This window comes from Pyxidicoccus fallax, assembly GCF_012933655.1.
Taxonomy (GTDB): domain Bacteria; phylum Myxococcota; class Myxococcia; order Myxococcales; family Myxococcaceae; genus Myxococcus; species Myxococcus fallax.
Genome location: NZ_JABBJJ010000024.1, coordinates 1 through 57,671 on the forward strand (window position 1 = coordinate 1; position 57,671 = coordinate 57,671).

General features: G+C 71.1%; 33 protein-coding genes and 1 pseudogene (1 of these 34 running past the window's edge). 22 read left to right on the forward strand and 12 right to left on the reverse strand.

What is annotated here, in order from left to right; all coding sequences use genetic code 11:
• The coding region (locus tag HG543_RS54405) for a hypothetical protein (protein WP_211193789.1) at positions 1-208 on the reverse strand (208 nt) is incomplete at its 3' end.
• Between HG543_RS54405 and HG543_RS07550 the strand changes: the two genes are divergently transcribed.
• The 4 genes from HG543_RS07550 (at position 207) to HG543_RS07565 (ending at position 5,574) form a co-directional block, all read left to right on the forward strand.
• Positions 207-1,088, forward strand: a complete 882-nt coding sequence (locus HG543_RS07550) for a hypothetical protein (RefSeq protein WP_246356830.1) — start codon at positions 207-209, stop codon at positions 1,086-1,088. The genes HG543_RS54405 and HG543_RS07550 overlap by 2 nt on opposite strands.
• 59 nt (positions 1,089-1,147) lie before the next feature.
• Entirely contained in the window at positions 1,148-1,585 is a 438-nt protein-coding gene (locus HG543_RS07555; protein WP_169344010.1) for a cupredoxin domain-containing protein, read from the forward strand.
• 56 nt (positions 1,586-1,641) lie between these two features.
• Positions 1,642-4,575, forward strand: a complete 2,934-nt coding sequence (locus tag HG543_RS07560) for a helicase C-terminal domain-containing protein (RefSeq protein ID WP_169344011.1) — start codon at positions 1,642-1,644, stop codon at positions 4,573-4,575.
• Between the two features lie 273 nt (positions 4,576-4,848).
• Positions 4,849-5,574 (forward strand): Uma2 family endonuclease, encoded by a 726-nt coding sequence (locus tag HG543_RS07565; RefSeq protein ID WP_169344012.1) that lies wholly within the window; start codon positions 4,849-4,851, stop codon positions 5,572-5,574.
• A gap of 14 nt (positions 5,575-5,588) precedes the next feature.
• On the opposite strand, the gene HG543_RS07570 is transcribed toward HG543_RS07565, so the two are convergent.
• Both HG543_RS07570 and HG543_RS07575 read right to left on the reverse strand, forming a co-directional pair.
• The gene (locus HG543_RS07570; RefSeq protein ID WP_169344013.1) at positions 5,589-6,326 is read right to left on the reverse strand and encodes a sensor histidine kinase; all 738 of its coding nucleotides are present in this window, start codon (positions 6,324-6,326) and stop codon (positions 5,589-5,591) included.
• Positions 6,323-7,069 carry a HEAT repeat domain-containing protein gene (locus tag HG543_RS07575; RefSeq protein ID WP_169344014.1) on the reverse strand — a complete coding sequence of 249 codons (747 nt, stop codon included), beginning with the start codon at positions 7,067-7,069 and terminating at the stop codon, positions 6,323-6,325. Before HG543_RS07575 ends, HG543_RS07570 begins: the two co-directional genes overlap by 4 nt.
• Before the next feature lie 269 nt (positions 7,070-7,338).
• On the opposite strand from HG543_RS07575, the gene HG543_RS07580 reads away from it, so the two are divergent.
• From HG543_RS07580 to HG543_RS07635, 12 genes are all read left to right on the forward strand, one after another.
• Positions 7,339-9,033 (forward strand): S53 family peptidase, encoded by a 1,695-nt coding sequence (locus HG543_RS07580; RefSeq protein WP_246356831.1) that lies wholly within the window; start codon positions 7,339-7,341, stop codon positions 9,031-9,033.
• A 153-nt stretch (positions 9,034-9,186) separates the two neighbouring features.
• Positions 9,187-10,023 carry a hypothetical protein gene (locus HG543_RS07585; protein ID WP_169344016.1) on the forward strand — a complete coding sequence of 279 codons (837 nt, stop codon included), beginning with the start codon at positions 9,187-9,189 and terminating at the stop codon, positions 10,021-10,023.
• 32 nt (positions 10,024-10,055) lie between these two features.
• Positions 10,056-10,862 carry a hypothetical protein gene (locus HG543_RS07590; RefSeq protein WP_169344017.1) on the forward strand — a complete coding sequence of 269 codons (807 nt, stop codon included), beginning with the start codon at positions 10,056-10,058 and terminating at the stop codon, positions 10,860-10,862.
• An 86-nt stretch (positions 10,863-10,948) separates the two neighbouring features.
• Positions 10,949-12,307 carry a DcaP family trimeric outer membrane transporter gene (locus HG543_RS07595; RefSeq protein WP_169344018.1) on the forward strand — a complete coding sequence of 453 codons (1,359 nt, stop codon included), beginning with the start codon at positions 10,949-10,951 and terminating at the stop codon, positions 12,305-12,307.
• A gap of 112 nt (positions 12,308-12,419) precedes the next feature.
• Positions 12,420-13,685, forward strand: a complete 1,266-nt coding sequence (locus tag HG543_RS07600) for a hypothetical protein (protein WP_169344019.1) — start codon at positions 12,420-12,422, stop codon at positions 13,683-13,685.
• 234 nt (positions 13,686-13,919) lie between these two features.
• Positions 13,920-17,126 carry a poly-gamma-glutamate biosynthesis protein PgsC/CapC gene (locus tag HG543_RS07605; protein ID WP_169344020.1) on the forward strand — a complete coding sequence of 1,069 codons (3,207 nt, stop codon included), beginning with the start codon at positions 13,920-13,922 and terminating at the stop codon, positions 17,124-17,126.
• Positions 17,123-19,756 (forward strand): hypothetical protein, encoded by a 2,634-nt coding sequence (locus HG543_RS07610; protein ID WP_169344021.1) that lies wholly within the window; start codon positions 17,123-17,125, stop codon positions 19,754-19,756. Before HG543_RS07605 ends, HG543_RS07610 begins: the two co-directional genes overlap by 4 nt.
• The gene (locus tag HG543_RS07615) at positions 19,753-21,120 is read left to right on the forward strand and encodes a hypothetical protein (protein WP_169344022.1); all 1,368 of its coding nucleotides are present in this window, start codon (positions 19,753-19,755) and stop codon (positions 21,118-21,120) included. The genes HG543_RS07610 and HG543_RS07615 overlap by 4 nt, the downstream gene beginning before the upstream one ends.
• A gap of 6 nt (positions 21,121-21,126) precedes the next feature.
• Positions 21,127-26,157: a hypothetical protein gene (locus HG543_RS07620; protein WP_169344023.1), complete on the forward strand. Its 5,031-nt coding sequence runs from the start codon at positions 21,127-21,129 to the stop codon at positions 26,155-26,157.
• 73 nt (positions 26,158-26,230) lie between these two features.
• The gene (locus HG543_RS56225; RefSeq protein WP_169344024.1) at positions 26,231-31,033 is read left to right on the forward strand and encodes a hypothetical protein; all 4,803 of its coding nucleotides are present in this window, start codon (positions 26,231-26,233) and stop codon (positions 31,031-31,033) included.
• A gap of 49 nt (positions 31,034-31,082) precedes the next feature.
• Positions 31,083-32,318, forward strand: coding sequence for a GNAT family N-acetyltransferase (locus HG543_RS07630; RefSeq protein ID WP_169344025.1), 1,236 nt, complete (start codon positions 31,083-31,085; stop codon positions 32,316-32,318).
• The gene (locus HG543_RS07635; RefSeq protein WP_169344026.1) at positions 32,300-32,725 is read left to right on the forward strand and encodes a serine O-acetyltransferase; all 426 of its coding nucleotides are present in this window, start codon (positions 32,300-32,302) and stop codon (positions 32,723-32,725) included. Before HG543_RS07630 ends, HG543_RS07635 begins: the two co-directional genes overlap by 19 nt.
• 100 nt (positions 32,726-32,825) lie before the next feature.
• Here the strand turns inward: HG543_RS07635 and HG543_RS57245 are convergent.
• The 3 genes and pseudogenes from HG543_RS57245 to HG543_RS07645 all read right to left on the reverse strand — a co-directional run.
• Positions 32,826-33,164, reverse strand: a pseudogene (locus tag HG543_RS57245) (hypothetical protein); the annotation flags it as partial.
• Between the two features lie 303 nt (positions 33,165-33,467).
• Complete coding sequence (locus HG543_RS54415) at positions 33,468-39,506, reverse strand: RHS repeat-associated core domain-containing protein (RefSeq protein WP_211193790.1); 6,039 nt, start codon at positions 39,504-39,506, stop codon at positions 33,468-33,470.
• Positions 39,507-39,589: 83 nt separating this feature from the next.
• Positions 39,590-39,889, reverse strand: a complete 300-nt coding sequence (locus HG543_RS07645; protein WP_169344027.1) for a hypothetical protein — start codon at positions 39,887-39,889, stop codon at positions 39,590-39,592.
• A gap of 372 nt (positions 39,890-40,261) precedes the next feature.
• On the opposite strand from HG543_RS07645, the gene HG543_RS07650 reads away from it, so the two are divergent.
• The gene (locus HG543_RS07650) at positions 40,262-40,579 is read left to right on the forward strand and encodes a hypothetical protein (protein ID WP_169344028.1); all 318 of its coding nucleotides are present in this window, start codon (positions 40,262-40,264) and stop codon (positions 40,577-40,579) included.
• Between the two features lie 11 nt (positions 40,580-40,590).
• Here the strand turns inward: HG543_RS07650 and HG543_RS07655 are convergent, their stop codons facing one another.
• The 5 genes from HG543_RS07655 to HG543_RS07670 all read right to left on the reverse strand — a co-directional run bounded on the left by HG543_RS07655 (position 40,591) and on the right by HG543_RS07670 (position 48,373).
• A complete protein-coding gene (locus tag HG543_RS07655) occupies positions 40,591-41,037 on the reverse strand; it encodes a hypothetical protein (RefSeq protein ID WP_169344029.1) in 447 nt (148 codons plus the stop codon).
• Positions 41,034-46,028 carry an RHS repeat-associated core domain-containing protein gene (locus tag HG543_RS07660; RefSeq protein WP_169344030.1) on the reverse strand — a complete coding sequence of 1,665 codons (4,995 nt, stop codon included), beginning with the start codon at positions 46,026-46,028 and terminating at the stop codon, positions 41,034-41,036. The genes HG543_RS07655 and HG543_RS07660 overlap by 4 nt, the downstream gene beginning before the upstream one ends.
• A gap of 1,466 nt (positions 46,029-47,494) precedes the next feature.
• Positions 47,495-47,671 carry a hypothetical protein gene (locus tag HG543_RS07665; RefSeq protein ID WP_169344031.1) on the reverse strand — a complete coding sequence of 59 codons (177 nt, stop codon included), beginning with the start codon at positions 47,669-47,671 and terminating at the stop codon, positions 47,495-47,497.
• A 322-nt stretch (positions 47,672-47,993) separates the two neighbouring features.
• Entirely contained in the window at positions 47,994-48,122 is a 129-nt protein-coding gene (locus HG543_RS56230; RefSeq protein WP_281404369.1) for a hypothetical protein, read from the reverse strand.
• Positions 48,119-48,373: a hypothetical protein gene (locus tag HG543_RS07670; RefSeq protein ID WP_169344032.1), complete on the reverse strand. Its 255-nt coding sequence runs from the start codon at positions 48,371-48,373 to the stop codon at positions 48,119-48,121. The genes HG543_RS56230 and HG543_RS07670 overlap by 4 nt, the downstream gene beginning before the upstream one ends.
• A 251-nt stretch (positions 48,374-48,624) precedes the next feature.
• Here HG543_RS07670 and alaS point away from each other — a divergent pair, with 251 nt between their 5' ends.
• From alaS to HG543_RS07695, 4 genes are all read left to right on the forward strand, one after another.
• Positions 48,625-51,318 (forward strand): alanine--tRNA ligase, encoded by a 2,694-nt coding sequence (gene alaS, locus HG543_RS07675; protein ID WP_169344033.1) that lies wholly within the window; start codon positions 48,625-48,627, stop codon positions 51,316-51,318.
• The gene (locus tag HG543_RS07680; protein WP_169344034.1) at positions 51,315-51,980 is read left to right on the forward strand and encodes a hypothetical protein; all 666 of its coding nucleotides are present in this window, start codon (positions 51,315-51,317) and stop codon (positions 51,978-51,980) included. Before alaS ends, HG543_RS07680 begins: the two co-directional genes overlap by 4 nt.
• Positions 51,977-54,949: an Hsp70 family protein gene (locus HG543_RS07690; RefSeq protein WP_246356832.1), complete on the forward strand. Its 2,973-nt coding sequence runs from the start codon at positions 51,977-51,979 to the stop codon at positions 54,947-54,949. The genes HG543_RS07680 and HG543_RS07690 overlap by 4 nt, the downstream gene beginning before the upstream one ends.
• Before the next feature lie 132 nt (positions 54,950-55,081).
• A complete protein-coding gene (locus HG543_RS07695) occupies positions 55,082-55,696 on the forward strand; it encodes an outer membrane beta-barrel protein (protein ID WP_169344035.1) in 615 nt (204 codons plus the stop codon).
• 12 nt (positions 55,697-55,708) lie between these two features.
• On the opposite strand, the gene HG543_RS07700 is transcribed toward HG543_RS07695, so the two are convergent.
• Positions 55,709-57,046 carry a glutamate--cysteine ligase gene (locus HG543_RS07700; RefSeq protein ID WP_169344036.1) on the reverse strand — a complete coding sequence of 446 codons (1,338 nt, stop codon included), beginning with the start codon at positions 57,044-57,046 and terminating at the stop codon, positions 55,709-55,711.
• Positions 57,047-57,105: 59 nt separating this feature from the next.
• Here HG543_RS07700 and HG543_RS07705 point away from each other — a divergent pair, with 59 nt between their 5' ends.
• A protein-coding gene (locus HG543_RS07705; protein WP_169344037.1) for an EI24 domain-containing protein crosses the window boundary here: on the forward strand, positions 57,106-57,671 show its 5' portion. 250 nt of this gene lie beyond the right edge of the window; only the first 566 of its 816 coding nucleotides appear in the window; the start codon lies at positions 57,106-57,108; the stop codon falls past the right edge of the window.

Below are 57,671 nucleotides of genomic sequence, written 5' to 3' on the forward strand. Positions count from 1 at the left end.
GCTCGGCGCCCCCTCCCTCGCCCCGGCCGGCTGGCATGGCCCCGGCTCCCTCGCCAACTCCCACGCCGCGTCCGACGACGAGCGTGGCGCCGGCACCCACTCCGACGCCCGCGCCCCGGCCGCCCCCGGTGGCCAGCGCCGCGCCGACGCCCACTGCGACGCCCGGACCCCGTCCGACGACGACGGTGACGCCGGCGCCACGGCCCATGGGCCCTCCGCGCCCGTCTGGCCCCCCCGCGAGGACGGGGCCGGGCGGCCCTCCGAGGGCCGGTGGCTTCGGCGGACGTCCGGGCGGCTTCCGTCCCTCGACGCCCCGCCCGCCTCCCACGCCGGAGCAGATCCAGGCGCTGGCGGCGCGTGAGCACGTCCCCGCCCGCATCGCCAAGGGCGAGCTGGAGGGGAAGATGAAGTGCCGCGTGTGGCGCAAGCTGCACGCCGAGGAGGCCAGGCGCTTCGACCAGGTCTACGAGCTGATGGGCCAGACGCCCGGACTGTCGCTGGGGGACGCCTTCGGCGTGCTCCAGAGCGGCATGACGGTGGCGGAGTTCATGGCGCGCAAGGAGCGCACCCAGCGCAAGGCCGCCATCAAGCAGGCGCGCGGCGAGGTGGACAACGCCGTGGTGGCGGAGTTCCTCGCCAGCCTCATCGGCGCGAAGTCCGAGGTCTCCGTGGTGCTGGCGGAGCGCTCGCTGCTGGACACGCTGGTGACGGAGGAGCCCATCGCCTTCACGCTGGAGCGCACCGGGCGGCTGGAGAAGCTGCAGGTGGTGCTCATGGCGCGCCGCGCGGACTGGGAGCGGCTGCTGCCCGGCCTGGAGCGTGACGCGAAGCTGACGCAGAAGCCCGCGGCCGTGGCGCGCCAGCCGGACAAGCGCCCCTACTCGGACCCTCGCGCCTTCCTGGACCACCTGGGCGACACCGTGAAGCTGGTGCTGCGCAACGGCATCACCCTGAAGCTGCCGCTGATGCACGTGGGCCGGTTCGACCTGCTGCTCGGCGAGACGGGCCACGAAATCTTCGTGCCGCTGCACGCGCTCTTGCGCTTCGAGCCGGACACCCACGCCGCCGCTCCCGCGGACGAGGCCTGAGGGCCCACCGTCCGCGGGGCGCCGTGCCCCCTCCCCTCCTTCCTTCCGGGATTCACACCATGCGCCGCTTCGTCTCCCGCATCATCAAGCCCTGGCTCGCCCTGGCCGCGACGGCCGCCATGGTGGGCGCCACGCAGCAGGGCTGCTCCAAGGACGCCTCCACCTCCGCGAAGGCCCCCGAGGCCCAGGCCCCCGCCGCCGCGGCCGCGCCCGAGAAGCGCGAGAATGGCGTGCGCGTGGTGGAGCTGGCCGTGACGGAGAAGGGCTACGAGCCCAGCCCCGTGAATCTCAAGAAGGGCGAGCCGGTGAAGCTGGTGGTGACGCGCAAGACGGACCACACGTGCGCCACCGAGGTCGTCATGGACGGCTACGACATCAACACCCCGCTGCCGCTGAACCAGCCGGTGGAAATCGCCTTCACTCCCAAGGAGTCCGGCAAGCTGGTGTACGGCTGCGCCATGGGGAAGATGATTTCCGGCGTTTTCATGGTGGACTGAAGACGTAGGCCGAAATCTGTCCTCCGCGGCGGGGCGGCCTTAGGCTCGGCGGCCGCATGGGCGGCGCGGCGGACCTCTTCACCCGGCATGTCTTCCTGGACCTCGAGACCACGGGGCTGGACCCGCGCGTGGACGAGGTCATCGAGCTGGGGTGCCTCTTCTACGAGAACGGACGCGAGGTGGACCGCTTCGCGCGCCTGTACTCGGCGTCGAAGCCCCTGCCCCTCACCATCCGGCGGCTGACGGGCCTGACGGACGTCGACCTGATGGGCCGTCCGCGCTTCGGCGCCGACCTGGAGGAGCTGCGCGAGCGGCTCGCCGGGTGGACGGTGGTGGCGCACAACGCGCCCTTCGAGAAGGGCTTCCTCCCCCACCTGCTGACTCCCATCCGCGCGCCGGTGCTCGACTCGTGCGAGCTGATGCACTACCTGCACCCGGAGCTGTCCAGCCACTCGCTGGAGTCGCTGCTGCGGTGGGCGGGGCTGGCCCTGAAGCAGCCGCACCGGGCGGTGTCGGACTGCGAGTCCGTCCACTCGGTGCTGGTGCACGCCATGGAGCGCTGCATCCGCGAGGGGCGCGGGGACGACATCTCGGACCTGCTGGCCGCGTTGGACCCACGCCCGGGGCGTGAGCACGCGGGCGGCCCCTTCGAGTACGAGGAGTGGCCGCTGGTGGACCTGCTGTCGCGGCTGCTCGCGGCGTGCCGGGCGGAGTCCGTGCCGCTGAAGCTGGAGACGCAGGGCGGCTTCCTCCGAGGGCGGCCGGAGCGGCGGCGCGCGAGCGGCGCGTCGGCCCCGCCCGAGCCGGACGCGGACGCGCCGGTGCTGCCGGTGCGCGCGGACGAGGTGACGGCGGTGCTGGGCGGTGGCGGCGCGCTGGAGCGCTTGGAGGAGGGCTTCGTCAGCCGGCCCGCGCAGCTCGACGTGGCGCAGGCGGTGGCGCGCGCGCTGTCCGACGGCGGGCAGGTGGCGGTGGAGGCCGGGACGGGCACGGGCAAGTCGCTGGCGTACCTGGCGCCCGCGGCCCTCTTCGCCGCGCGCAACGGGCGCAAGGTGGGCGTGGCGCCGCACACGAAGACGCTGCAGGACCAGCTGCTGGAGAAGGACCTGCCCCGGCTGCACCGGGCCCTCAATGGCGCCTTCGGCTACGCGCTGCTCAAGGGGCAGACGAACTACCTGTGCCGCCGCCGCGCGCTGGAGGCCACGCGGGTGGAGCCCGGCATGGGCCACTCCGCGCGCGCGCCCCGCGCGTACCTGCGCGCGTACCTGCGCCGCTCGGGCGAAGGCGACCTGGACCGGCTGAGCCACTGGTTCCGGGAGCGCTTCCCGGTGATGCTGGGACTGGTGCCGGCGGTGCGCTCGGAGGCGGCGACGACGCTGGGCGACAAGTGCCCGCACTACCACCAGTGTTACTACCACTCGGCGGTGGCGCGGGCCCGCGAGGCGGACGTGCTGGTCATCAACCAGTCGCTCGCCTTCGCCTGGCCCGCGCGCTACCCGAAGCTGGAGCACCTGGTGCTCGACGAGGCGCACGAGGTGGAGGACGTGGCCACCACCGCGAAGACGGTGGAGCTGTCCGACACGGCCTTCCAGCGCCTCACGGAGCGGCTGCACGGGCGCGACGGGCGGCACGGCCTCTTCGCGGAGCTGCGGCGGGCCCTGAGCGCCTCGCGGCGGGAGGACTCGCGCGCGCTGATGGGCGAGGTGGAGGACGGGCTGCGCCGGCTGCTGGACGAGGCGCGCGGCCTGGGCCTCCACGTCACGGAGCTGTGCGAGCCCGCCGCCACGGTGGTGGGCGAGGACGCGGATGAGGCCGGCTACGCGCCGGAGCTGCGGGTGACGGCGGCCGTGCGCGCCCTGCCCACGTGGGAGCCCGTGCGCGAGGGGCTGGAGGCGGTACGCGGCGCGCTGCAGGCGCTGCACACGCTGCTGGCGGTGCGGGTGCTGGCGGCGCTGCCGGAGCTGGCGGCGCGGATGCCGGCGCTGGAGCGCGAGCTGTCCGGGGCCACCACGGAGCTGGGGGAACTGGCGGTGCTGGCGGGCGAGCTGTCCGGCGAGCCCGCGCCGGGGCGGTGCTACTCGGCCACGGCGGAGCCGAAGCGGCAGCGGTGGAGCGTGAGCGCGCAGCCGGTGGACGTGTCCGCGTACGTGTCGCGCGACTTCGCGGCGAGCAAGCGCTCGCTGGTGCTGGCCTCGGCCACGCTGGGCCCGGGGGACGGCGTGCCCTTCGTGCTGCGGCGGCTGGGCCTGGACGGGCGCGGGGAGCAGCCGGCGCCGAAGCTGGTGCGGGCGCCCTCCCCCTTCCGGCTGAAGGAGCAGGCGCTGGTGGTGCTCGTCACCGACGCGCCGCGCGCGCACGAGGAGGCCTTCGTGGAGTGGGCCGCGCTGCGGATTTCGGGGCTGGCGCGGACCATGGGTGGGCGGGTGCTGGGGCTCTTCGCCTCCACGCGGCGCATGGAGCGCGTGGGCGCGGAGGTGCGGTCGCGGCTGGAGCCGCTCGGGATTGAAGTGATGCGGCAGTCGCGCGGGCACAGCCGCTCGCTGGCGGCGCGGCAGGAGCGAGACACGGGCACGGTGCTCCTGGGCACCAAGAGCTTCTGGCAGGGCGTGGACATCCCCGGCCGGGGCGTGGGCTGCGTCTTCATCGACAAGCTGCCGCTGGAGCCCGCGCTGCGCCCGCTGGTGGCCGCGCGCGAGGAACCGCTGTCCCGCGAGGGCGGTGAGTACCTGGGCTTCCTCCAGTACCGGCTGCCCCGGGCGCTGCTGCTGCTGCGCCAGGGCGTGGGCCGGCTCATCCGCTCCACCACGGACCGGGGCGTCGTCATCCTCGCGGACCCGGGCCACCCCAGCTACCGCGCGCACCTCATGAACGCGCTGGACGGATACCGCGTCGAGGCACTCCCGTGGGCCCAGGCGCGCCTGCGCATCCACGGCGTGCTCCGGGAGACGGGCCTCACCGTGGACTCGCAGCCCGAGCGCTCGTGGGGCTGAGCGGTTCGAGTCCGAACACGCTCGAAAATCCCGGCACGTGAAGTCCATGAGACTGGACGCTTCCGCGCATCCTGGACGGTGCCTCGGATGCGTGTGAGCGCCCTGCCCTCGCGCGGTACGCCGTGCACGACTGGCGCGCGGCTTGCCATGTCCCGACGGCATTGACGCGCGAGGCTGCCGACCGCACGCTTTCACGGCATGGGATGGCACGCGGATGACAAGCGTCGTGGGCAGACCTTTCCTCGGGCGCCCACGCAAGAGGAGTGGGATGCGATGGGGCCCGAGGAGCGGGCAGAGGTCGTAACGTCACTGCCGAACGAGGTGACGGACCGGGAGATGTCACCGCCGGAGGGGGACCGGCACCAGGAGGGCAAGCACCGCACGCTGGACGTGCTGCGAGGCTTCTTCCGCCACCGGCGGCGCAAGGTCTATGTGGGCTCCGAGCTGCCCATCTACTACCCGGGCGAGAGGCGCTTCGCGCCGGACCTGCTCGTGGTCTTCGACGTCGAGCCACACAGCCGTGGGAAATGGCTGGTGAGCCACGAGGGCAAGGGCCTGGACTGGGTCATGGAGGTACACGAAGGCGGCGACCGGAAGAAGGACGCCGAGTTCAACGTGGCTCGCTACGCCCGACTGGGCATCCCCGAGTACTTCATCTACGACCGCTCCCGGGAGCAGCTGCTGGCCTACCGGCTGAAGACGCCCCGGGCGCGCACGTACACGCCCATCAAGCCGCGCAAGGGGCGCTTCACCTCGAAGGTGCTCGGACTGGAGTTCGAGCTCCGGGACGACAAGCTGCTCATCTGGTCCGGAGAGCAGCTGCTGCTCGAATCCATCGAGCTGGCGGACCGTCTCCAAGAGAAGCTCGAAACGGTCCAGCAACGCGCCGACGCGGAAGCGCGGGCGCGGAGGAAAGAGGCCCGCCTTCGCAGGGAAGCGGAGAAGCGCCTGGCCGCGGCGGAAGCGGAGCTCCAGAAGCTCCGCCGCCGCCAACACTGACGCGGCCTTCTCCCCTACTGCTCCAGCCGGGTCCTGTAGCGGGCCTCCAGCGCGCGCAGGTCCGCCACCACTTCCGGAGAGGCGCCGGAACTCTCCGCCGCGCTCAGGGCCTTCGCCAGCGTCCGCGCGTCCTCCTCGTGCTGGTCGCGCAGCCGCTGCACCATCTTCCGCACCTCCTCGAAGAGGTCCCTCAGCTCGTCGCCATCGCGCAGGCCGTACTGCGGCGGACGCAACCGTCCGTCATGCACCTCGCCCACCATGCGGCGGATGCGCAACAGCGGCCCCGCCACCCGGTGCGTCACCACGATGGTCCCCAGCGCCACCACCAGCGTGAAGCCCGTGAGCAGCCCGCCCAGCACCCACCACGTCAGCCGCTGCTGCCGCTCCAGCTCCGCGCGCTGCGCGACGATGGCCGAGCGCTCCGCCTCGTACGCCGCGTCGATGGTGCGCGCCTTCTCGCGGAACGTCGCCTCGAACTCCGGGTCGTCCATCCGCTCCAGCAGCTCGTTGGACAGCGTGGCGCCGGACAGCTCGCGGCTCACCTCCGCCGCGCGCGAGCGGGCCTCCACCGCCGCCGCCGTCTCGCGCATCAGCGCCCGCGCCGCCCGCACCAGGAACACGCCCAGCAGCGCCGACAGCACCAGCGTCACCACGACGATGTACGCCGTCAGCTTGAGCTGGAAGCTCGTGTCCAGCAGGAAGTTGCGCCACCGCCGCTTGGCCGGCGCCACGGAAGCCGTGGTCGTCGTCATGTCTCGCTCCACTCGAAGGTCTCCGCCGCCTCCTCCACCGCCTTCGGCACCAACGCCTTGAGGAGGTCCGCGGGCTCGGCGCCCGCGGCGTTCACTTCCACCTGCCCCATCAGCGACAGGTCCGGGTACGTCATGCAGACGATGGCCACCCGCAGCCCACCGCTCTCCGTCGCCTGAATCTCGGGAGTGATGCGGAAGCCCTGCACGCCCAGCTTCTTCAGCGCGCCCTTCGCCGCCGCCTTCGACTCCTTCACCGGCGCCAATTGCGCCCCGCGCCGCACCAGCCGCGAGCGCAGCCGTGCCTCCGTCGCCTTCACCAGGTCCGCCGGCAGCTTCCCCGTGCGGTCCTTCAGCCCGTCCATGGCCAGATAGAGGCGCGGAGGCCGCGACTGGTACGCCTTCAGCGCGTCCACCGCCTCGCTCACCGCCGTCTTCACCGCCGCGTCCGCCTCGCCCTTGTGCGCCTGGAGGCACCCCAGCGCCGACGGCTCCATCAGCTTCGCCAGGCTCTTCGCCGCCGCCGCGCGCACCAGCTCGCTCGCGTCCTTCAGGCCCCCGCACAGCAGGGGCACCGCCTGCGGGTCCTCGGTGGCGCCCAGCACCAGCGCCGCCTGCGAGCGGGTACGCGGGTCCTTTCCCTGCTGAAGCTGGCGCCCCAGGAAGGCAAGACGGGAGTCACCCTGGGCCAGGGCCGCGCAGGGCGCGAGAAAAAGGAGGACGAGGAGGGAAGCCGGCAGCCGCATGTGGGGGGACGCGTGCCCTCATTCTAGCCCTGACTGCCGCGTGTCGAACAGTTGCACACCCCCCGTGTCGCACCCACCTTCCCTCCGCGGAGTCGCTCAGAGGGTCCTCCATGAGGGGGGGCGGGATGACGGTGGCCGGCTGGTACGAGGCCGCCGCATGGGCGGGGGAGCCACACCACATGAGAAGAAGCATCCTTGCGGCCGTACTTGTGCTGACGGGACTCGCTGGCACGGCGTGCCGCGACTCGGACCGTCTGGTTCCCGTGGGAATGCCGAGCGCCGCCGGCCCCGACCCCACTCCGCCGCTGCCGGAGCCGCAGCCCGCGCCCACGCCGCCTCCGGCGCCACCGCCCACCGAGCCGCCTCCGGCTCCGCAGCCGCCGCCTCCGGACCCCGAGGGCCCACCGCCCCTGCCGGACAACCTGGACCGCACGCCCGCGCCCACGCCCGACGGCGTGCCCGGGCCGCTGCCCGGTGTCTACACGGACCTGGGCCCCGCGAAGAACACGGACGTCATCCGCGGCCTCGTGGCGCTGCCCATCCGCAACCGGGCGGAGCTGGAGGGCGCCATCAAGGAGATGTACGACCCGAAGAGCGACCGCTTCCGCAAGTACATGACGCCCCAGCAGTGGAACGCGCGTCACGCGCCGTGGGAGCGGGACGTGAAGCTGGTGTCGGACCACCTGGAGTCGGTGGGCCTGAAGGTGGAGCGCGTGGCCACCAACCGGCTGTTCATCCACTTCACCGGCACCGTGTCCCAGTTCAACGAGGCCTTCGGCGTCCAGCTCATCGTGCTGTCGCGCAAGTCCCCGCAGGGCGGCAATGACCCGCACAACGTCTACGGCCTGCCGCCCGACGCGGAAATCAAGGCGCCGCAGTACGTGAAGGAGCGCATCGCCTCCATCGTCGCGGTGGACCTGCCCACCGACCCGGGCCCGCTGCCCGGCGAGTTCGGCGAGGTGCCCACGACCCCGCCGCAGCCCCTGAGCGCCGGACTCACCCCGCAGCAGGTGGCGAGCGCCTACGGCCTCAATCCCCTGTTCCAGCGCGGCTTCCGCGGCAAGGGCGTGAAGCTGGGCGTCACCATCGGCGCCTCCTTCCGGTGGAAGGATTTGCGCGCCTTCTGGAAGATTTTCGGCATCGAGCGCAGCGACCCCGTCGTCATCCAGACCATGGAGCCGCCCGGGACGCGCTACCGCGAGGGCCAGCTCGACGTGGAGTGGGCCAGCGCCATGGCCCCCGAGGCGGACATCCTCGTCTACATGGGACCGGATGCCCGCAACACGTCGATGATCTACACCTTCAACGAAGCCATTGCCCGGGGCGAGGTGTCCGTCATCACCGACTCGTTCGCCCACCGTGAGGACTCCGAGCCCCGGGCCGTGCGTGAGGCGTACAGCGACGCGGCGATGATGGCCGCCGCGCTCGGCATCACCGTGATTGCCGCGGGCGGTGACTCGGCCGGCGTGGACGTGCCCTCCTCCAGCCCCTACGTCACCTCCGTGGGCGGCACCCAGCTGCGGATGAACGGCAACACCGTGGTCAGCGAGGTGACCTGGCTCTACTCGGGCTCGGGCATCAGCCTGACCTTCCCCACGCCCGAGTGGCAGCAGGGCCTGCCGCAGGCGCCGCGCCGCCGCGCGGTGTCCGACGTGGCCCTCAACGCGGACACCGGCTACTGGTACACGTGGCTGGGCAACACCATCCCCAACACGGGCACCTCGTTCGGCTCGCCCATCTTCGCGGGCATCATCGCGGTGGTGAACAGCGCGCGGGCGGCGGAGAACAGGCCCGTCGTCGGCTGGCTCAACTCGCAGCTCTACACCCTCCCCGCCGTGCAGGACTCCTTCCGGGACATCACCGTGGGCGTCACCGACCGGCAGTACGAAGCCGGCCCCGGCTGGGACATTCCCACCGGGTGGGGCGCTCCCAACGCCCAGGGCCTGTACAACACCCTCCCCTGAAAGGGGGGCCCCGGCCCGAAAGGCGGGTGGGAGACAGTCCGCGGGCCCCTCTCCCCGGTGTGAAACCGGGGTGGGAGGGGCCCGGCGCCGTTCCGCTGATCCGGAAATCAGCCATCCTGGGGTAACGTGCGGCGCTCCAGGAGGGCTCGCCAGGTGTCTTTCACTTCCCGGTTGGAAGGTCTGCTCCAAAACGTGGGGTTGGGCGGTGTCGTGGGTGAGGTGCGCGCGAAGCTGGGGCTCGGCCGCGACAAGGCTCCAGCCCGGAACGAGGTGGCGAGGTACACCCCGCCGCCTCCGCCCCCGGCTCCGGCGAAGACCGTGGTCGAGCGCACCCCGCGCCCGCGTCCCATCCCCGAGGTCGAGACGGTGGCCATGCCCACTCCCGCTCCCGCCTCCATTCCCGAGCCCGGGGCCCGGGTCGAGGCCGCGCCCGTCGAGGAGGCGCCCCCGGCTCCGAAGGCCGCCGCCTCCAAGCGCGCCCGGGCGAAGAAGGCCCCGGCCGCGAAGGGCTCCAAGGGCGTGAAGAGCACGAAGGCCGCCGCGCGGGCGGCCGAGGCCGCTCCGGCGAAGAAGGCCCGCAAGGGCGCGTCGACGGCCCGGCCCAAGGCGAAGAAGGCCGCGCGCGGGAGCGGTGAGGCGGCGGCGCAGGACGCGTCCGTGGCCGTGAGCCGGCTGGTGGAGGCGCTCCGGGCGCACCCCCAGCACGAGGCGCTCATCTCCGCGGGCAAGCAGAAGGACCAGCTCGTGCGCTCGCTCATTCCGCTGTACCTCGCCCGCTCCGTGGACGCGGACCTGGAGGTGACGTCGGGCACCACGTCCCGCTTCTGGGGCGAGCTGGGCGTCACGTACGCCGCGCCCAACGCCGCCAAGGCGCTCCGCCTGCACGGCGGCTATGCCCAGGACACCAAGAAGGGCAAGGCCATCACCGCGCGCGGCATCCAGTACGTGGAGGAGGCCCTGGAGCGCCTCCGCCAGCCGGCGTCCCGGTAGACGCGCGGCCGTCCAAAGAGGGGGAGCAGCACATGGGAATGCGTGCGTTCGTCGTCGCGTCGCTCGCGCTGGCGCTGGCCTGGGCCCCGAGCGCGGGGGCCGAGGAGGCCGTGGCGCTCATCTGGAAGGGCTCCAAGAACAAGGCGGACGTCGAGTCCCTGGAGCCCACCTGGAACCGGCTCGAGGCGCTGCTGTCCGCGGGGGGCGTCACCCTCCCGGAGGGCTTCCCCAAGCTCGTCGAGAGCCGCACCGTGCGCGGCCTCAAGCCGGGCTTCTGGGTCTGGGTCGTCGGCTTCTGCCCCGGCGATGACGGCGAGCGCGCGATGGAGCTGCTGAAGATCGTCGCGCCCGACACGTACGCACGCGACGTGAACATCCCCAGCAAGAAGCTGGCGTGCCCCGAGGTGGACGGGGCGTCGCTCGCGGAGGACTCCCACTCCTTCAAGCTGAGCCGGGAGCGGACGCTCCGCGTCTTCACCCACGAGGAGTCCCAGGAGCCCGAGGGTGACGCGCCCGGGGACTCGTACACCCGCACGCACTACACCTTCGCCCTCATGGACAAGGCGGGAGCGGTGCTCGATACCGCGAGCGCGGTGGGCGAGGAGCGCTTCTCCGGCGACGTTCGCCAAGGCCCCTCGGGCTACCACTGCCAGGTCTCCGACTTCACCCACGATGGCGAACTCACCGTGGAGTTCGTCCGCTCCTGCTCGGCGACCATCGCGGAGTGTGGCTCGGTGGTGAGCCGGGACGAGGTCACCTTCCTCACGGTGGCGGGAGACCGGCTGAAGACCCGCGAGGGGCGCCGCAACGAAGAGCGCATGGAGTGCGGCGAGGACTAACCGACACCGGGTCGGCACTCCGGGGCATGGTGCGGCCCCGGGTGTAGCACCGCATCCTCTCGCCCCCACTTCCGGAGAGGACGGGGATGCGGAGAGCCCTCCATGGCGGATTGCTGTGCGTGCTGCTGCTCGTGGCGGGTGGCGCCCTCGCCCTGCCCTCGCCCCAGGCGCCCGACGGGGGAACACCGTCCGCCGGAGGCCCGTCGCCCATGTCGGACACTCCGACGGCCACGGATGGGGGAACGCCCTCCATCGCCGAGGAGGCCACCGAGACCGAGCAGCCCGAGCCGCCCAAGACGGAGGAGCCTCCCGAGGAGGTGCCGGGCGCCATCATCGACCCGGAGCTCACGGGCATCGTCGTGAGGGTGGGCCCCGCCACCGAGGAGGACCTCAAGCGCGGGTACGTGACGTTCCGCGGCCGCATCAAGGTGGACGTCAACTACGACTTCCGCCCCATCGGCAACGAGGAGGACTTCGTCCCCGCCTCCATCCCCATCGGCTCACCGCTGCGCGGCAACAACCTCAACTTCAACGCGCGGCAGAGCCGCCTCTTCTTCGAGGGCGGCAAGCTGTCCAGCCTGGGGCCGCTCGTCGGCCACGTGTCCGCGGACTTCTACGGCGAGGGCGCCAGCGGCGGGAATCTCCGCGTGTACGAGGCCTACGCCACCATCGGCCCGCTGCTGGCGGGCCGGAAGTGGTCCACCTTCATGGGCCTGGAGGCCATCCCCGACACGCTCGACTTCCAGGGGCCGGGCTCCATGCTGGCCGCGCGGCGGGAGATGCTGCGCTATGCCCCCACGCTGGGGCCGCTCCTCTTGCAGGTGTCGCTGGAGCGCCCGGACCCGGACATCACGCTCGGCGACGTGGAGGCGGAGGCGGTGCGCACACCGCTGCCGGACCTGGCGGGCTCGGTGGAGTGGGACTTCGCCGAGGGCCGCAACGTGCGCGTGGCGAGCATGGCGCGGTGGTTCTCCTATTACGCGTTCGACGGCCCCGAGGACACGGCGGTGGGCTGGGGCGCCATGTTCAACGGGCTCTGGACGTGGAAGCGCACCGGCTGGCGCGCGTCCGCCCAGGTCCACTACGGCAGCGGGCTGGGCAGCTACATCAGCGACCTCGCGGGCCAGGGGCTCGACGCGGTGGTCGTGGCCCCGGGGCGACTGGAGACAGTGGATTCGCTCGGCTTCTACGTGGGCCTGGAGCCGCAGTGGACGGAGTGGCTCGGCTCCACCTTCGTCTACGGCTACCTCGAGGTGCTGTCCCCGCCCGCCTCGCTGCCGCCCACCACGCTGAAGCGCACGCACTACCTGTCCGGCAACATCAAGGTGCGGCCCGTGCCCTCCTTCGAGTTCGGCTCGGAGCTGCTCTTCGGCAGGCGTGAGGACCTCGACGGCGCCGGGGACAACGCCGTGCGCCTCATCCTCTCCACCCGCTTCTTCTACTGAGCCCCGCCCTCCCGTCCGTGGAGCATGCTGCCGGACGAGCGCCCCTCGCGCCGTCCCGTGCCGCCCGGCTGGGGAAGAATGGTCTCCGGCCACCGGCTGTTCGGCTCGGACAATGACGTCCTTCATCAAGCGCACGCTCGCCACCTCGCTGGCCATCCTCTCCGTCGCCGGCTGCTCCGGCTCCGGCCCTGGAAGCAGTGACGCGCCGTCCCATGCGCCCGGCGCCGTGGAGTCTCCGGCGCCCTCCGCGCCGTCCCAGCCCCAGCCGGGCCGGACGCCGGACACGTCGACGCCCACGCTCCCGGGCCAGGACGCCGAAGAGGAGACCGCCTCCCCCACCCCGTCGGAAGGCAGCACGCCCTCCCCGCTCGCCGGGTGCGGCCTGCCGGCGGGCCTGCCCTCCGAGAAGGGGAGCCTGCGCACGTGGCTGCGCAAGGCGAACATCACCTCGCCGGGCAGCGAGGGCTTCCGCGAGCCGAGCGGCACCGAGCTCGCCGCCTTCGAGCGGGCCTTCGGCGCGCTGCTGTCCACCGGCCCCTCCGCGGAGAGCGTGCGGGACTTCGCCCAGCTCGGCTTCACGCTCTCCTCCTATAGCGACGAGGACAGCGGCAACGGCTGGCTCGTGCTGAGCGACACGAACCCGAAGCGCGGCGGCGGCACCTTCGTCGTCAACCTCTCGCCCGCCCGTGACTTGTGGCTGGAGACGCCGCACGCCGACTCCGACGAGGGCACCCTGAGCCAGGGCGCGGAGCAGCTCGTGGCGCTCGGCGCGCGCGCGCTCCTCATCACCGGCTCCAACCGCTGCGCCGGCACCGCGGTCAGCCCGTGCAGCGGCACCACCCAGGTGTGCGGCACCTCCGGCCAGCGCGTCTCCGACGCCGCGCACTACGCCAACAACTTCTTCACCGCCGCTCACCGCGCCCTGCGCGACACCTTCCCGGACGGCGTCGCCGTCAGCGTCCACGGCATGGACGTGGCCGAGGACGGCCCCGAGGCCGCCGTCGTCAGCGACGGCACGTCGAAGGACCGCGCCGGCTCGCTGTCCGTGCGCCTGCGCGACGCCCTCAACCAGCACCTGCCGCCCAGCCCCCGCCGCGTCTTCTCGTGCAACGCCCCCGGCGACTCCGGCAAGCACCGCCTCCTGTGCGGCACCACCAACGTCCAGGGCCGTATCGACAACGGGGCCGGCGACGCCTGCTACTCCGACCCCCCCGCCGCCACGGACCGCTTCCTCCACCTGGAGCAGACGTCCGCGCTGCGCGGCACCGGCCCCTCCGGTGATGCCGTCATCCAGGCGCTCGCCGACACCGTGCCGTGCTCACTTCCGGGCAATGGCCTCGGCTGCCCGGCCGTGGCCAGCGCCACCGCCTGTCGCTGATCCACCCATGCGCCCGGTGCGTGCACGCGCCGGGCCTCTCAGAAGATGACACCGCACCGCGCCATGGAGCGCGGGCGGAAGTGCGTTCCCGAGTGCAGTGGCAATGTCCGCCGCGCGCCACTCCGGACCGCACGTGGGAGGTCCCAAGGTCCGCTGGCTGACGCTCACCCTGGACCTGAGGGTGTGTGACTGGCCGGTGAGAAGAGGCTCCCTAGATTGGCGCGGAGCGACGTCATGGCGCTCCTCTCCACATTGACACTCTTTCCGGCCTACAGCCTCGACACCTCCATTCTGGCGGCGGTGCTCGTGGGCGTGCTCATCCTCGCCCTGCTCACCGAGACGTTCGGGTGGGTCTTCGTGGGCCTGGTGGTGCCCGGCTATCTGGCCTCGGTCTTCGTCATCCACCCCGAGGCGGGCATCACCGTCGTGGTGGAGGCGGTGCTCACCTACGCGCTCGCACTGGCGCTCTCCGCCGGCATGAGCCGCACGGGAGCGTGGAGCGAGTTCTTCGGCAGAGACCGCTTTTTCGCCATCGTCCTCTCCAGCGTGCTGGTCCGCGCGCTGAGCGAGGCGGTGCTGTTGCCTCACGTAGGACGCTGGATTGACGCACGGTGGGGCACGTCGTTCGCCCTGGACCGCAGCCTGCACAGTATCGGCCTGGTGCTGGTGCCGCTGACGGCCAACGCCTTCTGGAAGCTGAAGCTGCGACGCGGGCTGTGGCAGGTGGGCGTGCCGGTGGTGCTCACGTACGCGCTCTTGCGCTTCGTGCTGCTGCCGGCCACCAACCTGTCCTTCAGCAGCCTGGAGCTGATGTACGAGGACGTGGCGCAGGACTTCCTCGCCAGTCCCAAGGCGTACATCATCCTGCTGACCACGGCGCTGCTGGCCGCGCGCTTCAACCTGAACTACGGCTGGGACTTCAACGGCATCCTCGTGCCGGCGCTGCTGGCCCTCACGTGGCTGGAGCCGGCGAAGCTGGTGGCCACGCTGCTGGAGGTGGCGCTGCTGGTGCTGGGCACCAAGGCGCTGCTGGCCACGCCGGGCCTGCGCACCCTCAACCTGGAAGGCCCCCGGAAGACGGTGCTCGTCTTCTTCCTGGGCTTCGTCGTGAAGTGGTGCATCGGCTGGGCGCTGGGCGGCCGCGTGCCGGGGCTGAAGGTGACGGACCTGTTCGGCTTCGGCTACCTGGTGCCCACGCTGCTGGCGGTGAAGATTCTGCAGAAGCAGGCGGCGGCCCGGGTGATGCTGGCCACGGTGCACACGTCGCTGGCGGGCTTCGTGGTGGGCAGCCTCGTGGGCTTCGGCCTGTCGCTGGTGGAGCCCCGCCCCGCCACCGCGCTTCCCACGGCGACACCTCAGGCGCAGGCGCCCGGACTCGGCCTGGACAAGAGCCCGCTGGGCGTCATGACGCTGGCGCACGTCACCGCCCGCGAGAACAACGCCAGCGGCGTACCGCTGCGCCGGCGCAATGGCGAGCTGCGCCAGTACGCGTCGCTGTGGCGCGCGGCGGGCGCGTGGCTGCAGACGGGTGACGCGGACGCCCAACGCGTGGTGCGCGAGCGCGCCGAGGCGCTGGGCCTGGAGCTGCGCGCGCTGCCGGACACGGCGCCGGGCGCGCCGAAGCGCTTCGCGCTCGTGGAGAAGGAGCGCGTGGAGGGCAAGCTGGGCTGGGACACCGCGGTGCTGGTGCCGGGCGCGCCCGGGCCCGTGCTGGAGGTGCCCCGTCCCCTGACGGAGGCCCCGAGCGCCGAGGCCGCCGCCACCCTGTGCGAGCGCGTGAAGTGCCGCGCCATCATCGCCAGCGGCGTGGACACGTCCCGCGCCGGCCTGCGGCCCGGTGACGCCCTCATGGAGGGAGACACCCCGCTGCACAGCGCGCACACGGTGCTGTCCTCCGTGGAGCGCATCCAGGTGCGCGCCGACGCCGCGCTCGCGCGGGGCAAGGCCCTGCTGCACGTCCCCGCGGGAGAGAAGTCCCCGGCGCTGGAGGCCCTGTGGCCCGGCATCCAGCACACCGAGGCGGAACCGCCCGAGCCCGGCCTCGCCTGGGGCGATGACCGGCTGAGCGTGCTGCGCGCGCACCCGCATGACCTCGCCACGCTGGCGCTGGAGGGCGCGCCGGAGCTGGCCGCGCCCCTGACGCAGACCGAGCTGCGCGCCGCGCTGCTGTCGCCGCGCGAGTCCGCGCCGTACGCGGAAGGCGCCGCGCCACGGCCCACCGACGCGGAGCTGCTGGTGCTGGAGGAGCAGGTGGCCGCGCCGCTCCTGGGCAACGCCGGCGCGACGGTGCCGGAGCCGCTGCGCGCGCGCTGGGCCTCGGTCATGGCGGGCCTGCTGGGAATGACGGTGCGGCCCGTGGAGGGCTGCGCGGAAGGCGGCTCCTGCTGGTGGGTGGCGGACGCGGAGGGGCAGCATGGCCGCGCGGGCGCCTCGCTGCTGGTGCGCCCCGGGGGCGGACCGCTCGCCTTCGACGTGCCGGTGCCGGACCGCGAGCAGGGCACGCTGGCCGTGGCGCTGGAGGCCTGGCAGGAGGCGCGCGCCCGCGCGCTGGTGGTGGCCACGCCGGGCGCCTCGGTGGACATCCTGCACCCCGCCACCCAGGGCCACCTGCGCACCACCTTCCAGGCCTTCCACCAGGCCGTGCACCGGGCGCTGCCCGAGGAGGCGGGGCTGGTGCTCCAGGTGCGTGGCTACTCGGGACGGCCGGCGGTGAACGCGGACGTGCTGGTGGACGTGGGCGGCCCGGTGCTGCGGCCGGAGCAGCGCCCGGCGGATTTGGAGCGGCTCCTGGCGAAGAGCGGCGCGCTGGGGTGGCTGTCCTCGCGCGTGCGCTACAACGACGGCTCTCCGGAGCTGGCCGGCCTGTCGGACGCGAGCCCGCAGGCGGCCTTCTCCCGCACCTTCGGCGGGGCGCGCATCGCCACGCTGTGGCTGTCCGAGCCGCTGCGCGGCGCCTTCGTGGGCCCGCGCCTCGTCGCCTCGGAGCTGGCCCTGGCGGGCCTGACGAAGCCGGCGCCGGTGGAGGGCTCTCCCCTCCAGGCGCTGCTGACGCCGGGGCTGACGGTGGCCGCGAAGCCCGCGCCCACCGCGCTGCAGGAGCGCTTCGCGGCGCTCTCCGCGCGCGCCGAGCGCTACCTGGTGCAGCAGAACGTGCATGAACTGCGGATGCTGGCCCGCTCGGGCCGCGCCGGGCCGGTGACGCAGTCGGTGCGCGCGGGCTACAGCGCGGCGCACGGGCTGCCCTGGCTGATGGTGGAGGCGCGGCAGGGGCGGCACGTGCTGCGCGGGGTCTACTTCCTCCAGCAGCACCCGTCGCACCTGAAGCGGGTGGAGCTGGTGCCTGGAGTGGAGGGGTTGGAGGCGGCGGTGGAACAGGCCCTGCGACACCGGCGGCCGGTGGTGCTCACCGGTGAGCTGGCGTCCTCGGAGGGACGGCGATGAAGACGAGGACCCGCGCCCTGGTGGCCGCGGCCGGACTGGCCCTCACCCTGGCGGTCATCTGGGCCGCCAGCGCGAGCGTGGTGAAGAGCGCCAGCTCCACCGCGGCCCTGCGCGACGACAAGTTCGCCCGGGCCGAGCGGCTCGTCTTCTACCGGCTGAAGCCCGGCGAGGAGATGCGCGTCAAGGTGCCCACCGACGCCGAGGAACTGCGCGTGGTGACGCACCTCATGCTGCCCGAGGGCACCACCTACGCGCCGGAGCGCCAGTACCAGTACGGCCTGAAGGTGCTGCTGCGCGCTCCGGACCAGGTGCTGCTGGAGCGCCCCCTCTTCACCCGCACGCGGCAGAGCAAGGCGCAGCCCCAGGAGGACGGCACCTTCCTGCAGGAGAGCGCCTTCGCCACGGACCCCAACGTCCAGGTGACGGACGAGCGTGAGTTCCTCGTGCGCCTGCCGCCGCGCCCGGAGCACTCGGTGCTCTACGTGCGGCCCGCCGGCACGCACGGCACCCTGCTGGTGCGCGTGTACGTGCGCACCCAGCGGCGGCTGCCGCTGCTGTCCTCGCAGCGCGCCGCCGAGCAGCGCGCCGAGGAGCGCGTGGAGCGGGCCACCTTCCTCCCCTTCGAGAAGCTGTCCGTGGAGACGCGACACCGGCTGGCCGCGGAGAAGTGGGAGCGGCTGAGCGCCGAGGGCGAGGCCGGCGCCGACTACTTCATCGAGCCCGTCTACCGCACCCCGTTCCGCCTCCCGCTGGTGGAGGTGGCCGAGTCCGCGCAGGAGCGGCTGGCCGCGGGCGGCGCGGTGGCCCTCAACGTCACCGGCCCCACGCAGGCGGTGCTGTGGCTGTGGAGCACCGCGCAGGACACCGAGGGCGGCACGCCGACGCCGGCGGGCCCCGTCACCGTCCGCGCCCTGGGCCCCACCGGCGCCGAGAAGACCTGGGAGCTGCCCGCGCTCGGCAGCGGGGCTCCGGTGTCGCACGTGCTGGACGTGCCGGAGGGCGTGCACACGCTGTCCGTCCACAACGTGGGGACGGAGGACGTGCGCTACACGATGGAGGGCCCCGCCGGAGCATGGCTCGCCCCGTCCGAGCTGCGCCCCGTCGCGCAGCCCGACGCGCGCATCGCCTGGCTGCCAGATTTGCGCCGCACCGAGGCATTCGTCACCGGCCCGGGCTGCGCCACGCTGGACCTGGAGGTGGACGCGGCCATGGACGCGACCGGGCGGCTGCTGCGGCTGGACGCGCGGCGGCTCGGCGTCACCGGCGCGGCGGACGAGAAGCCCTCGGACGTGCTGCTCACCGTGCTGGACGCGCGCGGCAAGGTGATGAACCAGACGCGCATGGAGGTGGTGGCCCAGTCCGCCGTCTTCGAGAGCGCGGACCTGCCGCAGCTGCCGGGCCGGCGGCTGCCGTGCACCGAGGAGGCCACGGCGGCGGCGGACGCGGGCACGGGCGAGGTCACGGAATGGCCGGCGCCGGTGTCCGTGGCCACCAGCGCGCGCGTGTTCCTGCCGGCGGGGGCGCGTCGGGTGCGCGTGCAGGCGTCGCGGCCCACCGCGGTGCACCTGTCCACCTTCCTGCCCGTGCAGGGCGGGCTGACGGGACTGGCGCCCTACCTCGAGGACGGGCTGCGGGGTGTGCGCTGGCGCAACGCGCCGCTGGACAAGCGCAACTGGCACCCCATGCGTCCGGCCAACGTGCTGGAGCTGACCCGGCGCGGGGCGCGGCTGGAGCTGCTGAGCCAGGTGCGACTGGAGCCGGAGGGACTGGAGACGGTGTCGTCGTCGCCGTCGGGCGAGACGGTGGTGCTCAAGCCGCTGGGCAGCCCGGACACGCAGGAGGTGCTGGAGACGGTGCAGGGTGTCACCGACGCGGCGCGCGCGCTGTCCACCCTGCTGACGCCGGGCCAGCCGGTGCGCGCGCAGTTCGACGCGCGCTCGCCGTCGCGGCCGGAGCTGCGCCTGTCGCTGGAGGGCGCGCAGGGGCTGGGCTCGGAGGTGGAGGTCGTCCTCGACGGCGAGCCCATCCACCGCTGGACGCTGCGCACCACCCGCGCCCGCGAGCTGCTGCCGCCGCTGCCGCCGGGTGAGCACGAGGTGCTGCTGCGCACCACCGCGGAGGGGCTCACAGCCACCCTCAACCGGCCTCCGGCAGCGGGCAGCGGGCTGCGCTCGCGCACCGTGTACCGGATGGACGACGAGGGGCTCACCGTTCCGGTGCGCAAGCCGGGCGACGGGGCCGTCACGGTCAACATCATCGTCTACACGCAGCAGCCGGAGAGCGGCGCGCAGCAGCGGCTGTCGGTGACGCTGGACAACGGGCAGCCCACGCGCCGCAGCGGCGTGCTGCTGCCTCGCGTCACCCGCGCCACGCGCGTGCTGCCGCTGCCGGCGTCCACGCGCGCGCCGGCCACTCCGGCGGGCCGTCCGCAGTCGAAGTGGTACGCGCGCACGGTGTCCGTGACGCTGGGGGATGACCTGGCGCCGGGCGTGCACCAGGTGCGCGTGGTGCCGCAGGGCATGGGGGACGGGCCGCTGTGGGCACGCTTCTTCATGTTCGGCCACGACACCAGCGCCACGCCCACGCAGGAGTGGAACCGCGCGGGCTGGGAGCTGGAGGACTCACTGTGAGCCGGTGCCTGCTGCGCGGCGCCGCCCCGTGGCTGGCCGCGGGCGTGCTGGTCGCGCCCGGACTGTCCGGCATGGCGCTGGCGTCCGGGCAGGCCACGGAGGCCGAGCGGACCGTGGATGCTCCGGCGCCTCGCGCCGACCCGCCCGCGTCTCGCGCGACGCCCGGGCGGCAGGCGACCGCACGGCCCACGTGGGAAGAGACTGGCGCATCTCGCGACGCGTCCGCCCGGCCTCCCGCCACTCGCACGGCGGCCGGAGGGCAGACCCCCGCACGGCCGACGCAGGAAGGAAGCGACGCGTCCGCCCAGCCTCCCGCCACTCGCACCACGTCGGGGGGACCCGGCTCGCGCGAGGTGCCGGAAGGACGCGAGACGCGCACCCGCCGCGAGGAGCCCGCGCGCGGCACCGCGGAGCAGGACGAGGAGGCGGCGCACCAGGACCCGGAGGAGGACACGCCGTCGCCGCGTCCCTGGCGTCCCATGAAGGGCTGCGCCCCGGACGCGCGCTTCGCCGGCCTGTGGCCCGCGGTGAAGGACGTGAAGTTCCACCCCACCACGCTGGAGGAGCGCGCCGCCTTCGCGAAGCTGCTCCCCGCGCTGCTGAAGGCCGCGCAGGAGGGCAGGACGCTCCCCGCGGGCCTGGAGAAGCTCGCGGCCTCGGTGGGCTTCCGCCTGGAGGTCTGGGACGGCAAGCAGGACACGTTCTGGGTGCTGCGCGAGCCGCCCGGGAAGCTCCGGGGCGCGGGCGCCTACGTCGTCCGCACCGGCCCGGCCACGGACGACATCATCCAGGTGCCGCATCCCTGGTTCGACCGGGGCACCGAGGACATCGGCGTGGGGCTCTTCACCTGCGCTCCGGAGGGCCAGCGGCCCCGGCTCTTCATGACGGCCACCGCGCACCGCTACCACGGCAACCCGGGCGAGACGCCCGAGGACCCGGAGCACCCGGCGGACGTGGCGCACAACCCGGACCACCTCTTCCAGGAGGTGACGAACCAGGTGGCCCGCACGCTGGCCGCGCCGCGCGTGGTGCAGCTGCACGGCTTCGGCACCGCGAAGGCGGAGGCCGGGTTGAGGGACAAGTCGTTGGTCGCGGTGGTCAGCTCCGGCACCCGCCAGCCCACGCCGTGGGCGCGGCAGGTGTCGAAGCGGCTGGCGAAGGTGTTGGGTGAGGGAGTGCGCCTGTACCCCGAAGGGGCGCAGGTGCTGGGCGGGACGCAGAACGCCCAGGGACGCCTGCTGCAGTCGTACGAATGCGCGCGCTTCCTCCATCTCGAGTTGTCGGCACGGGCGCGCAAGTCCCTCTCCTCCGGGGAGCGGCTGGCGCGCGTGGGCCGCGTGCTGTTCGCACCCTTGGAGGATTGAGCGCCGATGTTTCCCCTTCGACGCCACACACGAAACGTCTCGCTGGCAGGCCTGCTCGTCATGTTGCCGGTGGCAGTGCTCGCGGCCTCACCGACGGAGACGCTCCGCTCGGTGGAGGGCCTGAGCTGGGAGGTGCGCCCCGTGCGCGCGCCAGTCCCCCCGGCGGACGTGCGCGCCGCCGCGCCGTACGTACCGGACGGAGTGCCGCAGGTGACGGGCGCCGTGGAGGTGGGGCCCGACAAGGGCGCCGCCCTCTGGCTGGGGCCCCTGGACGTGGCCCGCGTCACCGGCGCTCCCGGCACGCTGCGCTTCGTGCGCGTGCCCACGGCGGACGCGCCGGGTCCGCACCTGCGCCTGGAAGAAGACGGCGTGCCGGAGAAGCCCGGCCGCTGGTACCTCGCCGAGCCCATGGGCCCCGGCAGCGTCTGGGTGGTGACGGCCACGAAGCCCGGCCGCATCTGGGTGGAGCGTCCCCACGGCCACGAGACGGCGCACACCGACGAGGCCATGCGCGAGGCGCTGCTGCGCTGGGTGGACGGCGAGGGCCCACGCCCGCCGCTGCCCTTCCACGCCTCGCTGCGCACGCGGCTGGAGCTGGACGCGGAGCTGGAGTCGCTGCTCGCGGAAGGTGAGCCGGAGGGCTCGCCCCTGCGCGGCGCCCTGCGCGAGTGGCGCAAGGCCGCGGCCCTGCGCGAGTGGGCCCAGGTGTCGCCGCTGCGCGGCTCGAGCCTGCGTGTCTCTCGCCCCGACGTCCCCGGCCAGGAGGTGAAGCTGGAGGGCATGGACGCCGCGTGGGCGCGGCCGGAGGAGACCACCGGGAGCCAGGCGATGGAGCTGGAGGGCCCCGGCGTGCTGTCGCTGGAGGTGCGCCCGCTGCTGAGCGGCCCGGACATGCAGCCCATCGCGGTGGAGGTGCGCAGCGCGGGCCAGACGGTGTCCCGCGTCGACGTGGCTCCGGAGCCCGCGTGGGTGGATGGCGCGACGGACGTGGCCCTGCCCACGGAGCGCCGCGCGCGCGTGCTGCCCTCGGGCGAGCGCGTGGGCATGGAGGAGGAGCTCCGCGTCGCGCTGCGTCCGGGCAAGCACGCCTACCGGGTGCACTGGGAGGGTGGCGCGGTGCTGCTGCGCGCCCGCGTGGCGTCGCGCCGGCCGAAGCTGGGCGAGGCCCTGGCCGGTGAAGCCAGCTGGCACGGCCACGCGAAGAAGGCCTGGGACGCGGTGAAGGCGGACGCTTCGCCCCGCGCCGCGCTGCTGCGCCGGCAGCTCGCCACGCTCACGCCCGAGCGGGCTTCCGAGGACGCCTCGCTCACCTCCGTCACGGACGTGAAGGGCCTGTCTCCCCTCCTCCGCGCGCTGGTGGCGCTGGATGACGTGAGCGGCGCCCGGGCGCCCGAGGCGGTGGAGGCACTCCGCTCGCTTCAGGGTGACGCGGGGAGCACGCCGCTGGCCTGGCACCTGCGCCTGCGCGCGGCCCGGCTGCTGCTGGACTCGAAGCAGACGGACGCCGCGCACGCCCTGCTGGGCACGGCGCCCTCCTTCCCCGAGGCGGGCTGGCTCGCCGCCGAGGCCGCCGCGCTGGTGGCGCGCCTGCCGCTGGGAGACCCGCTGCGCAGCCGCGAGCTGGCCGCGCTGGAGCTGGCGTGGCGCGCCGAGCCGCTCTCCGCCGAGGTCCGCCGCCGCTACCGCTCCGCGTGGTGGCGCGCGAGCCGCTGGACGCGCGTGGTGCCCGCGCCGGAGGACGACGCCACCGTCCTCGTGCCCTCGCGCTGGCTGGACGTGCAGCGCCAGGACGACGAGGAGGGCACGCCTTCGAGCGGCGCCCTCTACCCGCTGACCGCCGGCGCCTCCACCCGCGTGCGCGCCACCGGCCCCGCCGAGGCGCCGACGCTGCTGCGTGCCTACGTGCTCGCGCCGTCCCGCTCCGGCGCGCCGCTGGCCCTGCGCGTGGGTGAGAAGTCCTTCCCGCTGCTGCCGCTGTCCGCGGTGGAGCCAGTGGAGATTGCCCTGCCCCCCGGCGAGCACACCGTGCGCCTGGAGGGTGGCACGGACGCCCGGGCCTTCCTGTCGCTGCCGCCGGCCGAGACGCCGGGCGCGGTGAAGGAGGTGGGCTACATCCGCACGCAGTGGCCGGTGCGCCTGGACAAGAAGGCGCTGCGCTTCCGCGTGCCGGACGCGAAGCTGCCCACGCCCGTGCGCGTGCAGTTCCGATTCATGGGAGACCTCTCCAAGCCCCTGGCGCTGCGCATGCACACCGACGTGGGCCGTCCGCAGCGGCTGGTGCTGATGCCGGGCCAGGCGGACTCGCGGCACCTCGCGCTGGAGGGCGCGGAGGGCACGTCGGCCGCGCCGGTGTCCGCCGTGGTGGTGCTGCCGCCGCTCGCCCGCGAGGTGTGGTTCGAGCCCGAGGAGAAGAACACGCCGCTGATGGCCGCGCTGTCCGTGCGCCGCGGGGCCAGCGTCTTCATGGACGGCTCCACGCCCGCGGTGGCCGAGGCCGGCGCGTCCGCGACGGAGACGCTGCTGTCCCTGTCGCGGCGGCTGCGTGAGGCCCCGGAGGACCCGGAGGCCCGGCTCGCCCGCGCGGAGCTGCTGCTTGCGCTCCAGGAGGACGCCTTCGCCCGCGCGGACCTCGTGCCGCTCCTGAGGGACCAGCAGAAGCTGTCGCCGGAGCAGTCGCGCCGCGTGCTCGCGCTCATGGGCCACCTGCAAGACGGCGCGCGGGACTCGCTGCGCTTCCAGCAGGCCATCACCGCGCCCACGCTGCTGGCGCCGGCCTTCTCGGTGCTCCCAGGCGCGGAGGCGGAGGACCTGACGGCGCGGGTGACGAAGGCCCGCGAGGTGGGCGCGAAGCGCGCGCTGGAGACGCTGGCCGCCGAGGGCCAGGACACCGTGGCGCGGCGCTACCTGAAGGCTCGCTGGCTCGCCGCCGCCGGCCAGCATGAAGAAGCGGCGCTCGCGCTGGTGGCGCTGTACCGCGAGACGGGCCTGCCGCAGGTGGGCCTGGAGGCCCTGGCCCGGCTGGAGAGCCTGGAGTCGTCGCCGCGTGCGTGGCGCGAGGGCGGGGCTCCGCTGAGCGCCGCGCTGGCCGCGCAGCTCGAGTCCTGGGCGGACCACCCGCGCGTGCGCCACATGCGCGCGGTGGCCAGCCGCTGGACGCGCTGGGAGCGGCTGCGCGACGCGGAGCAGACAGCCGGCCTGCTGGACGCGCTGGCGGAAGGCGACCCGGAGGAGGCGGACCCGGACGTGGTGCGCAAGGCGCTGCTGGCCCCGCCGTGGCCGCTGGAGCAGGGCCGTCTCCTCTCCTCGGGTCGCTCGCGCGTGCTGAGCCTGGAGGTGCGTGAGCCGCGTCCGGTGGGCGCCCAGGTGCTGTGCGGCTCCACCCCGCGCGTGGGCGCGGAGGGCCCGAGGCCCCCGTGCACCTTCGCGCTGCGCGTGGACGGCCGCACCGTGGCCGAAGAGCAGGTGGAGGACGGCCGCACCGCGGTGCTGACCACCGTGCTGAACGGGCGCGGGCGGCACCAGGTGGAGGTGCTGCACGCGAAGCGCGACACGCCGTCGCTCGCGCTGGTGCGCTTCATCGACCCGTCCGTGGCGGGGACCGAGAAGACGCCCCTGTCCGCGCAGCAGCCGCTGACGCTGCTGCGCAGCAAGCCGGGCACGCCGGTGGTGATGACGGTGCTGGGGCCGGGCGCGCTGCGCATCCAGGCCCGTGCGCTGTCGCCCCAGGCTGGCCGGCACGTGCTGCTGTCATCGGTGGTGGTGCCCTCCGGCGAGGGCACGGGCGGCGCGGGCCCGCGCTCCGGAGGCTCCGGAGACGGCCAGCCGGTGCGCCTGGGCCTGCCCGAGGACGCGGACCCCATGGTGCGCAACGTCTCCGTCCCGGTGGGCCGCGCGGGTGAGACGTGGCTGCTGTTGCCGAACAAGGGCCCGCACCAGGTGCGCCTGGAGTCGCCCGAGGGCGAGGCGCTGGTGCGGGTGGAATTGGGCGTGGCCGAGCCGCCGGACTCCGCGCCGGGCCGCTGGTGGGAGCAGGGCTCCACGGGGCTGGAGCCGCTGCCCTGGCCCGCGCTGCCGCCGCGCCTGTCGCTGCTGCCCGAGGGCGTGCCGCCGTCGCGGGACCCGCGCGGCCTCGGGATGCTCTCCGCGGAGCTGTCCTTCCGCCGCGAGGACATCGACGAGGGCGAGCTGGTGGAGCGCCCGCTGCGCTCGGGCATGGAGGTGCGCCTGGGCCTGCGCCGCGAGCTGGTGAAGGAGCGCGCGTGGCTGCGCTTCCAGCCGGAGGCGCGCTACCCGATGAATCAGCCCACGGTGTTCGGCGCCACCACGGGCCTGTACGTCCGCGAGCTGCCCCTGGACCTGCGGCTGAACGTGCAGGGCGCCTTCTTCACGCAGTCGGTGGAGGAGACGCTGCGCTGGAGCGCGCGCGGCCGGCTCTCCGTGGACCGGTGGGTGGGGCTGAGCCCGGACCTGGGGCTCGTGCCCGGCCTGGGGCTGGCGCTGGAGACGAACCAGGGTGGCTCGGTGGTGGACCTGTCCCGGTATGACCAGTCCGTGTACTGGCGGTACGGCAAGGACCACCCGCGCCGCCTGACGCCGAGGCTGGCGCTGCGCTGGCAGCCCTTCCAGGACCACGTGGGGACGTTCGGCACGTACGCCACCACGAACGCGGACCTGGGCTCGCTGGACCAGGCGGGCGGCCAGGCGCGGTGGGAGGCACTGCTGGGGGGGCCGCTGCGCGGCACGCGGGCGGAGCTGGGCTACGAGCTGTCCTATCGCTTCCAGGACGAGCACCGCTCGGAGGCGTATCTGCGGCACCGATTGGCGGGACGGATGGATTGGAACGTGTGGGTGGGGTCCGGGAGCCGGCTGATGCTCTTCGCCGAGGACCGGGTGCTGCTGTCGGACCCCTTCGGGTTGCAGAACGTGTTCTCCCTGGGCGCGCGGTGGGACTGGATGGGCGGCCGTGGCCTGCGGGACATCACTCCTCCGGAAGAGGAGTTCGAGGAGCTGCTCGATGCAGGACGTTCCCTCGACTGAAGTGTCCGACTCACGACGCGGTACGGGGGCCCGGCGGCAGCCCTCCGGGGCAATGCATAGCTCTGCCCGCGACATGCGACCGTCGGCTGATCCGCTGGAAGACCTGCTCCTGGAGGCCCTCCCACCCCTCTACAGGCGCGTACGCCATGCCGTCGTGACGAGACTGGCGAGCCGGCTGCGGGAGTCCTGCCCCCGCCCGCACGGCGGGGGTGACGGACACGCGCTCTGGCTGCGCGAGGCCCTGCAGGCCCTGGCGGCGGAGGTGGGCGTGGTGGAGTCGGACGCCGCCACCCTCACCCGCCGCTACAACGAGGCGACGGACGAGGCGGCCCGCCGCGAGGTGCTGGTGGAGCACCTCACCGAGACGGTGAAGGACCGCAAGGAGCGCCGCGAGGACATCCGCGCGCTGGACCGCTGGATGGGGCTGGATGCCCTGCGCGAGCGGCTGGAGCGCAAGCGCCACCAGCTCCTCCTGGAGGAGGAGACGGCGCTGCGCTGCCTCACCGGCGCGCTGAAGCGCCTGGACGACGAGACGCGCGCCACGTACGCGGCGGACCTCGCGTCGCTCGCGGGCGAGCTGCTGGAACGGGCCGTGGACGCGCCGCGCGCGCAGAACCGGCTGGCGGCGCTGGAGGGCTTCCACGAGCTGGTGCGCCACGCGCCCGAGTCCGCGTCGCGCCTCATGGAGGCCGGCCCGGTGCTGTCGGGCCTCGTGGGCCAGGAGGACGCGAGCCCCTTCTTCCAGGCCGAGGCACTGCGGGCGCTGCTGGTGACGGACCCGCTCGCGGGCCTCGCGCTGCTGCGCCAGCGGATGCGCGGCCCCTACCCTTCCGCGAAGGACTTCCTCTTCCGCAGGCAGGCGCTGGAGCTGGTCACGCCGCTGCTCCCCGCCGAGCACCTGCTGCCGCTGCTGACCGAGGTGGCCTCGCACGACCCGAGCGAGTTCGTCCGCATGGGCCTGTGCGGCCTGCTGGCGACCCGGCTGGACGGCCAGTCCCTGCTGCGTCAGCTCGCGGGCCTGGATGGCGCCACGCAGACGCAGCGCGTGCGCGCCGCCGCGGTGATTGCCGCCGTGGAGGCCGCGCGCCTGGAGTCCTCGGTGCGTGACTCGGTGGTGGCCCTGCTGGTGGACGTGCTGCGGGAGGACACGCACTCGCTGGTGCTGCGCGTGGCCTGCGAGCAGGCGGCGGCCCTGGCGGAGGCGCTCGGCGGCGCGGGCCTGGGTGAGGCCCACACGCTGCTGACGGACGCCGTGGCCGCCGTGCGCACGCGTCCCGAGGTGGACGGCCCGGTGCTGGAGACGGCGGCCAACGCCGAGCAGGTGCTGCGCCGCACCGCCGACCCCGCGCGGCTCGCGTGGACGCGGCACCTCGCGCAGCGCGTGGAGAAGCTGCGTCCCGGCGGCCGGACGAAGGTGACGCTGGCGCCGCTGCCGGACGGCCTGCCGCCCATGCCCGAGGAGCCGGCCTGGCTGGGCGCCATCCTCGCGGACCTGTCGCGCGACGGGTACGGCCTGTACGCGGAGCGCACCGAGCGCACGCTGACGCTGTGGCAGGGCGACCGGAAGAAGCGCCGGGTGTGGCGCGTGCTCCACGAGCTGCGCACGCCCGCGCCGAACAAGCGTCAGGGCTTCCAGCACACCACGGGCCGGGTGATGCCGGGCACGCTGCGCGCGCACCCGGGGCACCTGGATGAAATCACCGAGACGGTGGTGCCGGGCGAGCGCGTGCACGTGGCCAGCCAGGGTGGCTGGGGCCGGCACCTGCCCACCGTGGATGACCTGCTGGACCTGCCGCTGGGCAAGGACGGCAAGGTGCACCTGTTCAGCAGCCACGGCACCACGGTGCTGGTGCCTCCGCCCTCGCTGGCGCGGCGGCTGCGCAACCGGCTGAAGGTGACGCGCGAGTACCAGAAGCTGGCGGCACTGCGCCTCACCTCGCTGCAGGGCGAGGAGCCCCGCGAGCGCCGCCGCTTCGTGGAGCACGTGGAGAAGGACCTCGGCGTGCTGGTGCACTTCACGCCGTACGAGCCCCAGGCGCCGGTGCCGGACACGGTGTCCACCCTCTTCGGGGACCCGGAAGCGCGCCAGGGCCCGCGGCTGCACTCGTCCGCGCTGGTGGGCCTGGAGAGCGGCTTCCTCGCGGTGCTCACCGAGCGCATCATGGAGAGCGAGGGCTACTTCCTCGGCACCGGCGGCAACGGCGTCGCGGCGCTCGGCATCTTCACGGCGGCGCTCTTCACCGTCTTCCTCGGCGAGACGTACATGAAGCGGCAGCAGGTGCGGAAGGCGCGCGCCCAGGTGCCGCTGTGCATCGGCGGCTGGGGCACGCGCGGCAAGTCCGGCACCGAGCGCCTGAAGGCGGCGCTCTTCACCGGCATGGGCTTCGACGTCTTCGCGAAGACGACGGGCTCGGAGGCGATGTTCGTGCACTCCGCGCCGGGCGGCGTGCCGACGGAGTTCTTCATCTTCCGCCCCTACGACAAGGCCACCATCTGGGAGCAGAAGGACATGGTGGAGCTGGGCGCGCGCCTGGGCACGGAGGTCTTCCTCTGGGAGTGCATGGCGCTGCAGCCCAACTTCGTGGAGCTGCTCCAGAACGACTGGATGAAGGACGACTACGCCACGCTGACCAACGCGTACCCGGACCACGAGGACATCCAGGGTCCGGCCGGCATGGACGTGGCGTCCGTCATCACGAAGTTCATGCCGAAGGGCGGCAACGTGGTGACGACGGAGGACCACTTCCTGCCCTTGTTCCAGCGGGCCGCGAAGGACGGCGGCACGGCGCTGCACCACAGCGCATGGTGGGAGGCGGAGCTGATTCCGGAGGAGCTGCTCTCGCTGTTCCCCTACCGCGAGCACCCGCGCAACATGGCGCTGGTGGCCACGCTGGGTGAGCAGCTCGGCGTGCCGCGCGCGTACGCGCTGGCGCTGATGGCCGAGCACGTCCAGCCGGAGATTGGCGTGCTCAAGATCTTCCCCAGCGCGAAGGTGCGCGGGCGGAAGCTGACCTTCATCAACGGGCACTCGGCCAACGAGCGCACGGGCTTCCTGAACAACTGGCGCCGCACGGGGCTGGACACAGTGGAGCCGGAGACGCAGCCGGACCGCGCCGTCATCACCGTCATCAACAACCGGTGGGACCGCGTGTCGCGCTCGGAAGTGTTCGCGCGCATCATGGTGGAGGACGCGGCGGCGGACCGGCACGTCCTCATCGGCACCAACCTGGAGGGCCTCCAGAAGTACGTGCGCGACGCGCTGGACCGCTCCCTCCAGCGCACGGTGGTTGTGGCCGCGGAGGACCTCGTCGCCGGGGCGGACGCGAGCAAGCCGGAAGCGCGCCTGACGCGCGAGCTGGCGCGGCTGAAGATTCCGCGTCCCACGCCCGAGGCCTTCCTGGAGCGGCTGGAGCTGTACGCGCGCGGCGCGGGCGTCACCGCGGCGCGCACGCCGGAGCTGCTCGCCGCGGTGGAGTCGGCGCTCGGCGCGGCGGATGACGAGCTGCACGTGGCGAAGGTCCGCAAGTCACTGGAGCGCGAGGTGGGCCCGCTGATTGAAGCGGCGCTGCGCGAGGGGCCGGTGCGCGGGGACTGGGTCCGCGTGGGACTGGACCGGGAGCTGGGCCCGGTGCGGCGCGAGGACACGGTCCTTCCTGGGGTCCTGGAGCACAAGCCAGGCGCGGCGCCAGGCGGGGACACGGTCCACTCGGCGCTGACGCGTGAGCTGGGCCCGGCGCTGCGCGATGCGCCGGCGCGTGAGGTGAACCCGGCCCTGGGCGATGCGCCGGTGCGCGACGACGCGGCGATGCCGGAGGTGCTGGCGCCCGCGACGAGGGACGAGGTGCGCGAGCACGCGCTGTACGCGCTGGCGCGGATGGTGGTGCACGCGCGGCTGAAGCGGGCGCTGCCGGCGACGGGCTCGGACGACGGCGAGATTGCGACGTTCCACCGCCGGTTCCGCGACGCGTACCGGGAGCTGTACATGGAGCAGCTCGTGCCGGTGAACGACGCCGGGGCCACGGGCGACCAGGTCATCGACGCGTGCGCGCGCGCCGTCCCGCCGGGGCTGAGCGTGAGCATCATGGGCGCGCAGAACATCAAGGGCACGGGCCTGGACTGGGTGTACCGGTGGCTGGCGCTGGACCGGGTGGGCTCGGCGCTGGAGGCGCTCCAGAAGGGCTCCGCCGAGTCGCGGCGGCGTGCCCTGGAGTCGCTGGAGACGTTCGCGGACTCTGGACTGGTGGACTCGGGGTTGGCGCGGGTGGTGCTCCCCAAGCTGGCGATGAGTGCCCACTCTCCGGAGGAGGCCGAGCGGATGCGCCGCCTGGCCGAGAAGGCGCGGGCGACGCACGAGGCGAAGCTCGCGGCGCTGCGGCACACGGGGACGGCGACGCTCATGCAGTCCGCCACACGCAAGGTGGAGAAGGTGTTCGACTACCTGGACAGCGTGCAGCGGCGGCGGCTGAGCGAGCTGCTGCTGGAGGACCTCGTGAGTGGCCGCGTGTCGCACGCGCGGGCGGCGCTGGAGACGCGCAAGCTGTACGAGCGTCAGAAGGGCGGCTGGCTCTTCGCGGGCTTCGGCAAGCGCAAGCCGGAGGAGCCGGTGGTGCCGGTGGAGACGCAGCCCGTGGCTCAGGAGCCGGTGGCGCCGCCACCGCTGCGGGAGGTGTTCGAGGAGGCCTTGGAGGCGAAGCGCGACGATGTGGCGGTGCCGGTGCCCCGGCCCGTCCCCGGCGTGCCGAACCCGGTGGTGGGGGCACCGCGGACGTCCCTGGATGGGACTCACGCGAAGTCCAGGGAGGAGCGCGAGCCGGCGGCGAAGGACGCCCCGGTGGCTCGGGCCCCGGTGGACGACGCGGGGGACCCGGCGAGCTGAGTGAGGCGAGCCCAGGGCGGACACGCGGCAACCCGAGGAGGGGATTTTCATGGAGGAGCTTTCCATCCCGGGGACACCCGGCATCGGCAACGTGCCCAGGAGCACGCGCGCCGAGGTCGGAGCCCCGGGAAAGAACAAGGTCTCACTCGCGGCCCGGCGGCGGGCGCTGTACTACGCGCGCCAGGGCTCCATCCGCGTGACGGAGGTGAAAGACCTCGCGGGCTTCGCCGCGCTGGAGCGCGAGTGGAACGACCTGGTGGCACGCACGGATGACCAGGTCTTCTACCGGCACGAGTTCGTGGCCTGCTGGCTGCGGCACTTCGCGCCGGAGTCGCGGCTGCGCATCCTGACGGGGCGGGACCTGGAGGGCCGGCTGGTGGCGGTGCTGCCCCTGCGGGCGACGTGGGGGCGGCAGTACGGGCTGCCGGCGCGGCAGCTGCTGTCGCTGACGAACAAGCACTCGTGCAGGTTCGACTTGCTGGCGGAGGACCCGAAGCGGGCGGGCAAGGCGTTCCTGCTGCACCTGCTGAAGGACACGAGCTGGGACATGCTCCGGCTGGCGGACGTGCCCGAGGGCGGCGCGGCCTTCGCGATGATGGGAGCGGCGAGCAAGGCGGGCCTGCCCTGCGGCACGTGGGAGAGCGCGCGCTCGCCGTACCTGATGCTGCCGGGGACGGTGGACGCGTGGCAGCGCGAGCGGGGGCGGAACGCGAAGCCGCTGCGGCGGCGGAGGCGCCGGCTGGAGGAGCGCGGCCGGGTGACGCTGGAGCGCGTGACGGGCGGAGAGCGACTGACGGACCGGCTGGAGGAAGGCTTCGCGCTGGAGCGCAGCGGCTGGAAGGCGCAGCGCGGGACGGCGATTGCGCAGAGCGAGAAGCGGCTGGCTTTCTACACGGACCTGGCGCGGACGGCGTCGAAGGCCGGGTGGCTGGGGCTGTACTCGCTGCGGTTGGAGAAGCGAGCCATCGCGTTCCAATACGGGCTGGAGTACGGCGGCCGGTATCTCGCGATGAAGCCCGGCTACGACGAGTCGCTCTCGGAGGTGAGCCCGGGGCAATTGCTGACGGAGGGGCTCATCCAGGACTGCATCGGCCGCGGGCTGACGGAGCTGGACCTGTTGGGAGACGAGGCGCCCTTCAAGCGCGAATGGACGGAGACGGTGCGTCCGCACCACTGGTTGTTCATCTATCGGGCGACGCTGAGGGGCCGAGCGCTGTACCAGGCGAAGTTCCGCTGGGTTCCGGTAGCCAAGCGAATGGTGGGCAAATGGGTCCGACGGCGCTGACGTTTTATTGGGCCGCGAAGCGGCTGAAGCGGCTGGGTGTGCCCGTGCTGCCGAACGTGGTGGCGGCGGTTGGCACGCGGATGCACCAGTGTCACGTGGACCTGGATGCGCGGCTGCACTCGAGCGTGGAGCTGGGCTACGGCGGCATGGGCGTGGTGGTGGCGCCTGGGGTGGAGATTGGAGAGGGCAGCTTCCTCTCGCAGAACGTCAGCGTGGAGCCGAATCCCGGCGTGCCCGGAGTGCCACGGATTGGCCGCAAGGTGTTCGTCGGCGTGGGCGCGCAAATCATGGGCCCCGTCACGGTGGGTGACGGGGCGGTGATTGGAGCGAACGCGGTGGTGACGGCGGACGTGGCGCCTGGAGCGGTGGTGGCAGGGATTCCCGGACGGGAGCTGAAGCGCAAGTGACCTGACGCAAGGTTTCGAGCCCCTGGGCGACAAGATCCCCCGTCCCGGGATTTCTTGAAACACCTCTCTGTGTCCCCCTGACAAGAGAACTACGAATGCATCATCGGAAGTAGTCGGACCAATAGACAACCGCGCCGCTTCGCTCATCAACAAGCACGATATAGCCCCACTTGGCGGTCGCCATTCCGCCCAACGCCGGAGCAACCCGGAACACGGAGAAGCCCAGAGCCCGTAGCCGGGCACACGTCACTCTTCCCTCCTTGAGCGGAAATTCTTCAATTATGTCTATCGGAAGCGAAAGCACGCATTCACCTTGAATGGGCTCAAGCGCGTCTACAAGTGAGGGCACATCCTTGGAGGGGACAATAAAGACTCCGTGAGCCACATCCCAATCCAGATCGTGTCGCTGCACAATGTCCATCGCATTGGCCGGCACAAAGGAAGGGAGCCACTTACCGGAGCCCTTCCCTTCGGCATGTGCCTGGTGCCCATGGGAGTAGCGTCAATCGATTCTCTTCGCCTGCGCGATGAACATCGAAAGCGCGACGACACCCGCCACAACGAGAACTGCAACTGCCACCGCCATGGCGAGCAGACGAAATCTACGGCGAGTCGCCCCCATTTCTAATGCCTCTGCACCGGGCTAGGGCGTGGCAACCCTTTGTGGTTCCTGCATCGTTCCACACACGAGTCGCCACGAAACCACGTCGATTTCCGCATGGTGAGCCCGCCGCGGCCGAGCTCAATAACGCCTCAAGCCCGACAGCTCCAATCGCTTCTTGCAGCCTGTATAACAGTTGTCGATCTTGCCACAGGCAGCGTCGACGGGGTGCTTCCAGATCTCCCTGGCGACCTCCTCGCCAATCTCATTCGCGGCGAAATCCTCTTCGTCGTACGTGCTCCCCCGTCCGTACCTGTCCATCAACTCCTTGTAGAAACCCGCGGCATTGCCAGTCCCGGGGCCGCAGCTCAGAGTGATCTGACATGCCATCTGGCAGTGGAGCATTTTGTCGTCCTGATTCGGGTTCGTGAACGCGAAATCAGCGGCGACTTCCGCCAGACACAGGGGTGTGTACGGGAACTCCCCGTCTGGGTCCGTATACGTCACTGGGTTGTTGAGCGCGTAGGCGTATGTCGGAAGCGTCGGGCCTTGCCGAGCGAGTCCCTCGAGCTTCAGAGGCCGCTGCAACATGGGTTCAGGTTGTAGATATCGCCCATGGGAGGAGTCATAGTACCGGTTCCAGTTCTCGAACAGGTCCGTCTCCGCATCGTGGTACTGCCCCGGGAAGCGCAGCGGCGTCCACAGAGGCTGCACGTTCGGCTGGTAGCGCTGGTACTCGTAGGCCGCCACGGAAACGCCGGTGTACGGATGGTTGGGGTATGCGCTGCACTCCGTGCCACAGTTCAACCCACCCTGCCCATCCGGGCAGCAATTGGACGCATTGGAGCTGAAATCGACCTTCACATGGCCCGCCGACGGGTGGACCCAGGACGTCCACGTCGGCCCGGCGAGGTGTCCCCCCATCGGGCCCCCCAGCGTTGCGCCAGTCGAGCCATCCTTCAGGGTCACGAAATCGAGAAGCGTCGCGCCATTCGACTCCGTGTCCACGGCGCCCAGGAGCACGCGCATCCGCACGACTGTATTGGGATTGGCCGCCCCCGCCACCGGCTGCGTGAAGTCCGCCAGCGTCGCGTTCAGTCCATGGGCATAGGGATTCGCCGTCCCCCCTGAGAGCACCACGCGATTCACGTGACCAAACGGGTCGTAGTCCGCAGCTCCCGCCACTTTGTAGGTGCCATTGAGCATCAGCACCGGCTTCATGAGGTGGTCCGACACGGGGAAGTAGAGCCCGCAGTCCGCGGGCTCTCCATTGCGTCCACAGGCAGGGGAGAAGGTGGTGGTGGTCGAGAACTCGGACTGCCGCACCCATCCCGCGTCGAACCGGCCACGCACCATGACGACGGGCCGTCCATCCAACCAGACATAGTCATCCTCGACGTAACCACTCCCCACGTCGAGCGACGCATTCCCCCGGTCGCTGAGCAACTGGTTGGAGACATCGTGGAAGTACTCGTCGGAGACGCCGGTGGGGTACACCTTCAGGCGACGCCGGTTGAACGCGTCGAAGAAGTAGTTGTACGCAACCCCGTTCACCATTGCCGCCTTGAAGACCGTGTCCGATGCACTCGACTGCACGCCCCCGGCCGTCCCAGAGCTGGCCCCGTAGCTGAAGTCCAGCGCCCTGCCGCCCTGCCGCCCTCCGGACTCCGCCACCTGGACCACGCGCCCATCCGCATCGAACGCGTAGGCCGTTTCGCTGGCGGTGTCACAGCTCGAAGCCACGGAGACGAGCTGGTCCACCCCCGGTGTCGTCCCGTACTGAAGGTCCATCACCTGGGCGCTTCCGTCCTGGCAGGTACCATTCGTCAGGCCGGTGCGATTGCCACGGCCGTCGTACTGGTAGCTCTGGGCGCTGAACGCCCCGCCGGCAGCCGCCACGTTCCCGGCGGGCCGGGAGGCCGACGTCAGCCGCAGCATCCCGTCATAGGCATACGTCTCCGTGCGCGGCACCGTGGCCCCCAGCAGACACGTATCAATCCGCGCCACCTGGTCCGCCGCCCACGTGTACGTCCGCTTGTAGAGGTCCTGGGTGGTGCCGTAGGGCACGCTGATGAGCTTCGTCACCCAGAGGCTCCGCAGGCGCCCGGTCGAATCCCCCGGCGCAACGGGGCGCGTCGCCGAACATTCGCTTCCGGCCGCGGGCGGGACGGTTGCATCCCCGCCCAGCAGAGCCTCCACCCGAACCCTGTCATTGCTCACGGGGGATTTGATGACGTAGCTGCGCAGCCCTCCGAACGGCTCCCAGTAGATGTCCTCGATGACTCGGTTCACCGAGGTGTTGGTCTGCCAGGCACCATTGTAGAGCGGAATCTCGATGCTCTGGACCCGGTCGGCGGTGGCGCTGTAGCCGTAGACGTATTTCACCGTGCGCCCATGCGGGTACTTGATGGAAGTCACCCTTCCATTGCGCGTGTACGCGTACTCGGTGATGGGGTTGGCATCACTGCTCGTGCTCGCGGTGCACGTCGTATTGCCCGTCCTCAGGCGGATCTCCTTGGAGACCCAGCCCTCCTGCGTGTAGGCGTACCAGGTCTTCCCGAAGGAATCCTCCCGCCAGAGCAGACGTCCCTGGGTGAGCGCCGGCTGCGGGCACGACGCATCCAGGGTTCCATCCGAATCATAGCCCATGCGGTACAACAGCTCGCTCCCGCTCGTGGAAGCAGCCACCGCCTCCTTCACCCGCCCGAGCGAGTCGTAGGTGTACGCAAGCCAGGACGCGCTCGCGAGCTGCTGCGGAGTCTGCTTGAAGAGGACCTGGCCATTCGCCCCGTACGCCATCCGCGTCGGCCCCTGCGCCGTGGGCAGCGACACCGCCACGAGGTTGCCGAAGTCGTCATGCCTGTACGTCGCCGCCGGCTGCGTGCACGCGCTGCAATCCCCAGGCGTGGCATTGGCAGGGCAGCCCATGCGCACCTCCGAGACATTGCCGTGCGCATCGTGCGCGATGCAGGTCCGGCTCGGAGCACTTCCCGCGGAGACATAGGCATCGACGCCTGTCAGCCGGTCCGCCCTGTCATAGTACAAGCTGTTGCACAGCGAAGAGAGCGGCAGCCCGAGCGCGCTCGCCCCTCCACACCAGGCCGGAGGACCATTGTAGGCGTTGCCCACGCCGACCAGGTTGTCCGCACCATCGTAGAGGCGCGTCCGGGTGAAGGCCCCGGGGCCGGTACCCGTCCGCTCCAGGGTGGGCCGCCGGTGGGCGTCCGCCGCGTACTCCCGGACCTTGCGCACCTCACCGGGTGAAGCCGCATTGCAAGCGGAGCCCGGGGGACACCCCAGGTAGGTCTCGCTCTTCAGGGTGCCATCGGGCCAGTAGGCATAGACAATCTTTTCGCTCCAGCCACTCCCGATGGAATCACCCGAGGTGGCGCGCCACTGGAGCTTGTCCGAGAGAACGCCCCCGGAGCACCCGCTGGTGCCAGTCCCCGTACGGTAACAATAGACATCGTAGTTCCCGGCTGGGTTCTCGGCCGCTTGCAGCTTGTTGGCATGATACGAGAAGCTCACCTGGGACGAGCTGCCCACCTTGCGCATCCGCATCTGGGTTCCCAGATACCAATAGGTGGTGACGATGCCGTTCGCGTCGGTGACCTGCCTCGGCATGCCATTCTGCGTGTAATCATCGAAGGTCGTCACCAGACCGGTGCGTCCCGGAAGCCCGCACCCCGTCGTGCCTCCCGACGTGTACTGCGTCGTCTTCCACAGCTGGTTGCGGCGGTCCCCCGACTCGTTGCTCCCCCAGTAGTGGTATTGCGTGACGGGAACGTCCACCCCCGCGGGGCAGTCCGTGGCGTTCTCGCCATCCACCCAGCAGGGACCATGCACTTCCACGACCCGGTCCAGCGGGTCCGCCTGGGTCTCTCCCGAGCACGTCCGGGTGGTCAGGTAGAAGGTCCCCAGGAAGCGCTGCTGCTCGCTCCAGGTCCCCGTCCCCGGGTCATACGTCTGCGTCCAGCCCGAGCGAATCCGCGCGCTCACCCGCTGGGTTCCCGGCGCGTAGACCCAGCGCGTCCGGGCCATCCCCGCGCCATCCATCGCCGACGGCCGCTCCTCGGTCTCCACGCGCTGCTCGGCACCCGGGCCATAGCTGTAGGAGTAGAACGTCTCCTCGAGCGCCCCCGCGCCCGTGCTGTCCAGCGCGCCTTTCTTCACCGCGGTGCGCTCGAGCAACTGGGACGACACTCCGGCGGGAGGCGCTTGATGCACATAGACCTCCCAGAAGTCCCGCTTGTTCTTGCGCGCGAACTCGTGGGCGGGCAGCCCGCCAGGAACCGGGCACGTCCACTCCGAGCGCGTGGAGCCCTCGGAGCAGAACGGAGCGCCGCCACAGCTGTCCGTCTTGCGATAGACGCGAGGCGCCAGCGTGGTGCCATGGGCCTCGATGAGGTCGAACCGCGTGGACAGGAAGGAAGAGCCCGCGCTGCCATCGCCCTTGCCCGAGTTGGAATCGAGGATGACCTGGCTGCGCAGGGGCCCCACGCAACACGTGGAGGACGGGTCGCAGGCGCTCGTGCCATTCCACGTCAACGACAGGTTCTCGCTCAACGCCTGGGACGTGGCGACGCGCCCGTTGGAATCATACGTATGCCGCATCACCACCGTTCCCCCGCGGCTGCGGCTGAACTCGTTGGCGGAGTACGCGTACGTGTCGATGATATGCGTCTCGGAATTGCTGCTCGACCCCCAGCGCCCGGCCACAATCGTCGTGGCGGTGGCCAACCGTCCCGGCCGCTCGGTGGTGCCGTCGAGCGTGTAGGCATACTCGGCGGTCTTTATCTGCCACTCGGACGTCCCGCTCTGGCTCAGCTGGCTCACATACCAGAGCACGCACTGCGACTGGCCGGTGGCCGTGGACAGGGCCTTGTATTGGAAGCTCACCCCGCCGCCCGAGCGGGTCCTGACGTGGGTGAGATAGGGATTGCCCACCATGTCGGGGGGAATGGTGCCGGAGCAGCCTCCCGCTCCGGCGCCGGTGCGGGAGTACTGCAAGGTCGCGACGGACTTCCCCCGGTACCGGACCTCCGTGAGGAAATAGTGGGAGGGCTTTCCCGCGAAGCGGGCAATGGGGTTCGCGAAGACGAGCTCCCTACCGGACGACTCCTTCAAGACGAAGCCAGAAGCGTTGCGGGTCAGGACGTGCCGGATGGAGGGGTTCGCCGAATGGGGTGACGCGGTGCACGTCGAGCCCGCGCAGGGCGCGAAGCGAATGGCACCGCCCTCCAGGTCGCGGACGGTCCAGACGTTCGCCGAGAGGCTGATGAAGCTGTAGTAGGTGTGCCACCAGAGCAGCGAGTCCGGATTGGCTGGACTGGGGCCGAAGGGCTTCACCATGCCCTTCGCGGAGAAGTCATGAAACCAGGCCCGCTCGTCGGAGTTGAACATCCGGTAGAGGCTCAGGTCCAGCTCCGGGTCGGGCAGGTTGACGTCGACGAGCCTCAGGTAGCTATTCCCCCCGCCGATATCGAACGGGTCTCCCTGCTCGGTCTCGGGACGGCACGTCTCGTCCTCGTCGCCAGGCGTGGGCCCATCCCCGATGGGTCCCATGGGAGCCGGAGGACCGGGAGGCGCCGGAGGCGGATTGGACTCCGGCGCGGGAGGGTTGGTTCCTCCATCGTTCGGAGGCGTGGGAATGCCATCATCCGGCGAGCCACTGCAGTCGTTGTCCACGCCGTCGTAGACCTCTGGCTCCTGCCCGGGCCGGAGACCTCCCTCGCATTCGGAGCGCAGGTTCCGCAGCCGCCCCGACTGCTGGTCGTAGCCGTCGTGTTTCACCACGCACGTGCCCGTGTTGTAGCAACTCCCCGGCCCTGGCGAGCAGGACTTCCCATCCTCGCAGGGCCACTGCGGACCGCCATCCGGCTGCGTGCCTCCATCCGGCGGGACGCCCCCGTCCACGTAACAGGACGCGGCTCCACCCACCTTGCCGACGTTCTCCTTGGGGCAGGGGTAGTCTGTCTGGCAGCAGGTCTTGCCGCAGACGTTGGGCGACCCATCACAGCTGCAACTCATCACGTAGTATGCGCCCTCACCTACCTGCGCGCAGACACGGATGTCCGCGCTCGCGGCACCGGACGCCAGGAACACCGCCAGCGCGACATGGGCAAAATAGCCGCCCCACGAGGAGATCCCGCGCTCGCGTGCATCATTGAATAAGGACATGTTTTTTTACGCAGTCAGATAGGAATGGAAGGGTGCCGGCCCGAAGCCGACGGCGGCACACCGCGTCTCGGCTCGCGAACGACTCAGCTCGCCGGAGGCACGCACATCTGGTTGTTGGGGCCCGGGTAGATCTGCGAGCAGCGCCACTGCGGGGGGCACTCGGCGGACGACACGCACCGCTGGCTACAGACGTAGCCCGACTCCCGCTGGGGCCGGACGTGCAGACACACCCCGGACGTGCACTCGGAGGCGCCCGCCTGGGTGCAGTCCTCACCCACGCTCTTGGTGGCCGCCAGGGCCTGCGAGGGTCGGTGCTCCGTCAATACCGGCGCAACCGCGGGGCTCGTCTCGGGAACGCGCACGTCCCCGCATCCGACGGCCATCCACGACAACACCACTGCCACTCCAGCACGTCGGAACACGCACCCCTCCGGGCGGATTGCCAATCACCCCAATGTTGACAATCCATCAGTCGGAGTCCCATTTGCCGCCGGAGAAGTCAAGGCACCAGGCGAGACATCATGGAAACAGCCACACATGTCCGGCGAATGCTTACAGCAGTCTTGTTCAGCCGCCAGCCCCGGGGGATGGAGCGCGGCCCCACCGCCGGTCATCCATTATCCTTGCCGCCGGACGCGGATGGCCTGCATTCAGGATAAACGCCAACACCAGACAGGCCCGGCTATCATGTCATTCGAGAGGCCACTGGCACGCACCTTTTCGAACTCAAGTGCCTTCCAACGCGACTTCGGATTTTGGTAGCCGAACTGCCTGGCAAGACGGATGAGCGCAGCCGCCTCCAGCTCGCGCCCACTCGACAGCCACCCCTCCGCGATTGCCGCAGGCTGACGGAGCTGACCTTCTACTGGGCCGCGAAGCGGCCGAAGCGGCTGGGTGTGCCCGTGCTGCCGAACGTGGTGGCGGCGGTGGGCACGCGGATGCGCCAGTGTCACGTGGACCTGGACGCGCGGCTGCACTCGAGCGTGGAGCCGGGCTACGGCGGCATGGGCGTGGTGGTGGCGCCCGGGGCGGTGGTGGCTGGGATTCCCGGACGAGAGCTGAAGCGCAAGTGAATTGATTTGGATCAACTGCCTCGCTCGGGCCGCCGGAAGCTGACCCGCCTGGTCCAACTGGAGAAGCCTCCGACCGTGCTCGCGTCTGAGGCCTGCACGAGTTCAATGCTCAGTCCCCTGTCCATCCATCGATAGGTCATCGTCTCTGTCCCAGTCTCGATGTCCGGCTCACCATATTCCGACATGAACTGGCTGAGTAGATTGGCAGGCACCAGAAACTCGATATCCAGGGTAACGAGTCGCTCTCGGTCAAAGGACACACACATGCGCTGCTTTTCGCTCTCGCCGCACCATTTCCCGTCGGACTCGAGCTTGAGTCCCGGAAATTGCTTCAGCACGGCTGCCTTTGGCTTCTTCCAGACCCCCGAAAGAAACCCAGAGTCGGAGTTGGCCTCTGGTGGGGCCCGATGCGTGCAACTCAACTGAGCAATTGCAACCACCACAATCGCGGCTTTCATCGGCTCCCCCCTCGACATGCGAGATCAGGCCGGCAAACTCCTCCATTGCAAGTCTTGAGACACTCCTTCTCCCAGGAGTCGCATATGAACCGACTTCTCCGCTCGATTTTCAATCTGCAGTTGGTCGCCTTCTCCCTGCAGTCTGCGCGGCAGTGTTCGCAACTATCCCTATATTCGCCATCAGGGCAAACCAGCTTCCCCTCTACACCATCGAAATAGCATCCACCGTTGCCAGGGGATCTTCCTTGGAGACCATCCGGGTCGACAAAGAACAACGGATTGCTATTCGCATACGCGTACGCGTGTGGGCTGGTGCCCGCCTTCGCCTGCTTCACGCTCCACTCCGGATCCTCCAGCATCGGCTCCGGCTGTAGGTACCGCCCGCTGCTCGGGTCGTAGTACCGGTTCCAGTTCTCGAACAGGTCCGTCTCCGCGTCGTGGTACTGCCCCGGGAACCGCAGCGGCGTCCAGAACGGCTGAGCCCCCGTCTGGAAGCGCCGGTACTCGTACCCCACCATTGCCACGCCCCCGTACGGGTAGCTCGGGTACTGGGCACAGGTGGCGGTGCTGCACGCAAGGCCGCCCTCGGGAGTCGGGCAGCAGTTGCTATTGTTTGCCGTGAACTCGAGCTTCGCCTTCCCCGTCGACGGCTGCACCCACGGCGTCCAGGTCGGCCCAGGCTGCCGCCCACCGATGGGCGCGGACAGCACCGTCCCCGTCGAACTGTCCTTCAACGACGCGTGGTCCACCGGCGTCCCGCCACTCGACTCGGTGTCCACGACGCTGAGCAGCGCCCGCAGCTTCACGCTGGTGGAAGGATTCGCGGTGCCCCCCACCGGCTGCCCGAAATCAGCGAGCGTCGTACTGGAATTGCTGTAGGGCATGGCGGTCGCCTTGCGCAGCGTGACGCGGTTGACGTGACCGAACGGCTCATACTCGCCCACGCCAGCCACCCGCCCTTCCCCATCCAGCATCAAAGCGGGCTTGCCCAAGGGGTCCGTCACAGGGAAGTAGACACCGCAACGGGCAGCCTCCCCATTGCGAGCGCACTCCAGGCTGCTGTCCGAGGCCCGCGTCCACCCGGTGCTGAAGCGACCGCGAACCATCGCGACAACGCGCCCATCCAGCCAGACGTAGTCATCCTCGACGTAGTACCCGGACGGAGGCAGCGTGCTGTCCACTCCCTGGTCCGACAGCAACTGCTTCGCGGCATCGTAGAAGTACTCGTCACGCACGCCACTGGGATACACCTTGAGGCGCCGCCGGCCTTCCGCGTCGTAGAAGTAGTTGTAGCTCAGGCCATTCACGGAGACAGACTTGAAGACCGTGTCCGTGGCGACATTCGCCCCCGTGCCGTACTCGAAGGTCAGCCAGGGCCGAATCGTCCCCGAGGCACCGACCCGGCCCATGAGCTTCCCGGAGACACGGCCGTCCACCTCGTAGGTGTATTCCACATCATGGATGGCACTGATGTCGCTGCGCCACCGGAGCACCTGGTTGCTCCGGGGGGCCGGCGCATACGTGGGCCGCACGTAACCATCATTGTCTTCCCAGACGAGGCTGCGGTTCCCGCGGAAGTCATACCAATAGCTCCGCCGGTCGAACGCCCCTCCCGTGCTGGTGAAGTTGCCCGAGGTCCGACCGCCACTCGCGAGCCGCACCGCGAGGTCGTAGGTGAAGAGCTCCGTCTTCGCGGTGGTCGCCTGAAGCAGGCAACTGTCCGTCCGGACCACCTGATCCGCCTTCCAGGTGAAGGTGCGCTGGAAGATGTCCCCCGCGCCAGCGCCCGAAATGAATGCTCCAGAGGAGACGCGCAGCGCTCGCACCCGGCCACTCAGGTCCGACGTTGCCATGGACGGCGGCATCACCGAACAGCCCGCCGGAGCCACCGTGGCATTGTCACCCAACGAAAACTCGACGCCCGAAGCACCTCCGCCCTGGGTGTGATTCAGCTGGTAGCCACGAACCCCGCCAAACGGCTCCCAGACCACATTGCTGAGCAGCCGGGTCGTCGTCCATCCACTGCCGTCATGCAGAGAGACATCCACCGCGTTCACCCGGTCAGCCGCGGCGCCCGTCCCATGGACATACGTGACGGTGCGCCCGTGCGGGTACGTCACAGAGGCGAGATTCCCATTGGGAGTATAGGAATAGAAGGTGTGTGGGTTGTCGTGCAGGCTCCCAGTACAGGCAGTAGTCCCCGCGCGCACGCGAATCTCACCCGTGAGTCGCCCCAGGGCATCGTACTGGTACCAGGTGGTACCGAACGAGTCCGTGCGATACCGCAACCGCCCGTGGGTGTTCATCGGCTGCGGGCAGCTGGCGTCCGGGGCGCCTTCCTGGTCATACCCCTGCTGATAGAGCAGCACGCTTCCGCCAGAGGGCTGGGTGGACACATTCCGCGCGGAAACCAGGCGCCCCAGCCCATCATGGCTGAAGGAAAGGTATTCGCCCGCGCGGCGCATGGCCTCCGTCTCACGAATGACGATGGCGCCCGTGACGTCGGTCTGGAAACGGACGGGGCCCTCGGAATCCGGCAGGCTCACCTCCACCAACTGGCCGAAGTCGTCCGATGTGTAGAACGTGGCGGGCTCGGTACAGCCGCTGCACGCCGTGGTGGTGGGGCACATCCTGACAGAGGTGACGTTCCCCTGGACGTCATGGGCGAAGCAGGCGCGCCCTCCTGCTGCGGAACTGGAGTTCGACTGCTCGTCGGCTTGAATCAAGCGGTTGGCGCGGTCATAACGCAGCGTCGCACATGCGGAAGCGCTGGGCACCCCCTCGGAGGACACCGTGCTTCCACACCAGGCACTGGGCGCGTTGTAGGGGATGCCGACGCCCACCAGGTTGTCTGCGCCGTCATACCTCTTCACCGAGTTGAAGGCGCCAGCCCCTTCGCCCCACTGCTCCCAGGTGGGCCGGCGGTGCGCGTCGGCTGCGTACTTCACGACCCGGCGCGTCTCCGCCGCGGAACCAGTCCAGGTCAGGAAGCGCTCTGCCTTCCGGGTGCCATCCGGCCAGTACTCGTACTTCACCTTCTCCGTCCAGGAGGCACCGACTGCATCCGCGGCTTTCGCCGTCCACTGGATGGCCTCCGTCAGCACGCCTCCCGAGCAGGCCTCGGTGGGCGTGTCGCGGCGGTAGCAGTTGACGGTGTAGTTGCCCTCGGGGTGATTCACCCACGTCCGGCGGCCCTGGTCGTATCCGTACTGGGTCGGCATCTGCGTCCCCACCGAGGAGCTCACGAGCCGGTCCTCTTCGAAGACACTGTGGGTCACCACGCCATCCGCGGCGATGACTTCCGTCGCGTTGCCCCAGGCATCGTAGTTCGCGTACGTGGTGACGCTCGGAGTAGACGCCAGCGACGCGGACACCGACATCGTATGCATCCGGTTGCGCTTGCCGCCGGGAGCGGTATCGGGCCAGTACGTGTAGCGCGTCAGGCGGTAGTCCGCGGACGCGCAGCCCGTCGCGGCCTCTCCCGACACGAGGCAGGGGCCGTGGACCTCGCGCGTGCGGCCCAAGGGGTCCGGCGTCAAATCTCCCTGGGAGACGTAGGCGGTGTGGAAGAAGGTCCCAACGAAGCGCTGCACGGTGGCCCAGGTGCCGTCGGGCTGCCGCTCCCGGGTCCATCCGGATTCGATGGTCGCCTGAAGTCGGTTGCTGCCAGGCGCATACACGCGGGTGGTCCGCGCCCGTGCGCCGGGGCCGCCCAGCACACTGGCCTCCTCTTCCGTCTTCAGCAACGGCGTCCCGTCGGTGCCCTGCTCGTACGTGAAGAACTCTTCCTCCAGCGCGCCGGTGCCATTCATGTCCGAGGCCCCGCGCTTCACGGAGGTTCGCTGCGGGGGAAGTCCCGGGACGCCTCCGTCCAGCGACGCGTAGGCGTACACCTCCCAGCTGCCCCGCTTGTCCTTGCGCGCCTTCTCGTAACCGGGCTGCGTCGGCGTGGAGCAGGTCCACTCGGACTGGGTCGAGCCCGGAGAGCAAGCTCCGGCCACGTTGCAGCTCTCCGTCAGCCGATAGAGGCGCGGCTCGAGGGACTGCCCAAGGTTGGACAGCGTTTCATACGTTTGCGTCAGTCCGCTGCCACCATCCAGCCCGTCACCCCGGCCGGCGCTCAGGTCGATGACCGCCCGGGCGCGAGGAGCCGCGCCACAGCAGTTCGAGCCCGGCTGACAGCCCACCGCCTGGGACGTTGTCGAGACCTGGAGCACCTGCCCGGGAGCGTCCGACTGCGACACGACCCCGTTGGTGTACTGGTGGACCACCCGGGTGCCATCACTGGCGGTCTGAACGAAGCCCGCGCTCGTGTACTCGTAGGATTCATGCCGGCCCGCCCATGCCGCGGCCGCGATGTGGCCCGGACGTTCCGCCGTCCCATCCGAGGCATAGGTGTACGCCACCACCGGGGTGAGCGATGTGCCGCCGTCGGTCTCGCTCCCCTGAAGGGAGACATCTCCAATCACGCATTCCACCCCGCCGTCCGCGCGTTGGAGGGGCCGGTACGTCAGCACCAGGTGCGACACCGGAGAACGGATCTCCGCGAGATAGGGAACGCCCGGAGCCGTCCCCGTCGCGCCCGTGGGACACGACGCATACGGTGGCTGGCGATACGTCAACTGTGCCAGCGTGCTCCCCGACGATGAGCTGATCTTCGTCAAGAAATAGCGTGTCACCGAGCCTGTCGGAGCCACGTAGGGCGCCTCGAAGACCAGGCGCTCACCCTCGTCGGAGTGCAGGATGAAGCCGGTGGACACCCGCTGGAGGCGGTGGCGGACGCTGGCGTTGTTGGACGCGAGAGACGCCCAGCAGGGCACGCCCGTGCAGGGACGGTATTGATACAGCTGACCGCCCCGGTCCCGCACACTCCAGTTCCCGGCCTCCTCGGTGACGAGACTCAGGTAGTTGTGCCACCAGAGAACGGAATCCGAGGCGGAGGGGCTGGCACCGAAAGGCTTGGGGACGCCCGCCAGGGGAGTCCCATCCATCCAGGCGTCCGTCCGCGAACTGAACGTCCTGGAGAAGCCAAGGCCACGCTCCTGCCCGGGAGGCTCGACGTCCACGACGTGAGCGAAGCTCGTTCCCGAGTTGGCATCGACAGGGTCACCGAAGAGCGTCGGACTGCACTCGCATTTCGGGCCCTCGCACGGAGGAGGCGGAGGAACTGGCACGAAGCACTGCTGGGTTTCCGGATTGCACTCCAGCCCCGGCGCGCAGCAATAGTCGCCGCAGGCGCTCTGCCCCGCGGGGCATCCCAGGACGCACCCCTGACGACGGTCATCACACTTGTAGTTGGACGGGCAGCAGGTCGGCGCCGCCCCGCTATGGCAACCAATGGGAGCCTGGGGGGAGCAACACACACCATCGGAGCAAAACTCTCCCTGGCTTGGCCGGCAACATTGCGTCTTGCAACATTCGGTCGCCTCACCATATCCAGGCTTGGAACACCAGAAATTCATCTGGGTGTCCGGACTGGTGTAGCAGAGCTGGTACATGTCCTCCCAGCCCTGGGCCAAGGCGCTACAGGGCAGCACGCCCACAATCACAACCAGGAGCCAACGACAAAGCTCGCGCATCATGGTGAAGTTCCGGAGAGTGGCCGCGGCCCTCCAGGAATGGAGGCGTGAGCCGCGGCAATCAGTGATTGAACTGGAACCGGCTCGACTCGCGAGAACGAGGGAGTCGAACGAGGCCGGGCGAATGCCTCACCGCACGTTCGCGGGAGGAATGCAGACCTTCGAGGTGGGATCCGCGGGATGCATCTGTCCGCACTGCCACCCCGCCGGGCACTGGCCGGGCGACTCGCAGCGCTTCGAACAGACGTATCCAGAGTCATGACGGGCGCCGACATGGAGACACAGGCCCGACACACACTCGCTTGCGCCCCCCGTGCCGCAGTCCTCCCCCTCGCGTTTGCCCGCTGCGGCCTTCTGCGGCTGGAAGCGGTGTTCGCTCAGGACGGGCACCGATGCCGGCGCATCCGCTCTTGGGGCAGCAGGAGTGGACTCCGTGCATCCCGGGGCCATCATGGCCCCCCAGGCAACCAGGGCCGTCAAACAGCACGCTCTCGCGATTCGCGAGGCGGCAGTCCCGCGCCTGCCGGCGTCCTGCCCTCCCATGGGCATTTCGCCGGTCTCTACACCCATCCGGCCGACGGCCCTCCACGCCGGCACCACTGCCATTCCCGCACGTCGGAACACGACCCCTCCAGGAGGGATTGCCAACCGCCCCAGTGTTGACAATCCATCAATCGGAAGTCCCATTTGCCGCCGACGAAGTCAAGGTACCTGTCGAAACACAATGGCAACAGCCACCCATGCGCGGCAAATGTTTACAGCGTCATTGTCCACTCTTGAGTCCCGGAGGGATGCAGTGCGAACCGCCGCCAGTCATCCATCACAGGAGCTGAAGCACAGAGCGCTGTGAATTCCTGAGCAGCACGGATGACCTGTATTCAGTAGATGCCGCAGCGCCCGATTGGCTCGGTCATCAGGTCATTGAGAAGACCGCTGGCACGCACCCTCTCGAACTCAGGTTCCTTCCGGAGCCACCTCGGATTCTGATAGCCGAGCGCCCAGGCAAGACGGATGAGCGCTGCCGCCTCCGTCAGCTGTCCTTCGCGACTGGCCATGGGCATTCGTCGCGAGCAGCGCGAAGAAGAGCACGAACTTCGAGACGCTCGCTCGTGGCGGTTCCGCGAGCACCCCAAGGTACACGGCACCACTTGCGAACGCGGACCAGGCGGTCAGGGAGTCCGTCCCCTCGAATGGAATCGATGCGACCGGCAGGGCCAGAACAAAGGCTGCCATTGGCATCAACAGCAGGCCGGCAGATGTCGCAACCCGCCCCGGCTTACGGTGTTCAGCCAAACGAACTTGCGCGGAGGGTAGGATTTGAGCCGGCATGGAGCGCTTCGGGTTGTTTGTTCATCCTCCTCGCGCCCATGAAATGCATCACCCCTCCCCCACCTTGCGCAGGGACATCGCCGCCTCGTCCCGGACCTGCGCCTCGCGATCCTTCTCCAGCTCGCGGAGCTTGCCCATGGCCCGCTGCTTCAGCGCGGCGTCCTCCGTGCTCCTCACCAGGTATTCGAACCCATGGGGCACCAGCGCCCGCGCCGGCCCTTCACGAACTCCCAGGCCCCCGCATGGGCGCGGAACGCCACGTCTCCCAGCAAGGCCACCAGCCGCTCGAAGGCGTCCGCCGGGAAGCGACTGCCCCCGCAGAGCGAGAGCGTCAGCTCGAGCGCGAGCCCCGAGACAGCCGCCCCGGACCCGACGGCCGCTCGCACCTCCTCCAGCACCACCCCAGGCTCACGAATCCCGTCCAGCATTCCATCCTCCCCGACCCCGTCCGGCGGACCCTGCCACCCGCCTCGGGCACACTGTCGGCCCTCAAACCACCGTCACCGTCCCGGAGCCAACACCGCCCGCCCGGGCAGCATCCAGCCGTCCCGGCCCGACACCGACCCCTCCCCCGTCAGGTCGCCCGACGAGTCAGCCCCCAGGAGCGTGGGCCGTCCTCCTACCCATGAACCCTCCAAGAACTCCTGCGCCGCGCCCGGTTGTGGCATATACCCACACCATGCCTTCCGCCCTCACCGCCTCCCAGATTCGCGAGGCGTTCCTCAAGTTCTTCGAGGAGCGTGGTCACCGCCGCGTTGCCTCGTCCTCGCTGGTGCCCGCCAACGACCCCACCCTGCTCTTCACCAACGCGGGCATGGTGCAGTTCAAGGACGTCTTCACCGGCCGCGAGAAGCGCGACTACTCCCGCGCCACCACCTCGCAGAAGTGCGTGCGCGCCGGTGGCAAGCACAACGACCTCGACAACGTGGGCTACACCGCCCGGCATCACACGTTCTTCGAGATGCTCGGCAACTTCTCCTTCGGCGACTACTTCAAGGCCGACGCGATTGCCTACGGCTGGGAGTTCGTCACCAAGACGCTCGGCCTGGACAAGGAGCGGCTCGCCGTCACCGTGTTCAACGGCGAGGGCGGCGTCCCCTGGGACGAGGAGGCCTACGAGCTGTGGGCGAAGCAGGGCGTGCCGCGCGAGCGCGTCTACAAGCTCGGCATGAAGGACAACTTCTGGGCCATGGGCGACACCGGCCCGTGCGGCCCCTGCTCCGAAATCCACTACCACCAGGGCAACGACATCCCCTGTGTGGAGGAGGCCGCGGGCAAGCCGTGTCAGGGCGTCGCGTGTGACTGCGACCGCTGGCTCGAAATCTGGAACCTCGTGTTCATGCAGTTCGAGCGCAAGGAGAAGGACGCGCCGCTGATTCCGCTGCCCAAGCCGTCCATCGACACGGGCGCGGGCCTGGAGCGCATCGCCTCCGTCGTCCAGGGCAAGCGCTCCAACTACGAGACCGACCTCTTCCAGAACATCATCGCCACCGTCAGCCAGCTGTGCGGCAAGACCTACTCGCAGGAGGGCGGAGCCTCCATGCGCGTGGTGGCGGACCACAGCCGCGCGGCGGCCTTCCTCATCGCCGACGGCGTGCAGCCCTCCAACGAGGGCCGCGGCTACGTCCTGCGCCGCATCATGCGCCGGGCCATCCGCCACGGCACCCTGCTGGGCCTGGAGGACGTCTTCTTCTTCAAGGTCGTCGACCGCGTCATCGACCTGATGAGCGACGCCTACCCCGACCTGCGCCAGAACCGCACCTTCATCCTCGAGGTCTGCCGCCACGAGGAGGCGAGCTTCCGCGAGACGCTCAACCGCGGCCTGAAGCTCATCGACGAGGAAGTCTCCCGGATGAAGGGCTCCGGCGAGAAGGTCCTCCAGGGCGACAAGGTCTGGGACCTGCACAGCACCTACGGCTTCCCGTGGGACCTCACCGAAATCATCCTCCGCGAGCGCGGCTTCGGCGTGGACCTGGAAGGGTTCAACAAGAAGAAGCAGGAGGAGGCGGACAAGAACAAGTTCACCGGCTCCGGCGACAAGGGCGTGGGTGACGTCTACCTGAAGCTCGTGGAGAAGCTCGGGCCTTCCGAGTTCCTCGGCTACGAGGGCGAGGGCCACGAGGGCGAGGGCAGCCTGCGCGCCATCGTGAAGGACGGCGTCGAGGTCACCGAGGCCAACACGGGTGACAAGGTGGAGCTGGTCCTGGACCGCACGCCCTTCTACGGCGAGTCCGGCGGCCAGGTGGGCGACACCGGCCGCATCGTCGGCCACGGCGGCAAGTCGGTGGCGCAGGTGAAGGACGCGCAGCGCCCGGTGCCGGGCCTCGTGGTGCACTCGGTGGAAGTCACCGAGGGCACCTTCAAGGTCGGCGACATGGTGCAGGCGGGCGTGGACAACGAGCGGCGCAAGTCCATCCGCGCGAACCACTCGGCGACGCACCTGCTGCACAAGGCGCTCAAGCTGGTGCTGGGCGAGCACGTGAAGCAGGCGGGCTCCGTCGTGGCGCCGGACTACCTGCGCTTCGACTTCTCGAACTTCTCGCCGGCCACGCCCGAGCAGCTCGAGCAGGTCGAGGACCTGGTCAACGGCTGGATTCGCGACAACGCGGCGGCCGAGACGCGCATCATGAAGCTGGAGGACGCGAAGAAGTCCGGCGCCGTCGCCATGTTCGGCGAGAAGTACGGCGAGACGGTGCGCGTCGTCACCGTGCACCCGGAGTCCACCGAGCTGTGCGGCGGCACGCACGTGCGGCGCAGCGGTGACATCGGCCTGTTCAAGATCACCAGCGAGAGCGGCGTGGCGTCCGGCGTGCGCCGCATCGTGGCGCTCACCGGCATCGGCGCGTTCCAGTACCTGCGCGAGCAGGAGCACGAGCTGCGCCGCGCGGCCGCACTGCTGAAGACGAACCCGAAGGAGCTGTCCAAGCGCGTCGAGGCCACCCAGAAGCGCATCAAGGAGCTGGAGCACAAGGTGGAGGAGCTGGCGGTGAAGGGCTCGTCCGCCGGCAGCAAGGACCTGCTGGAGCAGGCGCGCGAGGTGAACGGCATGAAGGTGCTGGCCACGCGCGTGGAGGGCGCGGACGACAACATCCTGCGCGGCCTGGCGGACCAGCTGAGAGACCGCATCCGCTCGGGCGTGGTGGCCATCGGCGGCGAGAAGGACGGCCGGGCCATCATCCTCGTGGCGGCCACGAAGGACGTGGTGGCCAAGGGCATCAACGCGGGCGCGCTGGTGCGTGAGATGGCCAAGGAAGTGGGCGGCAAGGGCGGCGGCAAGGCGGACATGGCGCAGGCCGGCGGCCCTGACGCGGCGAAGCTGCCCGCGGCGCTCGACAAGCTGTACGAGCTGGTGAAGGGCGCGGGCGCGGCGTGAGTCCCCGGTCCTTCCCTTCCCGGGCGCCGGTGGCGCTCCTCTCGGCGGCGGCCCTCCTCCTGGGGGGCTGCACGAAGGAGGAGGCCACGCCCGGCGCCCTGGGAGCGGGGGATGACCGGACGCTCCAGAAGCTGCGCGCGGAGGTGGACCGGGTGAACCAGGGAGGCCGTCCCTCCCAGGGGCCCGAGGCCACGCGCGGCGACCCGAACGCGAATCTGGCGGGACTGGCCGCGGGGCTCGATGAGTCCGGCGAGCGGCAGCTGGAGCTGCCCGCGAGCAACGCGACGGTGCACGTGGACGCGTTGGCGGTGAAGCTCACCGGGCTGGACGCAGCGCACTCGGTGAAGGGCTCCGGCAAGGTGGGGCTGACGACGGAGGACCTGTTCCTCCGCGTGAGGCTCGTCACGCAGAACGTGGGCGCCGCGCCGCTGACGTTGGACCTGGACGGCGCGAAGGTGGTGGGCGCGGACGGACAGCAGTACACGCTGGCCCGGGACGCGCAGGTGGTGGCGGGCACCCGCCCTCTGCGGCGCACCTGGGCCCCGGAGGAGCGCACCGACGTGGTCCTCCTGTTCGAGCTCCCCCCGGCGGCCCTGCGGGATGACGGCCTGCACCTGGCCCTGCAGAGGTCCGGGGGAGACGTACGGATTCCCCTGCGATGAGCGGGCTCGCGTCCAAGCTGATTCCCCTGCGCATCCGGCTTCCGTACACGACGGAGGACGAGTTCATCGACAAGTACGGATCGAACGTGGCGCGCGGGGGCGTGTTCGTGGCCACGCGCGCGCTGAAGCCCGAGGGGACGGGGCTGGCGTTCGAGTTCGTGCTGGCGGATGGCTCCCGGCTGCTGCGCGGCGAGGGCGTGGTGGTGAAGGCGCAGGTGGACGCGGGTGGCGGGCGCTCCGGCATGACGGTGCGCTTCGTGAAGCTGGACGCCGCCAGCAAGGCGCTCATCGACCGCGTGGTGGCCCGGCGCGGTGGCGCGGAGGCGCAGACGCCGGCACCGCAGCCCGCGCCTCCGCCGGGGCTCACGCGCCGCGTGCCGAAGTCCCGGGCCCCGGAGTCCGGGACTCCGCAGCAGGTCCCGGCGCTGACGGAGGAACCCCGCACTCCAGCGACGACGGGGAGCACGGCGGCGCCCGCGAGCGGGGCGCGTGCTCCCGTCGAGGGAACCCGTGCGCCCACGCGCGAGACGCAGCCCCTCTTCGAGGAGCCCGTCACGCCAGGGACGTCCGAAGGCGCCGATGCGTTCGCGAGCGAGACGCAGCCCCTGTTCGAGGAGCCCGCCACTCCGGGGACGACGTCCGAAGGCGCCGAAGCGCGCGGGAGCGAGGCGCCCGAGTCCTCCAGCGAAGCGAGCCCGGCGGAGGCCTCGCGGAAGGCGTCCACGCGCGACGCCTCCGCGACGGAGGAAGACGGCTTCGACTTCGACATCACCGCGAGCCTCTCGGAGCCCGAACCGGACGAGACGCCCGCGCCGCGCGGCTTCGCGAGCGCCGACCGCGGCAGGACCGCCTCCACCTCCTTGAGCCCGGTGGAGTCCGCGTTCGAGGCGGCGCTGCCCATCGTCACGGGACTGCCCGACGACACCGAGGCCGTGAGCCCCGCCAGCACAGCGGCAACCACCGCCCGCCCTGGCACCGGGAGCCCCGCGTCACCCCCCGTCGCCGAGGCCGGGACTGTCTCCACGACGGTGACTCCCGCCACCCGCGCCGAGCCGGTCACCCCTCCTTCCACGGCTACGCCCACCGAGCCGGTCAGCCCTCCCGCCACGGCCACCGCTCGCGCGGACCACCTTCCCTCGACGGTCGCGCCCACCACCGCGGCGGAGAGCGCTTCCGCCACGGCCACTGCTCGCGCGGACAATCGTCCCTCGACTGTTACGCCAGCCGAGAGCGCTCCCGCCCCGGCCACTGGCCGCACGGAGCCTCCGCCTACCACCGACCGCGCGGAGCCCGACAGCGCCACGGCCGCCCCGCAGGACGCGGAGGCCCTGCGCAACCGTCGCCGGGCGCTGCTCGACGTGCCCGTCACCGCCGCGACGCCGGCTCCCGCGATTCCCGAGGTGGTGCTCGGCATCGACCTCGGCACCACGCACGCGCGCGTGGCCGTCTTCCACGAGGGCAACGCGAAGCTCGTCCCCATCCCCGGCACGGACAGCACGGAGCTGCCCGCCATCGTCGCCGTGGACAACAACGACGAGCTGCTCGTCGGCGCCGCCGCCCAGGTCGAGGCCAGCCGCGCTCCCCGCCGCGCCGCCTCCGGCCTCAAGCGCCTGCTCGGCCTGCGCGCCCGCTCACCGCTGCTGCGGGATTTGTCCTCGCAGCTCCCCTTCTCCGTGTCCCCGGACCCGCGCGGTGATGCCGGCGTGGAGATTGGCGAGCGGCTCATCGCTCCCACGCTCTTCACGGCCATGCTGCTGCGCGAGCTGAAGCACGCCGCCGCCACCTTCGTCGGCCGCAAGGCCAGCCGCGTCGTCATCAGCGCCCCCACGCACTTCACCGACCGCCAGCGCGCCGCCCTGCGCGAGGCCGCCACCCTCGCCGGACTCGACGCGCAGCGCATCCTCACCGCCCCGGCCGCCGCCGCGCTCGCGTACGGCCACGGGCGCGGGCTGGCCCGCAAGCGGGTGCTCGTCGTGGACCTGGGCGGCGGCGGGCTCGAGGTCTGCGTGGTGCAGGTGACGGGCGACGACCTGGAAATCGTCACCACCGGCGGCGACGCCACCGTGGGCGGCATGGACTTCGACGCGCGCATCGCCGAGGCCCTCGCCAGCGACCTCGCCGACCAGGGCGTGCCCCGGCCCCAGCACGTCATGGACTGGGGCCCGCTGCGCACCGCCGCCGAGTCCACCAAGGTGGCCCTCTCCGAGCAGGAGCAGGTGGACGTCCCACTCTCCTTCGGCACCGTGCCGCCCTTCACCCGCGAGCGCGTGGAGGCCCTCACCGCGGACCTCGCCCAGCGCGTGACGACCGTGGTGCGCGAGGTGCTGGAGTCCAACGCCCTCTCCCCGCAGGGGCTGGACGCGGTGCTGCTCGTGGGCGCGCAGAGCCGCTCGCCGCTCGTGCGCCGCCGGCTGGAGGAGAGCCTCGGTGTCCCCGTGCGCGACGACGTGGACCCGAGCGGCGCGGTGGCGCTGGGCACGGCGCTGCTCGGCCAGGCCCTGCTGTTGGCCGAGGCCGGCAAGCCCGCGGCCTCCGTCTCCGAGGTGCTCTCCTCCCCCATCGGCGTCGCCGAGCGGGGCGGCACGCTGCGCCGCGTGCTGGAGCGCAACACCCGCCTGCCCACCAGCAAGACGCTGGTGCTGCCCGTCGCCGCGCCCGGCCCGCTGGAGCTCGCCCTCTTCCAGGGCCCCTCGCCGCTCGCCTCGGAGAACGAGTACCTTGGCCGGCTCCACTTTCCCGTGGACCGTCCAGGCGAGGTGGAGCTGCACTTCGCCCTCTCCGTCGACGGCGTCCTGTCGCTGGAGGCCACCCTGCCCGGCGCGAAGCGCAAGCCCGTGTCCCTGGCCGCCGAGGACCTGGACGACGCCGAGCGCGACGCGCTCATCGCCCGCTCGCCCCTGGCCGGAGAGCCCGAGGCGCGTCCTGGCGGCCTGCTGTCGGGCCTGAAGAAGCTCTTCGGCCGCCGCTGAGCGCCCGCCCGGCCCGCCGCTCCCCGCCAGCCGCGTCCCTGCGTGCCTCCGTCCGTCCCGGTGGCCGCCCTCTGTGGCCGTGGCACCGGATGCCCACCTTTCCGCTGACCGCTATTTTCGGAGAGGTATGCGATGCGACATTCGATGGTGGGAGGAGTCGCCGCCGTGGCCATGAGCCTGGCGGCGCCTGTCTACGCAATCGAGGCCCAGGACGTGAGCCGGAAGCTGGACATCAACCCCAATCCCCCGGTGGGCTTGGACGTGAGCCTGGGCGTGGGCGGCTTCACGGGCGACCTGGCGGAGAACACCAACGTGGGCCCGCTGCTCGGCATCGACGCCACCGCGCAGCTGTGGCCGCTCATCGGCATCGAGGCCGGCTACGAGGGCCAGCGCCTGGCCATCGATGACGACCGCGTGGAGAGCGGCGAGGGCATCTGGCGCCACAACGTGGGCATGCTCGGCAAGGTGGGGCCGCTGCTCGACCAGAAGTGGCGGCCCTTCGTGGGCGCGGGCGCGGGCTTGAGCTACCTCAACCCCTCCAGCGACGCCGAGAGCGTCTACGACAACGACCTCCAGGTGGAGTTCCCGCTGGCGGCCGGCGTGGACTACCGCTTCGGCAACATCGTCGCCGGCGCACGCGCCACCTACAGCGTCCTGGGGAGCGAGGACCTCGTCCGCGACGTGGATGGCACCGAGGAGAAGGGCAGCCTCTTCAACGCCGGCATCACCGTCGGCGGGCGCTTCTAGCCGCCCGCCCTCTCACAGGGCGAAGCGAGCCAGCACCGACTCGGGGCGCGGGTCCTGCGCCCACGCCTCGAGCACCGCCCTCGCGGGTGAGCGGCCCGACGCCGCCACCTCCGCCAGCGGGTCCAGGAGCGGCGCGTCCAGCGCGTCCAGCCGCTCCAGGCCGCGCCGGGAGATGGCCACCATCTCCGCCGCCAGCCGGTGCAGCTCGCGGGAGCCCAGGCGCCCCTCCAGCCCCTCGCGGCGCGCGGTGTCGTGGAAGGCCAGGTGCTCGGCGTAGCTCAGCTTCGGCAGCAGGCGCTCGGCCTCGTCCAGCGCGGTGGCGTCATAGAGGATGCCGCGCCACAGCGCCGCCAGCGCGCCCGTCATCGCCGGATTCACGCAGTCCGCGCCGCGCACCTCCACCACCTTCTTCAGCCGCACCTCCGGGAAGAGCGTGGACAGGTGGTCCGTCCAGTCCGCCAGGTCCGGCGGCTGGCCCTCGAAGCCCTCCTTCAGGAGCTGCCGGAAGGTGAGCTTCGGGTGCAGGTACTGCCCGTTGCGGCGCAGGAAGAGCAGCGGCGCGTCCATCGCCCAGTCCACATAGGCGCGGTAGGAGAACGAGCCGTCGAAGAACGCCGGCAGGTAGCCACAGCGCGTGGGGTCCACCTCGTCCCAGACGCGGTTGCGAAAGGACAGGTAGCCGGACGGCTTGCCCTCCACCAGCGGGCTGTTGGCGTACAGCGCGTTCATCAGCGGCGCCAGCCGCGCCACCACCACCGTCTTGCGGACACAGTCCGCCTCGTCCGCCCAGTCGAGCGACACCTGCCCGGTGGCCGTCATCAGCATCATGTTCAGCGCCAGCCGGCCGCGCTCCGGCAGCGTGCGGCGCATCACCAGGTAGCGCGTCTTCGGCATCCACGGCATCTCCGCCGTCGTGGACGTGGGCCGGTAGCCCAGGAAGACGACGCTCAGCCCCAGCGAGCCCGCCGCCGCCTTCACCTCCTGCAGGTGCCCCAGGTTCTCCGCATGCGCCTCGCGCGCCGTGCGGAAGGGGCTGCCGGACAGCTCCAATTGCCCGCCCGGCTCCAGGGAGATGGTGGCCTCCCCGCGCTGCAGCGCGATGACGGGCGACTCGGGCGTCTCGCGGAAGGCTGTGTAGCCCCCGGGCGCCAGCCGTCCCAGCAGCGCGCCCACCCCCGACTCCCCCTCATAGGGCAGGGGTTTGGCGGACCCCACCGGGTAGAGGAACTTCTCATGCTCCAAGCCGAGCCGGTGCTCTCCCCGGGGCTTTTCTGCGGTCCGGAAACCGGCCACCAGCATGTCGACGGAGGTGATGGGCTCTGAGGCCGCGCGCTTGAGGTCGAGGGACATGGGCGCGCCCTATATAACGTGAGCCGCCGGACCTGCCCTGTTTTGCGCACGACCCCTTCATGAGCCCACATTCCGCCGTCCCCGTCATCGGCCCCCGGGCCCACCTGTCGGATTTCTTCCAAGGCATGGGTCTGCTCGGACGCGCCCTCTCCCTGGTGTTCCGCTCCAAGCGCCTGTTTGCCCTGTCCGCCCTGTGCGCCGTCATCACCGCCGTGGCCCTGGCGGGGCTCATCTGGCTCCTGTGGCGCCACGCCCCCGGCGTGCTCGAGTCCTTCTGGGCCCGCCCCGAGTCCTGGTACGGCCGCGCCGCCTGGACGACGGTGCTCGTCCTGTCCTCCCTCGTCGTCTGGGTGGTGGGCGCCAACGTGGTGCCCCCCCTGCTGCTCGCCCCCCTGCAGGACCCGCTGTCCGAGACGACGGAGGCCGTGGTCGGCGGCGACGACGGCCCGCCCTTCACCCTCGCGAGCTTCGTGCGCGGCATCGTCACCGGCGTGGCCCACACCCTGGCCCGCCTCTTCTTCCTCCTCGTGGGCCTGGCCGTCCTCCTGCCCCTCCACCTGATACCCGTGGTGGGCAGCGTGCTGTGGACGGTGCTCGGCAGCCTGTGGACCATGACGTGGATGGC

Bases quoted from the DNA above. Each gene is read 5' to 3' on its own strand.
- HG543_RS07550 (WP_246356830.1), top strand. From the start codon at position 207: ATGGGCCCTCCGCGCCCGTCTGGCCCCCCCGCGAGGACGGGGCCGGGC.
- HG543_RS07555 (WP_169344010.1), top strand. From the start codon at position 1,148: ATGCGCCGCTTCGTCTCCCGCATCATCAAGCCCTGGCTCGCCCTGGCC.
- HG543_RS07560 (WP_169344011.1), top strand. From the start codon at position 1,642: ATGGGCGGCGCGGCGGACCTCTTCACCCGGCATGTCTTCCTGGACCTC.
- HG543_RS07565 (WP_169344012.1), top strand. From the start codon at position 4,849: ATGGGGCCCGAGGAGCGGGCAGAGGTCGTAACGTCACTGCCGAACGAG.
- HG543_RS07570 (WP_169344013.1), bottom strand. From the start codon at position 6,326: ATGACGACGACCACGGCTTCCGTGGCGCCGGCCAAGCGGCGGTGGCGC.
- HG543_RS07575 (WP_169344014.1), bottom strand. From the start codon at position 7,069: ATGCGGCTGCCGGCTTCCCTCCTCGTCCTCCTTTTTCTCGCGCCCTGC.
- HG543_RS07580 (WP_246356831.1), top strand. From the start codon at position 7,339: ATGCCGAGCGCCGCCGGCCCCGACCCCACTCCGCCGCTGCCGGAGCCG.
- HG543_RS07590 (WP_169344017.1), top strand. From the start codon at position 10,056: ATGGGAATGCGTGCGTTCGTCGTCGCGTCGCTCGCGCTGGCGCTGGCC.
- HG543_RS07595 (WP_169344018.1), top strand. From the start codon at position 10,949: ATGCGGAGAGCCCTCCATGGCGGATTGCTGTGCGTGCTGCTGCTCGTG.
- HG543_RS07600 (WP_169344019.1), top strand. From the start codon at position 12,420: ATGACGTCCTTCATCAAGCGCACGCTCGCCACCTCGCTGGCCATCCTC.
- HG543_RS07605 (WP_169344020.1), top strand. From the start codon at position 13,920: ATGGCGCTCCTCTCCACATTGACACTCTTTCCGGCCTACAGCCTCGAC.
- HG543_RS07610 (WP_169344021.1), top strand. From the start codon at position 17,123: ATGAAGACGAGGACCCGCGCCCTGGTGGCCGCGGCCGGACTGGCCCTC.
- HG543_RS07620 (WP_169344023.1), top strand. From the start codon at position 21,127: ATGTTTCCCCTTCGACGCCACACACGAAACGTCTCGCTGGCAGGCCTG.
- HG543_RS56225 (WP_169344024.1), top strand. From the start codon at position 26,231: ATGCGACCGTCGGCTGATCCGCTGGAAGACCTGCTCCTGGAGGCCCTC.
- HG543_RS07630 (WP_169344025.1), top strand. From the start codon at position 31,083: ATGGAGGAGCTTTCCATCCCGGGGACACCCGGCATCGGCAACGTGCCC.
- HG543_RS07635 (WP_169344026.1), top strand. From the start codon at position 32,300: ATGGGTCCGACGGCGCTGACGTTTTATTGGGCCGCGAAGCGGCTGAAG.
- HG543_RS54415 (WP_211193790.1), bottom strand. From the start codon at position 39,506: ATGTCCTTATTCAATGATGCACGCGAGCGCGGGATCTCCTCGTGGGGC.
- HG543_RS07645 (WP_169344027.1), bottom strand. From the start codon at position 39,889: ATGGCCGTCGGATGCGGGGACGTGCGCGTTCCCGAGACGAGCCCCGCG.
- HG543_RS07655 (WP_169344029.1), bottom strand. From the start codon at position 41,037: ATGAAAGCCGCGATTGTGGTGGTTGCAATTGCTCAGTTGAGTTGCACG.
- HG543_RS07660 (WP_169344030.1), bottom strand. From the start codon at position 46,028: ATGGATGGGACTCCCCTGGCGGGCGTCCCCAAGCCTTTCGGTGCCAGC.
- HG543_RS07665 (WP_169344031.1), bottom strand. From the start codon at position 47,671: ATGGCCAGTCGCGAAGGACAGCTGACGGAGGCGGCAGCGCTCATCCGT.
- HG543_RS07670 (WP_169344032.1), bottom strand. From the start codon at position 48,373: ATGCTGGACGGGATTCGTGAGCCTGGGGTGGTGCTGGAGGAGGTGCGA.
- alaS (WP_169344033.1), top strand. From the start codon at position 48,625: ATGCCTTCCGCCCTCACCGCCTCCCAGATTCGCGAGGCGTTCCTCAAG.
- HG543_RS07690 (WP_246356832.1), top strand. From the start codon at position 51,977: ATGAGCGGGCTCGCGTCCAAGCTGATTCCCCTGCGCATCCGGCTTCCG.
- HG543_RS07695 (WP_169344035.1), top strand. From the start codon at position 55,082: ATGCGACATTCGATGGTGGGAGGAGTCGCCGCCGTGGCCATGAGCCTG.
- HG543_RS07700 (WP_169344036.1), bottom strand. From the start codon at position 57,046: ATGTCCCTCGACCTCAAGCGCGCGGCCTCAGAGCCCATCACCTCCGTC.